The sequence below is a fragment of the Bradyrhizobium sp. Ghvi genome (assembly GCF_900115265.1).
Taxonomy (GTDB): Bacteria; Pseudomonadota; Alphaproteobacteria; order Rhizobiales; family Xanthobacteraceae; genus Bradyrhizobium.
In genome coordinates this window covers 454503-511556 of sequence record NZ_FOVU01000003.1, presented here as the reverse complement: position 1 = coordinate 511556, position 57054 = coordinate 454503, and the positions used below count along the sequence as shown (strand labels likewise).

At 64.3% G+C, this 57054-nt stretch carries 51 protein-coding genes, 1 tRNA gene, 1 other RNA gene and 1 pseudogene (2 of these 54 running past the window's edge); 23 read left to right on the top strand and 31 right to left on the bottom strand.

All coding sequences use genetic code 11. The features are described 5' to 3' along the window. A protein-coding gene (locus BM374_RS13645) for a response regulator transcription factor (protein ID WP_027535781.1) crosses the window boundary here: on the bottom strand, positions 1-434 show its 5' portion. The gene continues 268 nt to the left of window position 1, outside the view; 434 of the gene's 702 nt are visible here — the first part of the coding sequence; its start codon is at positions 432-434; its stop codon lies off the left edge, out of view. A gap of 240 nt (positions 435-674) precedes the next feature. On the opposite strand from BM374_RS13645, the gene BM374_RS13640 reads away from it, so the two are divergent. Continuing rightward, the gene (locus tag BM374_RS13640) at positions 675-1421 is read left to right on the top strand and encodes a HugZ family pyridoxamine 5'-phosphate oxidase (RefSeq protein WP_092292826.1); all 747 of its coding nucleotides are present in this window, start codon (positions 675-677) and stop codon (positions 1419-1421) included. A gap of 74 nt (positions 1422-1495) precedes the next feature. Beyond that, positions 1496-4090: a CHAT domain-containing tetratricopeptide repeat protein gene (locus tag BM374_RS13635; RefSeq protein ID WP_092292824.1), complete on the top strand. Its 2595-nt coding sequence runs from the start codon at positions 1496-1498 to the stop codon at positions 4088-4090. Here BM374_RS13635 and BM374_RS13630 read toward each other — a convergent pair. Then, positions 4065-4268 carry a hypothetical protein gene (locus BM374_RS13630; RefSeq protein WP_092292822.1) on the bottom strand — a complete coding sequence of 68 codons (204 nt, stop codon included), beginning with the start codon at positions 4266-4268 and terminating at the stop codon, positions 4065-4067. The two genes, BM374_RS13635 and BM374_RS13630, sit on opposite strands and share 26 nt — an antisense overlap. Positions 4269-4371: 103 nt before the next feature. Between BM374_RS13630 and BM374_RS13625 the strand changes: the two genes are divergently transcribed. After that, complete coding sequence (locus tag BM374_RS13625; protein WP_092292820.1) at positions 4372-5988, top strand: phosphoenolpyruvate carboxykinase; 1617 nt, start codon at positions 4372-4374, stop codon at positions 5986-5988. A gap of 222 nt (positions 5989-6210) precedes the next feature. On the opposite strand, the gene BM374_RS13620 is transcribed toward BM374_RS13625, so the two are convergent. Then, entirely contained in the window at positions 6211-7026 is an 816-nt protein-coding gene (locus BM374_RS13620) for an acyl-CoA thioesterase (RefSeq protein ID WP_092292818.1), read from the bottom strand. A 93-nt stretch (positions 7027-7119) separates the two neighbouring features. After that, complete coding sequence (locus tag BM374_RS13615) at positions 7120-9636, bottom strand: glycogen/starch/alpha-glucan phosphorylase (RefSeq protein ID WP_177248278.1); 2517 nt, start codon at positions 9634-9636, stop codon at positions 7120-7122. A 208-nt stretch (positions 9637-9844) separates the two neighbouring features. Here BM374_RS13615 and BM374_RS13610 point away from each other — a divergent pair, with 208 nt between their 5' ends. Both BM374_RS13610 and BM374_RS13605 read left to right on the top strand, forming a co-directional pair. After that, positions 9845-10090 carry a hypothetical protein gene (locus tag BM374_RS13610; protein WP_092292814.1) on the top strand — a complete coding sequence of 82 codons (246 nt, stop codon included), beginning with the start codon at positions 9845-9847 and terminating at the stop codon, positions 10088-10090. A gap of 158 nt (positions 10091-10248) precedes the next feature. Then, positions 10249-10680: a hypothetical protein gene (locus BM374_RS13605; RefSeq protein ID WP_092292812.1), complete on the top strand. Its 432-nt coding sequence runs from the start codon at positions 10249-10251 to the stop codon at positions 10678-10680. 98 nt (positions 10681-10778) lie between these two features. Here BM374_RS13605 and BM374_RS13600 read toward each other — a convergent pair whose 3' ends face one another. Both BM374_RS13600 and pyrE read right to left on the bottom strand, forming a co-directional pair. After that, entirely contained in the window at positions 10779-11552 is a 774-nt protein-coding gene (locus BM374_RS13600) for a DUF2865 domain-containing protein (protein WP_177248323.1), read from the bottom strand. A 178-nt stretch (positions 11553-11730) separates the two neighbouring features. Beyond that, positions 11731-12294, bottom strand: a complete 564-nt coding sequence (pyrE, locus tag BM374_RS13595) for an orotate phosphoribosyltransferase (protein ID WP_092292810.1) — start codon at positions 12292-12294, stop codon at positions 11731-11733. Positions 12295-12468: 174 nt separating this feature from the next. On the opposite strand from pyrE, the gene BM374_RS13590 reads away from it, so the two are divergent. Next, positions 12469-13095 (top strand): glutathione S-transferase family protein, encoded by a 627-nt coding sequence (locus BM374_RS13590; RefSeq protein WP_092293454.1) that lies wholly within the window; start codon positions 12469-12471, stop codon positions 13093-13095. 77 nt (positions 13096-13172) lie between these two features. Here the strand turns inward: BM374_RS13590 and BM374_RS13585 are convergent, their stop codons facing one another. The 4 genes from BM374_RS13585 to BM374_RS13570 form a co-directional block, all read right to left on the bottom strand. After that, positions 13173-13808 (bottom strand): LysE family translocator, encoded by a 636-nt coding sequence (locus BM374_RS13585; RefSeq protein WP_092292808.1) that lies wholly within the window; start codon positions 13806-13808, stop codon positions 13173-13175. Between the two features lie 91 nt (positions 13809-13899). Continuing rightward, positions 13900-14439, bottom strand: coding sequence for an NADPH-dependent FMN reductase (locus BM374_RS13580; RefSeq protein ID WP_092292806.1), 540 nt, complete (start codon positions 14437-14439; stop codon positions 13900-13902). An 11-nt stretch (positions 14440-14450) separates the two neighbouring features. Further along, positions 14451-17531: a DNA polymerase I gene (gene polA / locus BM374_RS13575; protein ID WP_092292804.1), complete on the bottom strand. Its 3081-nt coding sequence runs from the start codon at positions 17529-17531 to the stop codon at positions 14451-14453. 213 nt (positions 17532-17744) lie between these two features. Beyond that, complete coding sequence (locus BM374_RS13570) at positions 17745-18815, bottom strand: acyltransferase family protein (protein WP_092292802.1); 1071 nt, start codon at positions 18813-18815, stop codon at positions 17745-17747. 194 nt (positions 18816-19009) lie between these two features. Here BM374_RS13570 and BM374_RS13565 point away from each other — a divergent pair, with 194 nt between their 5' ends. The 4 genes from BM374_RS13565 to BM374_RS13550 all read left to right on the top strand — a co-directional run bounded on the left by BM374_RS13565 (position 19010) and on the right by BM374_RS13550 (position 25287). Next, positions 19010-20323 carry a UDP-glucose dehydrogenase family protein gene (locus BM374_RS13565; protein WP_092292800.1) on the top strand — a complete coding sequence of 438 codons (1314 nt, stop codon included), beginning with the start codon at positions 19010-19012 and terminating at the stop codon, positions 20321-20323. A gap of 178 nt (positions 20324-20501) precedes the next feature. After that, positions 20502-22976 (top strand): ATP-dependent helicase HrpB, encoded by a 2475-nt coding sequence (gene hrpB, locus BM374_RS13560; protein WP_177248277.1) that lies wholly within the window; start codon positions 20502-20504, stop codon positions 22974-22976. Positions 22977-23094: 118 nt separating this feature from the next. Beyond that, positions 23095-23607 (top strand): TIGR02281 family clan AA aspartic protease, encoded by a 513-nt coding sequence (locus tag BM374_RS13555; protein ID WP_177248276.1) that lies wholly within the window; start codon positions 23095-23097, stop codon positions 23605-23607. A 180-nt stretch (positions 23608-23787) separates the two neighbouring features. Beyond that, complete coding sequence (locus BM374_RS13550) at positions 23788-25287, top strand: phosphomannomutase/phosphoglucomutase (protein WP_092292796.1); 1500 nt, start codon at positions 23788-23790, stop codon at positions 25285-25287. A gap of 162 nt (positions 25288-25449) precedes the next feature. Here BM374_RS13550 and BM374_RS13545 read toward each other — a convergent pair whose 3' ends face one another. The 5 genes and pseudogenes from BM374_RS13545 to BM374_RS13525 all read right to left on the bottom strand — a co-directional run bounded on the left by BM374_RS13545 (position 25450) and on the right by BM374_RS13525 (position 29361). Further along, the gene (locus tag BM374_RS13545) at positions 25450-25959 is read right to left on the bottom strand and encodes an Lrp/AsnC family transcriptional regulator (protein ID WP_092292794.1); all 510 of its coding nucleotides are present in this window, start codon (positions 25957-25959) and stop codon (positions 25450-25452) included. Between the two features lie 97 nt (positions 25960-26056). Further along, positions 26057-26981, bottom strand: a pseudogene (locus BM374_RS13540) (sugar kinase). Positions 26982-26989: 8 nt separating this feature from the next. After that, positions 26990-27928: an NAD(+) diphosphatase gene (nudC, locus tag BM374_RS13535; RefSeq protein ID WP_092292792.1), complete on the bottom strand. Its 939-nt coding sequence runs from the start codon at positions 27926-27928 to the stop codon at positions 26990-26992. Positions 27929-27939: 11 nt separating this feature from the next. Continuing rightward, entirely contained in the window at positions 27940-28359 is a 420-nt protein-coding gene (locus BM374_RS13530; protein ID WP_092292790.1) for an HIT domain-containing protein, read from the bottom strand. Positions 28360-28605: 246 nt separating this feature from the next. Then, a complete protein-coding gene (locus tag BM374_RS13525) occupies positions 28606-29361 on the bottom strand; it encodes an SDR family NAD(P)-dependent oxidoreductase (protein ID WP_092292788.1) in 756 nt (251 codons plus the stop codon). Between the two features lie 246 nt (positions 29362-29607). On the opposite strand from BM374_RS13525, the gene ffs reads away from it, so the two are divergent. From ffs to BM374_RS13500, 5 genes are all read left to right on the top strand, one after another. Beyond that, positions 29608-29704, top strand: an RNA gene (ffs, locus tag BM374_RS13520) — signal recognition particle sRNA small type. A 94-nt stretch (positions 29705-29798) separates the two neighbouring features. Beyond that, a complete protein-coding gene (locus tag BM374_RS13515) occupies positions 29799-31631 on the top strand; it encodes a DNA polymerase III subunit gamma/tau (protein ID WP_092292786.1) in 1833 nt (610 codons plus the stop codon). Positions 31632-31656: 25 nt separating this feature from the next. Beyond that, positions 31657-31977 carry a YbaB/EbfC family nucleoid-associated protein gene (locus BM374_RS13510; protein WP_092292784.1) on the top strand — a complete coding sequence of 107 codons (321 nt, stop codon included), beginning with the start codon at positions 31657-31659 and terminating at the stop codon, positions 31975-31977. A gap of 1 nt (position 31978) precedes the next feature. Next, positions 31979-32581 (top strand): recombination mediator RecR, encoded by a 603-nt coding sequence (recR, locus tag BM374_RS13505; RefSeq protein WP_092292781.1) that lies wholly within the window; start codon positions 31979-31981, stop codon positions 32579-32581. 87 nt (positions 32582-32668) lie between these two features. Then, a complete protein-coding gene (locus BM374_RS13500) occupies positions 32669-33103 on the top strand; it encodes a hypothetical protein (RefSeq protein WP_092292779.1) in 435 nt (144 codons plus the stop codon). A 125-nt stretch (positions 33104-33228) separates the two neighbouring features. Here the strand turns inward: BM374_RS13500 and BM374_RS13495 are convergent, their stop codons facing one another. Both BM374_RS13495 and BM374_RS13490 read right to left on the bottom strand, forming a co-directional pair. Beyond that, positions 33229-34593, bottom strand: a complete 1365-nt coding sequence (locus BM374_RS13495) for an AmpG family muropeptide MFS transporter (protein ID WP_092292777.1) — start codon at positions 34591-34593, stop codon at positions 33229-33231. Between the two features lie 189 nt (positions 34594-34782). After that, positions 34783-35982, bottom strand: a complete 1200-nt coding sequence (locus BM374_RS13490; RefSeq protein ID WP_092292775.1) for a DNA recombination protein RmuC — start codon at positions 35980-35982, stop codon at positions 34783-34785. Between the two features lie 172 nt (positions 35983-36154). On the opposite strand from BM374_RS13490, the gene def reads away from it, so the two are divergent. The 3 genes from def (at position 36155) to truA (ending at position 38573) form a co-directional block, all read left to right on the top strand. Continuing rightward, positions 36155-36679, top strand: a complete 525-nt coding sequence (gene def, locus BM374_RS13485; RefSeq protein ID WP_092292773.1) for a peptide deformylase — start codon at positions 36155-36157, stop codon at positions 36677-36679. A 221-nt stretch (positions 36680-36900) separates the two neighbouring features. Next, positions 36901-37836: a methionyl-tRNA formyltransferase gene (fmt, locus tag BM374_RS13480; RefSeq protein WP_092292771.1), complete on the top strand. Its 936-nt coding sequence runs from the start codon at positions 36901-36903 to the stop codon at positions 37834-37836. After that, positions 37836-38573, top strand: coding sequence for a tRNA pseudouridine(38-40) synthase TruA (truA, locus tag BM374_RS13475; protein WP_092292769.1), 738 nt, complete (start codon positions 37836-37838; stop codon positions 38571-38573). Before fmt ends, truA begins: the two co-directional genes overlap by 1 nt. A 157-nt stretch (positions 38574-38730) precedes the next feature. Here the strand turns inward: truA and dapE are convergent, their stop codons facing one another. The 11 genes from dapE to rpmH form a co-directional block, all read right to left on the bottom strand. Beyond that, on the bottom strand, positions 38731-39897 hold the full coding sequence (gene dapE, locus BM374_RS13470) for a succinyl-diaminopimelate desuccinylase (protein ID WP_092292767.1): 1167 nt from the start codon (positions 39895-39897) through the stop codon (positions 38731-38733). Beyond that, a complete protein-coding gene (locus BM374_RS13465; protein WP_092292765.1) occupies positions 39894-40487 on the bottom strand; it encodes a DUF805 domain-containing protein in 594 nt (197 codons plus the stop codon). The genes dapE and BM374_RS13465 overlap by 4 nt, the downstream gene beginning before the upstream one ends. 263 nt (positions 40488-40750) lie before the next feature. Further along, a complete protein-coding gene (dapD, locus tag BM374_RS13460) occupies positions 40751-41596 on the bottom strand; it encodes a 2,3,4,5-tetrahydropyridine-2,6-dicarboxylate N-succinyltransferase (protein WP_092292763.1) in 846 nt (281 codons plus the stop codon). Positions 41597-41722: 126 nt separating this feature from the next. Further along, positions 41723-42415, bottom strand: coding sequence for a pyrimidine 5'-nucleotidase (locus BM374_RS13455; RefSeq protein WP_092292761.1), 693 nt, complete (start codon positions 42413-42415; stop codon positions 41723-41725). Positions 42416-42429: 14 nt separating this feature from the next. Continuing rightward, positions 42430-43416 carry a DUF1036 domain-containing protein gene (locus BM374_RS13450; RefSeq protein ID WP_092293450.1) on the bottom strand — a complete coding sequence of 329 codons (987 nt, stop codon included), beginning with the start codon at positions 43414-43416 and terminating at the stop codon, positions 42430-42432. A 194-nt stretch (positions 43417-43610) separates the two neighbouring features. Then, the gene (argB, locus tag BM374_RS13445; RefSeq protein ID WP_092292759.1) at positions 43611-44498 is read right to left on the bottom strand and encodes an acetylglutamate kinase; all 888 of its coding nucleotides are present in this window, start codon (positions 44496-44498) and stop codon (positions 43611-43613) included. Positions 44499-44703: 205 nt separating this feature from the next. Continuing rightward, positions 44704-45060, bottom strand: a complete 357-nt coding sequence (locus BM374_RS13440; protein ID WP_177248275.1) for a DUF423 domain-containing protein — start codon at positions 45058-45060, stop codon at positions 44704-44706. After that, complete coding sequence (gene yihA / locus BM374_RS13435) at positions 45060-45713, bottom strand: ribosome biogenesis GTP-binding protein YihA/YsxC (protein WP_092292755.1); 654 nt, start codon at positions 45711-45713, stop codon at positions 45060-45062. Before yihA ends, BM374_RS13440 begins: the two co-directional genes overlap by 1 nt. Positions 45714-45825: 112 nt before the next feature. Then, positions 45826-47682 carry a membrane protein insertase YidC gene (gene yidC / locus BM374_RS13430; RefSeq protein ID WP_177248274.1) on the bottom strand — a complete coding sequence of 619 codons (1857 nt, stop codon included), beginning with the start codon at positions 47680-47682 and terminating at the stop codon, positions 45826-45828. Between the two features lie 16 nt (positions 47683-47698). Next, positions 47699-48100 carry a ribonuclease P protein component gene (gene rnpA / locus BM374_RS13425; protein ID WP_092292751.1) on the bottom strand — a complete coding sequence of 134 codons (402 nt, stop codon included), beginning with the start codon at positions 48098-48100 and terminating at the stop codon, positions 47699-47701. Between the two features lie 28 nt (positions 48101-48128). Then, complete coding sequence (rpmH, locus tag BM374_RS13420) at positions 48129-48263, bottom strand: 50S ribosomal protein L34 (RefSeq protein WP_008542748.1); 135 nt, start codon at positions 48261-48263, stop codon at positions 48129-48131. Between the two features lie 391 nt (positions 48264-48654). Between rpmH and BM374_RS13415 the strand changes: the two genes are divergently transcribed. The 3 genes from BM374_RS13415 to BM374_RS13405 all read left to right on the top strand — a co-directional run bounded on the left by BM374_RS13415 (position 48655) and on the right by BM374_RS13405 (position 52726). Beyond that, positions 48655-50166, top strand: a complete 1512-nt coding sequence (locus BM374_RS13415; protein ID WP_177248273.1) for a sensor histidine kinase — start codon at positions 48655-48657, stop codon at positions 50164-50166. A 281-nt stretch (positions 50167-50447) separates the two neighbouring features. Further along, a tRNA-Arg gene (locus BM374_RS13410) sits at positions 50448-50524 on the top strand. Positions 50525-50770: 246 nt separating this feature from the next. Beyond that, positions 50771-52726, top strand: a complete 1956-nt coding sequence (locus tag BM374_RS13405; RefSeq protein ID WP_143270182.1) for an autotransporter outer membrane beta-barrel domain-containing protein — start codon at positions 50771-50773, stop codon at positions 52724-52726. Between the two features lie 34 nt (positions 52727-52760). Here BM374_RS13405 and BM374_RS13400 read toward each other — a convergent pair whose 3' ends face one another. Next, positions 52761-53828 carry a helix-turn-helix transcriptional regulator gene (locus BM374_RS13400; RefSeq protein WP_092292747.1) on the bottom strand — a complete coding sequence of 356 codons (1068 nt, stop codon included), beginning with the start codon at positions 53826-53828 and terminating at the stop codon, positions 52761-52763. Between the two features lie 629 nt (positions 53829-54457). Between BM374_RS13400 and BM374_RS13395 the strand changes: the two genes are divergently transcribed. Next, a complete protein-coding gene (locus tag BM374_RS13395; protein WP_092293446.1) occupies positions 54458-56146 on the top strand; it encodes a methyl-accepting chemotaxis protein in 1689 nt (562 codons plus the stop codon). Between the two features lie 145 nt (positions 56147-56291). Here the strand turns inward: BM374_RS13395 and BM374_RS13390 are convergent, their stop codons facing one another. Next, complete coding sequence (locus tag BM374_RS13390; protein ID WP_143270181.1) at positions 56292-56531, bottom strand: hypothetical protein; 240 nt, start codon at positions 56529-56531, stop codon at positions 56292-56294. Between the two features lie 109 nt (positions 56532-56640). Here BM374_RS13390 and BM374_RS13385 point away from each other — a divergent pair, with 109 nt between their 5' ends. Continuing rightward, positions 56641-56835: a hypothetical protein gene (locus tag BM374_RS13385; RefSeq protein ID WP_092292743.1), complete on the top strand. Its 195-nt coding sequence runs from the start codon at positions 56641-56643 to the stop codon at positions 56833-56835. 143 nt (positions 56836-56978) lie between these two features. Here the strand turns inward: BM374_RS13385 and BM374_RS13380 are convergent, their stop codons facing one another. After that, a protein-coding gene (locus tag BM374_RS13380) for a hypothetical protein (RefSeq protein ID WP_092292741.1) crosses the window boundary here: on the bottom strand, positions 56979-57054 show its 3' end. Its footprint extends 383 nt past the window's final position; 76 of the gene's 459 nt are visible here — the last part of the coding sequence; the start codon falls outside the window, past its right edge — the gene reads right to left on this strand; its stop codon occupies positions 56979-56981.

Below are 57054 nucleotides of genomic sequence, written 5' to 3'. Positions count from 1 at the left end.
GGATCCATCCGCAGCAGACCGCGGTCGAGCGCCTTGGCGTCGTTCTCCTTCGGCGCAACCGTCGGATCCTTCGGTGCCGATCGGCGCAGCACCGCCTTGACGCGTTCGACCAGGAGGCGTTGCGAAAACGGTTTGCGGATGAAATCGTCCGCGCCCATCTTGAGACCGAACAGCTCGTCGATCTCTTCGTCCTTGGAGGTCAGGAAGATCACCGGCAGGTCGGACTTCTGCCGCAGACGGCGCAGCGTCTCCATGCCGTCCATACGGGGCATCTTGATGTCGAGGATGGCGAGATCGGGCTGGGTGGTGCGGAAGCCGTCAAGCGCGGAGGCACCGTCGGTGTAGGTCATGATGCGGTAGCCTTCGGCTTCCAGCGCGATCGAGACGGATGTGAGAATGTTGCGGTCGTCGTCGACCAAAGCGATTGTGGGCATGAGCCTCTGCTTTCTGCTTTCCGTTTGGGTCGTGGCTTAAACGGCGAGCAATCCAGTGATGCGCCGCATACATGGGTGCCGAATTTGGCGTTCGAACCGTGTCACCGAGCAATGCAAGCTGGGCTGAAGTGTGACCAAGTTCCACGAAACACGGCGGATTCGCCGCATATCGACCCATAACCGGGTTCGGGTTTACCCGAAAAAAGGCCCGCCTTGCAACCACCTGAGCCGAGAAAGCCGATGCAACCGACCCCCGATTTCACTCCCCCAAAGCTCGCCAAGTCGCTGCTTAGGCGCTCGCGGCAGGGGGCGCTCGCAACCCTCATGGCGGGCAGCGGCGATCCCTATTGTTCCCTGGTCAATCTGGCGAGCCACCCTGACGGCTCGCCGATCCTGCTGATCTCCCGATTGGCCGTCCACACCAGGAATATCCTCAGCGACAACAGGGTTTCCCTGATGCTGGACGAGCGCGCCGCCGGCGATCCGCTGGAGGGCGCCCGGATCATGCTGTCAGGCCGGGCCGAGCAGGACGACAACGAGAAGGATCTGCTCCAGCGGCGGTATCTCAATGCCCATCCCTCAGCCGAAGCCTTTGTCTCGTTTCAGGATTTCTCGTTCTTCCGGATCCGGCCCACGGGAACCCATCTGGTCGCCGGCTTTGGCCGAATCGTCGACCTCAAGCCGGAGCAGTTCCTCACGGACCTCACTGGCGCCGAGGACCTGCTGGCGGCTGAGGAGGGCGCGGTCGAGCACATGAATGCCGATCATCGCGAGGCCATGACCCTTTACGCCACCAAGCTGCTCGGTGCGGCCGCGGGCGACTGGCGCTGCACCGGCTGCGACCCCGAAGGTCTCGACATGCAGGATGGCCAGACCGCGCTGCGGCTGGATTTTCCGGACCGGGTGACTGATGGTGCAGCATTGCGCAAGATGCTGGTCCGCCTGGCCGGCGAGGCGCGCGCGAAGACCGACCGGATCCCTGACTGACTGCGACAATTGAACGTCACGTCTCATCGCGGCGACCCAAGATCGTGATCGGTCCGAGGTGGCAGCGAGGGTTCATGACAAATCGTCGTCTGGCATTGGTCGCAAGCCTGGCGCTTGCGATCACCGCGTCGCTTGTCACGCCTGGCATCGCCCAGAAGGGTGACCTCTCCGGTCAGAGCGCGCGGATCAATGCGGTCAGAACGGCCGGGAAATATGCGGAAGCGCTGCCACTGGCGCAGGCGATGGTGGCCACGCTGGAGCAGACCAGCAACAATCGCGATCTCGCCGCCGCGCTCAACAATCTCGCCCAGGTCTATGCCGACCAGGGACACGACGATCAGGCCGAGCCGATTTACAAGCGCGCGATCGCACTGATGGAGAAGGGGACCGGCCTCGACAGTGTCGAGATCGCGCCGATACTGAACAATCTCGCTGCGCTCGATCTGCGGCAGGGCCGCTTCACAGATGCCGAACCGCTGTTCAAGCGTGCGCTTGCGATCCGCGAAAAGGCGCTGTCGCGCGAGCATCCCGATATCGGCCAGTCTCTCAACAATCTCGCCACGCTCTATGTGAAGCAGGAGCACTTTGTGGAGGCTGAGCCGCTGTTTCAGCGCGCGCTCGCGATCTTCCAGAAAGTCGGCGGTCCCGAGCATCCCGCGGTCGCAACGCTCCTGAACAATCTCGGTCAACTCGATCGTGACCTCAATCGCGATGGCGATGCCGAGGCGCCGATCAAGCGTTCGCTTGCGATCCGCGAGAAAGTGCTGGGACCGGATCATCCCGATGTCGCGCGTTCCCTGAACAATCTCGCTGGCCTTTACGAGCACCAGCAGCGCTATGCGGGTGCCGAGCCGCTTTATCGCCGCGCGCTCGCCGTTCGGGAGCGTACGCTGGGTACGGATCATCCCGACGTCGCGACATCCACTAGCAATCTCGCCTATTTCCTCCACGTGTCCGGTCGAACTGCAGACGCATTGCCGCTCGCGGAAAAGACGCTTGCAGGTGATCGCGCGCAATTGCGCGTCGTGCTTCCGATTTTATTCGCGGCGCGCCAGCAATCCCTGTTGCCAGATGACAAGGCGCTGGACGAGGCGCTCGCGGCGATCCAGCGCGGCACGCAATCCTCGGCCGCATCGGCCGTGAACAAGCTCGCCGTGCGACTTGCGGCCGGCAGCGACCGGCTCGCGGAGCTGGTGCGCAAGGACCAGGATCTTGCGGCCGAATCGGAAGCGCTCGACAAGGCGATCATCGCGGCCGTGTCGAAATCATCGGCGCAACGCGATGCCGGCTCCGAGCAGCGGAGCCGGGCACGGATCGCGGCCATCGCAAGCGAGCGCGCCGGGTTGCAGAAGACGCTCACCGTCGAGTTCCCCGATTACGCCTCGCTTTCCAACCCGCTGTCACTGACGGTGAGGGACGTTCAGTCGCTGCTGTCTGCCGATGAAGCCATGGTGCTCTATTCCGTCGTCGACAAGCGCAGCTATGTCATCGCCATCACGCGCGAGGGCGCCGATTGGAAGGAGATTCCGCTTGGCGCGGAAGCGCTGGCGCAAAAGGTCGCCGCATTTCGCCGAGGTCTTGATGTCGGCAAGGCGCGTGATGGCTCAGGCAAATCAGGCCTGTTCGATCTCGCTCTCGCCAACGAGCTCTACGTTGCGCTGCTCGGCCCGGTCGAGGCGCTGGTCAAGGACAAGCGCAGTCTGCTCACGGTGCCGTCGGGCGCGCTGACAGCGTTGCCGTTTCATCTGCTCGTCACGGAACCCCCGCAAGCTGCGATCCCTGATACGCTTGAGGGCTATCGCCGCGCCGCCTGGCTGCTGCGGCGTCAGGCCGTATCTGTGCTGCCGTCGGTGGTCAGCCTGAAATCGCTGCGCGCTTTCGCGCGCAAGAACGAAGGCGTCAAGCCGATGACCGGCTTCGGCGATCCCGTGTTCAATCCCGCGCAAGAGAACCCGGCTGATCGTCGCTCTACGAGCGGCAAGATCGCCGCGCGAAACATCGCGGCGTCAGCCTACACCGATTTCTGGCGGGGCGCGGGCGTCGATCGCGCACGGCTTGCGCAGGCGCTGCCGCAGCTCCCCGATACCGCGGACGAGTTGAACGCCGTGGCGAAAGATGTCGGTGCGAGCGATGCCGACATTCATCTCGGCCGCGACGCCAGCGAAGCGACGCTCAAGCGTGCGGCGCTCGCCCAATACAGCATCATCTACTTCGCAACGCACGGCCTCGTCGCCGGCGATATCAAGGGTGTGGGCGAACCGTCGCTCGCGCTGTCCATTCCCGAACAGCCTTCCGAACTGGATGATGGTTTGCTCACCGCGAGCGAAGTTGCCCAGCTCAAGCTCAATGCAGACTGGGTTGTGCTGTCGGCCTGCAACACGATCGCCGGCGACAAGCCCGGCGCCGAGGCCTTGTCGGGACTGGCCCGTGCGTTCTTCTATGCCGGTGCGCGTGCCCTGCTGGTCTCGCACTGGGCGGTTGATTCCGAAGCTGCCACCCGCTTGACCACATCGACTTTCGATCTGCTCAAGAACGAACCAAATCTCGGTAGAGCCGAAGCTCTTCGGCGCGCGATGTTAACGTATGTTGATGACACATCGTCGCCCCGCAATGCCTACCCCGCCATGTGGGGAGCGTTCGCGCTCATTGGCGAAGGTGCGATACGATAAAGCGGCGCAGCATTTGTGCGTCGCAAAACACGTGACAACGCTGAAACAGCCATTTGGTTGCGCGATCATTGATGATTTTTGCATAAGCCTTGTCGACGCTGATATGCGCGACGTTTGGCGCAGTCCTTGAATAAACCAAGTCCTGCGGGATCAGCTTGGCAAGGCCAGCGTTCATCATTATTAGATCGTCCAGCCGAGGCCGGACGGCCTATAATCACGGTGACCGCGAAGGCACCAGAGCATGGTTGCGCTTGATGTCGCGGGTTCTAGGAGGATTTTTCGTGCAAGAGACGGGCGTGCGCAACGGTGCCTTCGGCGCCGACAAATTCGGCTTAAAGAATCTCAAACGGGTTCACTGGAACCTCGGCGCGCCGCAGCTCTACCAATATTCGCTCGCTGCGGGCGAGGCGGTGTTATCCGCTGACGGCGCACTCTGCGCCGACACCGGCGAATTCACGGGCCGCAGCCCAAAGGACAAGTTCACGGTGCGCGACGCCGCCACCGACAAGAAGATGTGGTGGGCCGGCAATCAATCGATCACCGCAGAGCAGTTCGAGACGCTCTATCAGGACTTCCTCAAGCATGCCGAGGGCAAGAGCCTGTTCGCGCAGGATCTCTATGGCGGCGCCGATCCGGCCTACCGGATCAAGACGCGCGTCTTCACCGAACTCGCCTGGCATTCGCTGTTCATTCGCACGCTGCTGATCCGTCCCGAGGCGATCGAGCTGTCGACCTTCGTGCCGGAGCTCACCATCATCGACATGCCGAGCTTCCGCGCCGATCCCAAACGTCACGGCTGCCGTTCGGAGAACGTCGTCGCGATCGATTTCGCCCGCAAGATCGTGCTGATCGGCGGGTCTTATTATGCCGGCGAGATGAAGAAGTCGGTCTTCACCACGCTGAACTACTATTTGCCCGAGCGCGGCGTGATGCCGATGCACTGCTCGGCCAATGTCGGCGCCAAGGGGGACACCGCGATCTTCTTCGGGCTCTCCGGCACCGGCAAGACCACGCTGTCGGCCGACCCGAACCGCACGTTGATCGGCGACGACGAGCACGGCTGGGGCCCGAACGGCGTGTTCAATTTCGAAGGCGGTTGCTACGCCAAGTGCATCAAGCTGTCGCAGGAAGCCGAGCCGCAGATTTACGCGGCCTCGACACGCTTCGGTGCCGTGCTCGAGAACTGCGTGCTCGACGAAGACACCCGCGTGGTCGATTTCGACGACGGCTCCAAGACCGAGAACACCCGGTCTGCCTATCCGCTCGACTTCATCCCGAATGCGTCGCGTACCGGCCGCGCGCCGCAGCCGAAGAACGTGGTGATGCTCGCTGCTGACGCGTTCGGCGTGCTGCCGCCGATCGCAAAACTGTCGCCGGCGCAGGCGATGTACCACTTCCTCTCCGGCTACACCGCCAAGGTCGCCGGTACCGAGCGCGGTCTCGGCAACGAGCCGCAGCCGGAATTCTCGACCTGCTTCGGCTCGCCCTTCCTGCCGCTCGATCCATCCGTCTACGGCAACATGCTGCGCGACCTCATCGCTCAGCACAACGTCGATTGCTGGCTGGTCAACACCGGCTGGACTGGCGGCAAGTATGGCGTCGGCAGCCGCATGCCGATCAAGGTGACCCGCGCGCTGCTCACCGCCGCGCTCGACGGCTCGCTTCGTAACGTCGAATTCCGCACTGACAAATATTTCGGTTTCGCGGTCCCGACCGCGCTGCCGGGCGTGCCGAGCGAAATCCTCAACCCGGTCAATACCTGGAAGGACAAGGACGAGTTCGACAAGACCGCCCGCGCGCTGGTCGGCATGTTCCAGAAGAACTTTGCCAAGTTCGAAGCGCAGGTGGATGCAGAGGTGCGCGCGGCTGCGCCTGATGTGAAGCTCGCGGCGGAGTAAGTGCTCCGTCTTGCATGCAAAAGGGCGGCCGAAAGGTCGCCCTTTTTTGTTTCCTTCTCCCCTTGTGGGAGAAGGTGGCGCGAAGCGCCGGATGAGGGGTTCTCTCCGCGCGTTCAACTGTATGAGATTCGCTAGTGGAGAGAACCCCTCACCCGTCTCGTCGCTTCGCGACGAGCCAGCCTCTCCCACAAGGGGCCCACAAGGGGAGAGGGAAAGTGCAGCCTACGCCTTGAAATACGCGATCTGCGTGCTCGTCGCGAGCAGCCGGCCGTTCGGCGACCACAGCTCGGCGTTCTGGTCGGCGTAGCTCTTGTGCATGATGTTCGAGTCCGCCGTCGTCAGCACGCGCGTGAGGTCCTCAGCCGCGAGTTCTTCGCTATCGGTGTGAAAATAGGTGGTCAGCGACACCGTGCCGAACGGCACCAATTCGCGCCGCGCGTGGAAGATGCGGCCGAAGAAGGCGTCCGACATCGACATCAGCGACAGCATGTCGAGCTTGCGTGGCTCACGATCACTGATCCAGATCTTGGAATAGGTACTGGCGGGTTCGGACTGCGGTGGGCCGATCCGCATCTCGCCCTCGACGAAGCGGAATTCGTACTGGTTGGCCCAGGACGCGGCGATCTTCGGGAATGGGAGCGTCGCTTCGAACGGTTTTGCATCGGGATATTGCGCCACCCTGTGCTCCCAGGACGGCCGGCGCTCGGCGAAGACGGCGGTCGCAAGCGTCGCGACTTCGCCGCCGCCCTGCGACAGTTCGACGCTCCAGTGCTGGCTGGAGCGGTTGGCCTTCACCAGCCGAATGTCGAGATCGAATGGGCCCTTCGCGATCGGCGCGCAGTAATTGACGGTCAGCGCCAGCGGATCGCCGGCGGCTTGCGGATGTTCGATCAGTGCGCGCAGGATGGTTGCGGCAGTCACGCCGCCGAACGGGCCGACAAAGGCCCAGTAATCGTCGCTGGTGTGCCCTTGCCAGCTGGAGTCGCCGGTGGTGACGCGCGTGGCGTCGTCGAACGGGTGCGGGAGCTTGGCGTGCATTTGCGCGATCCGGTTTTCAATGACGCACGTCATATCACGTCCGTCGCCGGTTCGTGCAACTACCTCCGAGGTACGATTTCACTCCGCGGAAAATCAACCCGCGGCGTCGCGCAGGTTCGGCAGCACCGGCGTGGTCGGATTCACCGGCACGTTCCAGATTTCCTCGGCATATTCGCGGATGGTGCGGTCGGAGGAGAACCACGCCATGCGCGCGACATTGAGGATGGAGGCGCGCGTCCAGGCCGGCGAGACCTGCCAGCGCGCGTCGACCGCGCGCTGCGTCTCGTAATAGGAATCGAAGTCGGCGCTGACCATGTAATGGTCGAGATAGCGTAGTGCATGCGCAATGGATTCGAAGCGGCCGGGATCGCCGGGCGAGAATTCGCCGGTGCCGATCGCGTTGATGGCGCGCTGCAGCTTTGGAGAATTGCGGATCACGTCGGAGGCATCCAGCCCTTGCTTGCGCCGGATCATCACGTCGCCGGCCTCCATGCCGAAGATCGCGATGTTCTCGACGCCGACCTGGTCGCGAATCTCGATATTGGCACCGTCGAGCGTTCCGATGGTGATGGCGCCGTTGAGCGCAAGCTTCATGTTGCCGGTGCCCGAGGCCTCCATGCCGGCGGTGGAGATCTGTTCGGACAGGTCAGCCGCCGGAATGATCACCTCCGCGAGACTGACGTTATAGTCGGGAAGGAACACGACCTTCAGCTTGCCGCCGATCGAAGGATCGTTGTTGACGATTTCGGCGACGTCGTTGATCAGCTTGATAATCAGTTTTGCGTACTTGTAGCTCGCCGCCGCCTTGCCGGCGAAGATCTTCACCCGCGGCACCCAGTTGCCGTTGGGATCGTCCTTGATCGACTGGTACAGCGCGACCGTCTCGATGATGTTGAGGAGCTGGCGCTTGTATTCGTGGATGCGCTTGATCTGCACGTCGAACAGGGCGTTCGGATCGACCTTGATGCCGAGCCGCTCGCCGATCAGGCGCGCGAGCGCCGTCTTGTTGTGCAGCTTGACGCTGCGAAATTTTTTCTGGAACTCGACGTCGCTGGCGCGGGCCTCGATCTGCGAGAGCTGCGTCGGATCGTCGAGCACGGCGTCGCCACAGACCTCGCGCAACAGGTCGGTCAGCTTCGGGTTCGCCAGCATCAACCAGCGTCGGAAGGTGATGCCGTTGGTCTTGTTGGTGATGCGGCCGGGATAGAGATGGTTGAGATCGTGGAACACGGTCTCACGCATCAGGTCCGAATGCATGGCCGAGACGCCGTTGATGCGGTGCGAGCCGACGAAGGCGAGCTGGCCCATGCGCACGCGGCGCCCGCTCTTCTCGTCGATCAGCGAAACCGAGGCGCGGAAATCGATGTCGCCGGGTGCGCGCGCTTCGGCGAGCGCCAGGTGTTGGACGTTGATGCGATAGATGATCTCGAGATGACGCGGCAACAGCCGCTCGAACAGCTCGACCGGCCAGGTCTCCAGCGCCTCGGGCAGCAGCGTGTGGTTGGTGTAGGAGAGGGTGGCGACTGTGATCTTCCAGGCCTCGTCCCAGCGGAAATTGTGGAGATCGACGAGGATACGCATCAGCTCGGTGACGGCGAGGCTCGGATGGGTGTCGTTGAGCTGCACCGCGACCTTGGACGACAGGCTGCGCAGCTGGCCGTCGGAGGCGAGATGCCGCTTGATCAGATCCTGGAGTGAGGCCGACACGAAGAAATATTCCTGGCGCAGCCGGAGTTCGCGGCCTGCCGGGCTCTCATCGTTCGGATAGAGGAATTTGCAGATGGCCTCGGCGCGCGACTGCTCGGCGCTGGCGCTGACATAGTCGCCCATGTTGAAAGCGTCGAGCTTCAACGGATCGGGCGAGCGCGCCGACCACAGCCGCAGCGCATTGACGTGCTGGCCACGCCAGCCGACGATCGGCGTATCATAGGCGATCGCCTGCACGGTCTCGGCCGGATGCCAGATCGCGCGGTCGCGGCCCTTGTCGTCGATGTGCTCGACACCACCGCCGAAATTGACGTCGTAGATCACTTCGGGCCGCTGCAGTTCCCAGGGATTGCCGAAGCCGAGCCACTCGTCGGGATATTCCTGCTGCCAGCCCTGATTGATGATCTGGCGGAACAGGCCGTAGTCGTAGCGGATGCCATAGCCGATCGCAGGGATCGACAGCGTCGCCATGCTCTCCATGAAGCAGGCGGCGAGACGGCCGAGGCCGCCATTGCCGAGCGCCGCGTCCGGTTCGCATTTGCGTAGCTCGGGCAGCGACACGCCGAGATCGCCGAGCGCGACCTCGAAGATCTTGAGCAGCCCCATGTTGTTCAGCGCGTCGGTGAACAGGCGGCCGATCAGGAATTCGAGCGAGAGATAGTAGACGCGCTTGCGACCGGCGTCGTAGCTGTGCTTCTCGACCGTCAGCCAGCGGTGCACGATGCGGTCGCGCAGCGCGAGCGCTGCGGCCTGGTACCAATCGTGCTTGGTCGCCATGCCCGCATCCTTGCCGATGGCAAGGCGAAGCTTCGCCAGGATCGTGCCCTTGATCTCAGCCAGCGCGAGTTCGTCGATGGGCTGGCCCGCGGCGGGCGAATTTGGCTGGAACGATTGATCTTGCAAGGCCGTCACTTCCTGGTCGACAGAAACACCACTGAACCCTACGCGTCTTGCCCCTGCACCGGAACCATCGCCGGCGCGGCCGTGCACTGGGCTGCCGTAAAATTATGCAAGGAACGGGCCGCTTTGGGAACCCGGAGCAGCACGGAGGAACGCGGATTTGGTGCTAGATTGGACACAGATTCGGCCATCACTGTGGAGGACACACCACATGAAACCGCTGCTGCGACTGCTGATCGAAATCGCTACCGCCGCCTTGCTCGTCGTCTGTGTCACCGGCTCCAGCGCCGCCTTTGCTGCCGGCAAGATGGGGCGCAGCGCCGACGGCCTCAGCTGCGCCGTCTCTCTCCCGCAAAATGCGACGCCTGTGCAGCGCTGCGCCGCCATCGAGCGCCAGTGCGGCGGCAAGTTCTATGCGAGCGCGTGCGGGGACAAGCTGATGTCGGCGGTGAACTGAGGGAGGTAGCGCAACATCAATAGTGTGGTTCCGACCGTCGCGGGGCGAATACCAGCCAGAACAAATTAAGAACAATTTAGCAAGTCTTTGATATATCATTGTGATTCGGCGCAGTGCCGACACAACATCTAGGGTCTGACGTCAGTCGCGAGGACTACATGTCCACCATTGCCTTCGATCAATTCGCCCTCACCCGGATCGCCGATTTCGCACGGTCGCTGTCGCGGCTGCATCAGGCGGCGCGGCGCCATGCCGTCGATGACGACCAGTTCGACCGCGAGTTCAACGCGGTGTGTCAGTCGATCTGGGGCTACACCATCGACGACATCACCGACGATCTGTTCGCGCCCGAGGATCATCACTTCCTCGACACGCTGGACGAAGCGCATGCGCGCATTTTCGCGGCCGAGCAGGGTTATGACCTCGTCGGCGAGACCGGCATGCTGACCGACTGGTGGGGTTTCTGCTGGATGATCCTGGCCGAGAAGCGCGGCTTGCTGACGCCGGAGAACCGCGCCGCCGCGCGCGCGGCGATCGAGGAGAAATATCTGGCTGCCCCGAATGTGATCGGGGTGATCATCGGGCGGTGACCGCTTGCTTGCCGTCATTCCGGGGCGATGCGTTAGCATCGAGCCCGGAATCTCGAGATTCCGGGTTCATCGCTGCGCGATGCCCCGGAATGACGAAGTCAATCCAACCCCGCCCGCTTCGCTGATTTCGCCTGTGGCTTCGGCGTCGCCACATCGGGCAGCGCCTCGCGCGTGATCTCGGTGGACGGCGCATCAGCTGCAACCGTTTCCGCGCGCACCGGGGCGACCTTCATCTCGCCGAGCCTTGCGCGGACCTGCGCGGTGAGGCCGGGATAGGAGGCGACCGGAGTGAACTCCGCGGTCTGCTCCTGGCCGAGGCGGACGCCGGTATAGGCGACGAGGCCGTCGCTGGTGGCGATGACGTCGCCGGCCTTCAGCGAACCATCGAGCGCCAGATCGACAGGAGCGAGCCCGGCCGGCTCGCGGCCATTGCAGGTACAGTCGGCGCGAAGCGCCTTGCGATAGGCGAACGCGTTCTCGCTGTCAGCGTAGCGCTCGCCGGTCTGGCTGTAAGCGCCCTCGATCGAAGAACCGAAAAAGACCTTCGTGGTGCTTGCAGGACAGAAAGCCTGACACATTTGCGCCGGCGAGGCGAGGCCGCGCATCAATGGAAAATACTTGCCGTCGCAGCTGCGCACGCAAAATGCGGGGCCCGAGCCGCCTGCCGCCGCCGAGCGGGTCGGTGGCACATATTGCGGCTGAACGGCCGGGTTCTGCTGACCGGTGAAGGGATCGGCATAGGAGCTGGCCTGCGGCACCTCGCGCTGAGGCCGCTGCTGCATTCCGCCGAAAAAGAAGTCGAACAGGCCTTCGGCCGAAACCGGGGCCGGAGCTGCGAGCACCGGTGCTGAGAGGATGGCGGCCACAAGCATCGCGCGACGCCGCCGGCGCGCATGGGACACGATCGTACGCAACGCTTACTCCACCCGACGCTACCGAACCGGCCGGGACCTCTCGGGTCTCAGCACATGATTCACCATAAAGCGGGATGGTAAATGAGGGGTTGAGGGTGGGCCGATTGCTGCGCAGCGCGGGCCGGAGCGAAAGCCTTTACGCCTTCAAGAATTCCGATGCCTTGTACAGCGAGCGGAACGGCAGGCCCGCCGCGCCAAACGTGTCGGTGGCGCCTTCCTCGCGGTCGACCATGGTCAGCACGAGCACCACTTCAGCACCGGTCTCGCGCACGGATTCCACCGCCTTCATTGCCGAGCCGCCTGTGGTGGTGACGTCCTCGACGATCACGACGCGCTTGCCGGCCAGCGTCTCGCCCTTGGGCAGACCTTCGATCGCGAGCCTGGCGCCATGCTCCTTCGGCTTCTTGCGCACGAAGAAGGCCGCGATCGGATGGCCCTTGATCCAGGAGATCTGCGCCAGCGCGCCGGCCAGCGGCACCGCGCCCATCTCCAGCCCGCCGATGAAATCGAGATTATCGTCCTTCAACGCCTCATAGGTCAGCTCGGCGAGCAGGGTCGCACCTTCCGGGTCGAGCATGGTCGGCTTGAGGTTGAAATAGAAATCGCTCTTGCGGCCCGACGCCAGCGTCACCTCGCCGCGCCCGAAGGAGCGGCGGCGGATGATTTCGAACAGGCGGGCACGGGAGGCAGATTTCGACACGGGGGTCCCTCAGGGGCGTTCTTAGGAGGTGGCGGAATTTATCCGCGACGGCCGCGACATTCCAGAGGGGGCGTCCCCCGTCAACAGGGATCGGCCATCCCGGTCCGACGGTTGTGAGGGCACAACTTTCCGGAGTAGGTGGAGGCCCGCACCCTCGGGAAGGAAACAGGCAAAATGACCATCGAGCTGCACACCTGGAACACGCCGAACGGCCGCAAGATCTCGGTCGCGCTGGAGGAGATGGGGCTGCCCTACAAGGTGGTCCCGGTGAACATCACCAAGGGCGAGCAGATGGACCCCCGGTTCCTCGAGCTTTCCCCCAACAACAAGATCCCCGCGATCGTCGATCCCGAGGGCCCTGACGGCAAGCCTGTCAGCATCTTCGAGTCCGGCGCCATCCTGCTTTATCTCGGCGAAAAGACCGGCAAATTCCTGCCGAAATCGCTTGGCGCGCGGATCCCCGTCTACGAATGGCTGATGTGGCAGATGGGCGGCTTCGGCCCGATGCCCGGCCAGGTGCATCATTTCATCGCGCTCGAAAACGAGCAGGACCGCGCCTACGGCCTGAAGCGCTTCATGGCCGAGACCCGCCGTCTCTACGGCGTGCTGGACCGTCGCCTTGAGGGCCGCGACTTCGTCGCCGGCGATCTCTCGATCGCCGATTTCGCCATCCTGGGCTGGGCCTGGCGCCATCCCCGCCACAAGGTGGACCTGGCCGACTTCCCCAACGTCAAGCGCTGGTACGACGCGCTGATGGCCCGCCCCGCGGTGAAGCGAGGCATGGAGGCGAAGCTGGATTAGTCGGCGCATCGTGCCCCGGACGCAGCGCGTAAGCGGTGCGCTGCAGCGCGTCCGGGACACGGACGGCGTGTGCCCCTTCACACCTTCCGCGCTTCCACGGCCATCCGCACCGCGAGGCCGGCCAGCACCGTGCCCATCAGCCAGCGCTGCGCCAGCATCCAGCTCGGCCGGCTCGCCAGAAACAGCGCGATCGAGCCGGCGGCGAGCGCGATGATCGCGTTCACGCTGACGCTGATCGCGATCTGGATCGCGCCCAATGTCACCGACTGGATCAGCACGCTGCCAGCCGTGGGATCGATGAACTGCGGCAGCAGCGCCAGATACAGCATCGCGATCTTCGGATTGAGCAGGTTGGTGACGAGCCCCATCGCGAACAATTTGCGCGGGCCGTCGATCGCGAGCTGCTTCACCTGGAACGGCGAGCGACCCCCGGGCTTCATCGCCTGCCAGGCAAGCCACAGCATGTAGCCGGCGCCTGCAAAGCGCAGCGCGTCATAGGCAAAGGGCACGGCGAGCAAGAGCGCAGTGATCCCGAACGCCGCGCATAGCATGTAGAACACGAAGCCCAGCGCGACGCCGCCGAGCGAGACGATGCCCGCTGCCGGCCCCTGCGTGATCGAGCGCGAGATCAGATAGATCATGTTGGGCCCGGGCGTGAGCACGAGGCCGAGGCAGACGAGGGCGAAGCCGAGCAGGGCGGAAGCGTGAGGCATGGATGAACCGGAACGGGAGCTATGCCGATTCTAATATGCGCGGCTCCGCTGAGCCATCGCGCAATTGCTCGGAGGACAATTCAATGTGGTCCTATGCCTCGGCCTGCACGGTGGCGATGAACGCCGCGAAACGCTCCATCGCCAATCGCAACGGTTCTGCCAGTGTGGGATCGGCGGCGATGCTCTGTTCGTCCCAGGCGCCGCCAAGCAAGGGCAGTGTCACGCAGGCCTCCCTGGCGAGCCGGGCGGACATTGTCTCCAGCGTCAGCGTCAGGGCGGCCAGCGCGTGCGTCGCGCGCGGTGATGTGTTGATCAAGGCAACCGGCTTGTCGGGAAATTCGCGGCTCCCGACCAGCCAGTCGAGCGCGTTCTTCAGCACGCCGGCGACACCGCGGGCATATTCGGGGCTCGAGATCAGGAGCCCGTCGACGCCTCCGATCACGTGGCGCATCGCGCCGACCGGCGCAGGCACGTCATCGCCATCCAGGTCCGGATTGAAGAAAGGCAGGTGCGCTATCCCATCGAACAGGATCACCTCGACATCGGCAGGCGCAAGCCGCGCCGCTGCGCGCAATACCGCAGTGTTGCTCGAGCCTGCGCGCAGGCTGCCGGAGATGGCCGCGATCTTCATCGGGGCGGCCTTTAATGCGCCTCGTCCCAGTTCGTGGCCGCGCGGGCGTCGACGTGCAGCGGGACCGACAGCAGGACGGCCGGGAACGGCGCGTCCTGCATGACGTGCTGTACGACCGGCAGCGTCGCCTCGACCTCCGCGTCCGGCACCTCGAAGATCAATTCGTCATGTACCTGGAGCAGCATCTGCGCCGAGAGCTTCTTCTCGGCCAGCGCGTCTTCGACCCGCGTCATGGCGCGGCGGATGATGTCAGCCGCGGTGCCCTGGAGTCGCGCGTTGATCGCTGCCCGCTCGTTGAAGGCGCGCACCGAGGCGTTGGACGCCTTGATATCAGGGTAATGGCACTTGCGGCCGAACAGCGTGGTGACGTAGCCGTGCTGCCGGCAAAAGTCGCGCGTCTCGTCCATATAGGCGCGGATGCCGGGGAAGCGCTCAAAATACTTCTTGATATAGGCCGACGCTTCTTCACGGGCGATACCGAGCTGGTTGGCGAGGCCGAACGCGGAGATGCCGTAGATAATGCCGAAATTGATCGCCTTGGCGCGGCGGCGGATTTCGCTCGGCATGCCCTTGATCGGTACGCCGAACATTTCTGACGCGGTCATCGCGTGAATATCGAGGCCATCGCGGAACGCCTGCTTCAGCACGGGAATGTCGGCGATCTCGGCCAGCAGCCGCAGCTCGATCTGCGAATAGTCGGCCGAGACCAGCTTGTGCCCGGGCGTTGCGATGAAGGCGCGGCGGATTTTTCGGCCGTCCTCGGTACGAACCGGAATGTTCTGCAGGTTCGGCTCGTTCGACGACAGACGGCCCGTCGTGGTCGCGGCCAGCGCGTAGGTCGTGTGCACGCGATGGGTCTGCGGATTGACGTAGGTCGGCAGCGCGTCGGTGTAGGTCGATTTCAGCTTCGAGACCTGGCGCCACTCCAGGATCTTCCGCGGAAAATCGTGGCCCTGCTCGGCGAGTTCGTCGAGCACCTGCGCGGTGGTCGACCACGCCCCCGTCTTGGTCTTGGTGCCGCCAGGCAGTCCCATCTTGCCGAACAGGATGTCGCCGATCTGCTTGGGGCTGCCGACGTTCACCGGCTCGCCGGCGATCTCCTGGATCTCGGCCTCGACACGTGCCGCGGTCTGGGCAAAGTCGCCTGACAGACGCGACAGCACCTGGCGGTCGATCGAGATGCCGCGGCGTTCCATGCGCGCGAGCACCGCGACCAGCGGCCGCTCCAGCGTCTCGTAGACGGTGGTCATGTGCTCGGCGACGAGGCGCGGCTTCAGCACGCGCCAGATGCGCAGGGCGATGTCGGCCCCTTCGGCGGACAGGGGCGCGGCCTTGTCGATCGGCACCTGGTCGAAGGTGAGCTTGCCCTTGCCGCTGCCGAGCAGCTCGCTCTCCTTCAGCATGGCATGGCCGAACCAGCGTTCGGAAAGCTGCTCCAGCGCATGCGAGCCGCGACCGGCATCGAGCACATAGGAGATCAGTTGCGCATCGTCGGTGTTGCGCAAGGTGATGCCGTGCTGCGCCAGCATCACGGCCGTGAACTTGACGTCGAAGCCGATCTTGAGAATGCCCGATGATTCCAGCACCGGCCGCAGCGCTTGAAGCGCGTCTTCGTGCTTGACCTGATCGGGCGCAAGGCCCGCGTCGAACAAGCCGCCGTCGCCACCGGATTGCTTGTGCGCCAGCGGCACATAGCAAGCCTCGTTCGGGGCCAGCGCCAGCGCGATTCCGCAGAGATCGGCCTGCATCGGATCGATCGAGTTTCCGCGCAGCTCGACCGCGACATGACCGGTATCATGAATCCGCGCGATGAAGGCGTTGAGCTCTTTCAGCGTCTTGATAGCCTGATACTTGCTGCGGTCAACCGGCAGCTTGCGCAGCGCCTCCTCGCGCGCGGCGGCGAGCGAGACCGGCGCGCCCTTCGGGCTCGCAGCCTTGTCCTCCTTGCCCGCCGATTTTTTGGGGTCGCTCGGCCGGGCTTGCGCTGGGGTACCGGGCCCCGGAGCTGGCACAACATCCGAAGGCGGCAGCGGCGAGAATACGCTCGCGCCTTTCGCATAGCCGGGATCGGCATCGACGTTGGCAGGATCGATCTGCGAATATTCGGCGACGCGCCGTGTCAGCGTGGTGAACTCCATCGCCTTCAGGAAGGCAATCAGCTTGCGCGGATCGGGCTCATGGACGGCCAGATCGTCCAGCGGCACCTCCAGATCGACCTTGTCGTCGAGCAACACCAGCTGGCGCGAGATGCGCGCCTTCTCGGCGTTCTCGATCAGCGCCTCGCGGCGTTTCGGCTGCTTGATCTCGGTGGCGCGGAACAGCAGTTGTTCGAGATCGCCGTATTCGACGATCAGCTGCGCTGCGGTCTTGATACCGATGCCAGGCACGCCAGGCACGTTGTCGGTGGAATCGCCGGCCAGCGCCTGCACCTCGACCACCTTCTCCGGCGGCACGCCGAACTTCTCGATCACCTCTGGAATCCCGATGCGGCGATCCTTCATGGTGTCGTACATGGTGACGCAATCGGTGACGAGCTGCATCAGGTCCTTGTCGGAGGACACGATGGTGGCGCTGGCGCCGCGCTCGCAGGCCTGCCGCACATAGGTCGCGATGAGATCGTCGGCCTCGAAGCCGACCTGTTCCAGGCAGGGCAGGTCGAAGGCGCGCACCGCCTCGCGGATCAGCGCGAATTGCGGGATCAGATCGTCAGGCGCCGGAGGCCGGTGCGCCTTGTAGTCGGGATAGATCTTGTTGCGGAAAGTCACTTCCGACTTGTCGAAGATGATGGCCAGATGCGTCGGCCGGTTGTCCTCGGGCATGTCGCGCAGCAGCTTCCATAGCATATTGCAGAAGCCGAGTACGGCGTTGACCTGCAAGCCGTCGGACTTGCGGTTCAGCGGCGGCAGCGCGTGATAGGCGCGGAAGATGTAGGAGGAACCGTCGACCAGGAAGACGTGGTCGCCCTTGCCAGCGGCCTTGGCCGAAACCGGTTTGGCAGCAGCCGTCACGGCAGTGGGCTTGGTGTCGGCGGCTTTGGATGCAGCAGCCTTGGTGTCAGCTTTGGCGGTGGTCTTCGGGGATGTTTTGGGCATGGCCGCAATGTATGAATTTTTGCGGCCTTTGACAGCCTGGAGAGAGGGATTTTTGGGCTGCTGGTGCCGCTATCCCCACTGTCGTTCCCTGATCCCCGCTGTCATTCCCCGCGAACGCGGGGAATCCAGTACGCCGCGGCTTCTCGATTTATCGCTGGCGCCTCGGCGCACTGGATCGCCCGGTCAAGCCGGGCGACGACACCGAGAACTCGGCTACTCCGCCGCCTGCAGCACAGCGCGGGCCTTCTTTGGCGCGATCCAGAAAGGATCTGGCCGCTCGAACAGGACGTGCGCGTTGAGCCGTAGTGCGGCCCGCCAGATCGCAAGCGATCCGAGCACGCCGGCGATGGTGACGAGCAGGGAGATCGTACCGATATCCGCAATGACGCCGCTGCGCAGCAGCAGCGTGCGCGTTGCGGCCATCGGCAGGAAGAAGGCGAGATAGATCACGATCGAATGCTCGCCGCAGAAGCGCAGGACATTGAGCCAATGCGCGCGCGCGAGCAACGTGCCGATCGTGATGATCGCGCAGGCGCCGGCGAAGCCGAGCAGCAGCGACACGATCTTCCACTCGCTTGCGCCAAGGCTCACGAGGCCGGCATCCACCAATGCCCAGGTCCCGAGCGCTGCGAGCGCAAGCGCGGGATGGCTTCGCGCGCGTTCCGACAATGCGAATACGTACGGCGCGAACAGATACCCCGAGTAGAAATAGACGAAGCGCGCGCAGAACTCGTCGATCACGGTCCAGCCGGTCGTGACGCGCACGGTCTCCAGCGCGGCGGCGACGAACCAGATCGCAAGCGGCGGGACTCTGCGCGTCAGTTTTGTGACGACGAAGAAGATCGGTAGCAGGTAGATGAACCAGAGCGTGCCGAACGGCTCGATGAAGGATTCGAGGTACAGCAGGCCCACGTCACGCCAGCCGGTTTCAGCGGCAAAGGCGGGGGCTTTGAAACCGAACTGGATTGTCACCCAGATGACATAAAAATAGGCGAAATGCACCACCTTGCGGTCGAGATAGGTTCGCCAGTCGCGATCGATCACAAGCGGCAGGAACAGGCCCGAAATCAGGAAGAAGTCCGGCATCCGGAAAGGTTTTGCGAAGGCCACCAGAACGTGCATGAAACCGGTTCTTCCGGCGGCGAGCTCGACCCCTAGCACCGAATGCATCATCACGACCATGACGATGCAGATGCCTTTGGCGTAGTCGACCCAGTCGACACGCGCCGCAGCGGGGGCTTTGGGAAACCCGCTGCTCAAAGCTGAAGTGCCCGATCGTGCCATGTGTCCCTTTTCGAGGCGGGTTCTGCCCGGTCATGTGCGGCCGTGGGGCAGTGTGGCGCCCAGTGGTTTCCGACTTCTTTACCGGTACAAATCGCGTGCCGGTTTCCGATCGCGGGCTCTTCCTTCCCGGCGGGAAAATGCTAAACCGCTCCTGAATTGGGATTTCGTTAACCAGGCCTAAAACAGGGATTTTCATGCGCATCGCGATGATCGGCACGGGCTATGTCGGACTGGTATCCGGCGCCTGCTTTGCGGATTTCGGTCACGACGTCACCTGCGTCGACAAGGATGAGAAGAAGATCGCGGCGCTTCACCGCGGCGAGATCCCGATCTATGAGCCGGGCCTGGACGAGCTGGTCGCGACTAACGTCAGGGCCAAGCGGCTCGACTTCACCACTGATCTCTCCAAGCCGGTCGCTGACGCCGATGCGGTTTTTATCGCGGTCGGCACCCCCTCGCGCCGCGGCGACGGTCACGCCGATCTCTCTTACGTCTACGCCGCCGCGAAAGAGATTGCGCAGTCGCTCTCCGGCTTCACCGTCGTGGTCACGAAGTCGACTGTGCCTGTCGGCACCGGCGACGAGGTCGAGCGCATCATTCGCGAGGCCAATCCGACGGCGGACGTCGTCGTCGCCTCCAACCCTGAGTTCCTGCGCGAGGGCGCGGCGATCCGTGACTTCAAGTTCCCCGATCGCGTCGTCGTCGGCACCTCCGACGACCGCGGCCGCAAGGTGATGGGCGACATCTACCGCCCGCTGTCGCTGAACCAGGCACCGCTGATGTTCACCGCGCGTCGCACCGCCGAGATGATCAAATACGCCGCCAACGCCTTCCTCGCGACCAAAATCACCTTCATCAACGAGATCGCGGACCTCTCCGAAAAGGTCGGTGCCAACGTTCAGGAGGTCGCGCGCGGCATTGGCCTGGACAACCGCATTGGCACGAAATTCCTGCATGCCGGTCCTGGTTTCGGCGGCTCGTGCTTTCCGAAGGACACCAAGGCGCTGATCAAGATCGCGCAGGACTACGACGTCTCCTTGCGCATCGTCGAGTCCGTGCTGGCGGTCAATGAGAACCGCAAGCGCGCGATGGCGCGCAAAGTCAGCCAGGCGCTCGGCGGCTCCTTGCGCGGCAAGACCATCGCGGTGCTCGGCCTCACCTTCAAGCCCGACACCGACGACATGCGCGACGCGCCCTCGATCCCCCTGGTCACAGGTCTTCTCGACATGGGCGCGAAGGTGAAGGCGTTCGATCCCGTTGGGATGGAGCAGGCCAAGGGCGAGCTCCCGAACATTACCTATTGCGAGGATGCCTATTCCTGCGCTGAAGGCGCCGACGCGCTGGTCGTCGTGACCGAATGGGCCCAGTTCCGCGCGCTTGATCTCGATCGGCTGAAGGCGATCATGACGCAGCCCATCGTGGTCGACTTGCGCAACATCTACCGCCCCGAAGACATGACTGCCGCCGGCTTTACCTATGAGAGCGTGGGGCGGTCATCTCGAGCCTGATGCACCACGGCACATGATTCCGTCATGGCCGGGCTTGCCGTCTTCGCTTAGGCTTCGCCGGCCCGATTCTGTAGCCCGGCGAAGTGTTCGTGGAGCCGGGTCCCGGCCATCCACGTCTGTTTTCTAGTCGAAGACGTGGATGCCCGGCACGAGGCCGGGCATGACGAGTGGATAGCCCTTGCCCCGCACCTTCGACACGCCCCTCCCGATCGATGCCGTGCTCGACGACCTCTCGCGCACGCTGGAGGCGCACAACGCGGCCGTGCTGGTCGCTCCTCCGGGCGCCGGCAAGACCACGCGGGTGCCGCTGGCGCTGCTCGATGCGCCCTGGGCCAAAGGCAGAAAGATCATCGTGCTGGAGCCACGGCGCATTGCGGCGCGCGCGAGTGCCGACCGCATGGCCAAGACGCTTGGCGAGCGTGCCGGGGACACCGTCGGCTACCGCGTCCGCTTCGGCTCGAAGATCTCGCGCGCCACGCGCATCGAGATGGTGACCGAGGGGATTTTCACCCGCCAAATCCTCGACGATCCCGAGCTCTCCGGTGTTGCCGCCATCCTGTTCGACGAATTCCACGAGCGCTCGCTCGACGCCGATCTGGGTCTGGCGCTGGCGCGCGATGCGCAACTCGGCCTGCGCGAGGACCTGCGCATCCTCGTGATGTCGGCCACGCTCGACGGTGCCCGCGTCGCCAAGCTGCTGGGCGATGCCCCGGTCGTCGAGAGTGAGGGCCGCGCCTTTCCCGTCGAAACGCGCTATCTCGGCCGCAAGGCGGATTCGCCGATCGAGCGGCAGATGGCGGATGCGATCGCGTCCGCGCTCCGTGCCGACAGTGGTTCTGTGCTGGCGTTTCTGCCGGGCGCTGCGGAAATCCGCCGCACCCAGAATTTTCTCAGCGAGCGCGTGCAGGACGCCGGCATTGAAATCGTGCCGCTGTTCGGCGCGCTCGACGCCGCCGTGCAGGACCGAGCGATCTCGCCTGCGCCGAAGGGCATGCGCAAAGTCGTGCTGGCGACCTCGATCGCCGAGACGTCGCTCACCATCGAAGGCGTGCGCATCGTCGTCGATTCCGGTCTCGCCCGCGTGCCGCGCTACGAGCCCGACATCGGCTTGACGCGGCTGGAGACCGTGCGCGCGGCGCGTGCGGCAGTCGACCAGCGCCGCGGCCGCGCCGGCCGTACCGAGCCCGGCGTCTGCTATCGGCTCTGGGACGAGCCGCAGACGGCTTCGCTCGCGCCTTACACGCAACCTGAAATCCTGAGCGCCGACCTCTCCTCGCTGGTGCTCGATCTCGCCCAATGGGGCGTTGCCGATCCCGCCGCGTTGTCATTCCTCGATCCACCGCCGCAGCCGGCCTGGAAGGAAGCCAAGAACTTGCTCGGCGAGCTCAACGCGCTCGACGGCGATGGGCGCATCACGGCGGAAGGCAAGAGCCTGCGCGCGCTGGCGCTGCCGCCGCGGCTGGCCCGCATGATCGTGGATTCGCATCGCGCAGGCTGCGGCGAAGACGCGGCCGAGATCGCCGCTGTCATCACCGAGCGCGGGCTTGGCGGCGACAGCGTCGATCTCGAGCACCGGCGCGACCAGTTCCGCCGGGACCGCTCGCCGCGGGCGGCGAGTGCGCGCGATCTCGCTCGACGCTGGGCCTCGCAGGTCGCAGCGTCCGAGAAGCCGGGACCGCAGGAGAATCTCTCGACCGGCCTGATGCTCGCTTATGCCTTCCCGGACCGCGTCGCGCGCAACCGCGGCAACGGCAGTTTCGTGCTCGCCAATGGCCGCGGCGCCGCCGTGGAGCAGACCTCCTCGCTCGCGCGCGCACCCTATGTCGCGATCGGCGAGATGACCGGCACGGCCGCGAGCGGCCGCATCCTGCTCGCCGCACAGATCGCCGAGGACGACATCGAGCGGCATTTTGCCGAGCACATCGGGAGCGTCGACGAGATCTCGTTCGACCGCAGCGCGATGGCGCTGCGCGCGCGTCGCAAGCGCGTGCTGCACGCGATCACGCTGTCCGAGGCGACGCTTCCTGTGTCTCCCTCGGAGGACACTGCGCGCATCTTCGCCGACGGGCTGATCGCCGCCGGCCTCGACCGCCTGCCCTGGTCGAAGGCCGCCAAACAATGGCGCGACCGTGTGATGTTCTTGCGCAAGGCCGAGGGCGAGAGCTGGCCCGATCTCTCCGACGATGGCCTGATCGCGAGGCGCGACGATTGGTTGGTGCCTGCTCTCTACGACAAGATCGCGCTGAAGGACGTCACCGCCGGCGATCTCTCCGATGCGCTGATGGCGCTATTGCCCTGGGAGATGCGCGCGCGGCTCGACCGCGAGGCGCCCACGCATTTCGAGGCGCCGACGGGGAGCGTGCTCGCGATCGATTACGAGGCGGAGCAGGGGCCGACCATTGCGGTGCGGTTGCAGGAACTGTTCGGGCTCAACACTCATCCCTCGATCGCTGCCGGCAAGGTGCCGCTGGTGCTCGAATTGCTCTCGCCGGCGCAGCGCCCGGTGCAGGTGACGCGTGACCTCCCCGGCTTCTGGCGCGGCAGCTACGCCGCTGTCCGTTCCGATCTGCGCGGCCGCTATCCGCGCCACCCCTGGCCGGATGATCCGGCGAGCGCGGTGCCGACCCGGCGGGCTAAGCCGCGCGGCACCTGACGCCGCATTAACCGTCCGCTCATCCTTTTCGTCAAAATAGCACCGGCTCCGCCGCGGTTCGCTCGCGGACAGACGTGCCGCGTGATGAAATCGAGCTCTCCGGCTCGGAAGTGGTGTGATGCGTAACATTATGATCTTCGCGGCCATCATGATCGCCCTCGGCACCTTCATGGCGCAGATGGCGGACAGGATGAGCTCCGCGTCCGCCACCTCAGTGCCTCATCCGACGGTGGCGGTTGCGACGATGGCGCCGGCCGGCGGCCGCAGCCTCAACATTCCCCGCGACGTGCGCGGCCACTTCCAGACCGAAGGCCGCATCGACGGCCAGCGCATCGGCTTCATGGTCGACACCGGCGCCTCCGTGGTGGCGCTGAACGAGACCTCGGCGGCGCGCTTCGGCCTGCGTCCCTCGCGCAGCGAATACAATGCCCCGGTCACCACCGCGAACGGCACCATCAAGGCAGCGCGCGCCCGCATCGCCATGCTTGATGTCGGCGGCCTCATCGTGCGCGATGTCGATGCCATGGTGCTCCCCGACGCTGCGCTGTCGGAGAACCTGCTCGGCCTCTCCTTCCTGTCGCGTCTCAAGCGTTTTGAATACGCCAACGGTCAGATGGTGCTGGAGCAGTAGGTTCGGGCGGATAGCGTCTGGATATATTCGATATTGCCCTGTCGAGCCTGTGGCAGATAACGTTTTTCCGTTACCAAACTGCCGCAATTATTGACCATAAGCCTTCATTCCCGCCTTCCGCTGCGTCCTGGCATTCGCTAAGGCTGCATCAAATCCGCCATTTTTCACGAGACCGCCTCAATGTTCCCCAAGCCGAAATCCGTCTTGTCGCCCAACACCTACGCCTTCGAATCCGAGCCGATGGTGAAGCCCACGGGTTTTCGCGAGTACGACGCGCGCTGGTTGTTCCAGAAGGAAATCAACCTGATGGGGGTGCAGGCGCTCGGCATGGGGCTCGGCGCGCTGATCGCCGAGCTCGGCGTCCGCCAGGAGATCGTCACCGGCCACGATTTCCGCGGCTATTCGGCCTCGATCAAATATGCGCTGATCTCCGGCCTGATGGCCGCGGGGTGCAAGGTGCACGACATCGGCCTTGCGGTGACGCCGATGGCCTATTTCGCGCAGTTCGACCTCGACGTACCCGCTGTCGCCATGGTGACCGCTTCGCACAACGACAATGGCTGGACCGGCGTGAAGATGGGCGCCAATCGTCCGCTGACCTTCGGCCCCGACGAGATGACGCGGCTGAAGGAGATCGTGCTCAATGCCGAGTTCAAGAACAAGGCGGGCGGCTCCTACCAGTTCCACGAGAACTATCCGGCGCGCTACATCGCCGATCTCACCAACCGTCCGAAGCTCAAGCGCAAGCTCAAGGTCGTCGCCGCCTGCGGCAACGGCACCGCCGGCGCGTTCGCGCCGCAGGTGCTGGAGGCGATCGGCTGCGAAGTGATTCCCCTCGACGCCGAGCTCGACCACACCTTCCCGAAATACAATCCGAATCCGGAAGATATGGAGATGCTGCACGCGATCCGCGACGCGGTGCTGCATCACAAGGCCGATGTCGGCCTCGGCTTCGACGGCGACGGCGATCGCTGCGGCGTCGTCGACAACACCGGCGAGGAGATCTTCGCCGACAAGGTCGGCGTCATGCTGGCGCGCGACATGTCGGCGATCCACAAGGACGCGCAGTTCATCGTCGATGTGAAGTCGACCGGCCTGTTCGTCACCGATCCCGTCCTGCAGAAGCAGGGCGCCAAGACCGCCTATTGGAAGACCGGCCATTCCTACATGAAGCGCCGCACCAATGAGACCGGTGCGCTCGCGGGCTTCGAGAAATCAGGCCATTTCTTCTTCAACAAGCCCTATGGCCGCGGCTATGACGATGGCCTGGTGTCGGCGCTCGCCATCTGCGACATGCTCGACCGCGCGCCGGGCAAGTCGATGGCCGACCTGAAGGATGCGCTGCCGAAAACCTGGTCGTCGCCGACCATGTCGCCGCATTGCGCCGACGAAGTGAAGTACGGCGTGATCGACAAGGTGGTGAAGCATTTTGAGAGCGAGCAAGCCAAGGGCGCGAAGATCGGCGGCCAGGCGATCCGCGATCTCGTCACCGTCAATGGCGTGCGCGTCACGGTCGAGGACGGCAGCTGGGGCCTGGTGCGCGCCTCCTCGAACAAGCCCGAGCTCGTTGTCGTGGTCGAGAGCCCGGTTTCCGAGCAGCGCATGCACGACATGTTCGAGATGGTGAACAGCGTGCTGCGTAACCATCCCGAGGTCGGCGAGTACAATCAGAAGATTTGAGGTGAGATCAGGGGAGCGCGCCTCGTGCCTTGTCCTCCGCTGTCATGCCCCGGCTTGACCGGGGCATCCAGCACGCCGAGGCCTCTCGGCTCAACAACGGCCGTCTCTGGAATACTGGATCGCCCGCTTTCGCGGGCGATGACAGTTTCGGTGTGGTGAGACCTACGCCGCCATCACCGCCGGGATCGGCAGCGCGGTCACCGACTTGATCTTCTCCATCGCGAAGCGCGAGGTGACGTTCTTCAGCGGCACGGCTGCGATCAGCTTCTTGTAGAAGACGTCGTAGGCCTGCATATCCGCGACCACGACGCGCAGCATATAATCGACGTCGCCGGCCATGCGGTAGAACTCCATCACCTCGGGCATGGCGCTGACCGCCTCGGCGAATTTCTTGAGCCAGGCGTCGGAATGATCGGAACTCTCCACCGACACGAATACGGAGATACCGAGCCCGATCTTGTTCTGGTCGACCAGCGCCACCCGCTTGAGGATCACGCCGTCAGCCTCCAGGCGCTGGATGCGCTTCCAGCAGGGCGTCGAGGACAGGCCGACACGGTCGCCGATTTCGGCAACCGACAGCGAGGCATCCTCCTGGAGTACCATCAGGATCTTACGGTCGATCGCATCGAGGCGGCGGCTGGTCTCGGGGATCTGGACGGCGGCATCGGTCATCTGAAGAACTTTGTTCCAATATATGGGTTCGTTTCAGTCATATAGAGAAAAATCTTCTCCCGCAAGTCCATTATCTCGGCGCGTCGGCGGAATGGCTTTAGAGCCTGTCTCGTAAAAACCATTCAACTTCAATGCGTTGCGGGGCGGCGAGGCCACCTCCGTGGCGGGCGCACTTTAAAGCTGCTGCGGCCGCGGCGAATCGCAGCGCCTCCCGCACCCCCATTGCCCTCGGCGAACCGAAGCGCGAAGGCGCCGTGGAAGACGTCGCCGGCCCCGAGCGTATCGACCGCCTCGACCGGGAAGGCCGGGGTCTCTTCCAGCTTGCCCGTCTCGTTCAGCCAGATCGTCCCGCGGGGGCCTCGGGTGGCGGCGAGGAAGGCCGGGGTCAGCGTAGCCAAGCCCTTCAAGGCGTCGGCGTCGTCGGCGATGCCGGCGGTCTCCTGCACCTGCTCGCTCGCAAACAGCAGATGCGAGGCGGCCGTGAGCAGGCTGTCGGTCGGCGCCATCGCACGATCGACGCCGACGATCACGGGAATGCCACGCCGGCGCGCCTCGGTGCAAAGATCGATGCAAAAAGCGCCGCAGCGGCTTTCGACGAGCACGGCCTGACAATCGGCGAGGAGTTCGTCTGCAGCTGGCAGGTGCACGCTCCACAGCGTGGGATCACGATAGATCGTCAGCGTTCGTTCGCCTGATGCGTCGATGATGATTGCGGAGACCGGCGTGGCCGCGCCCGCCACGCGCGCGATGTGTGTGGTCTCAATGCCCTCGGCAGCCATCCGCTCGAGAATGAAATTGCTCGACGTCTCCCTCGCATCGCCCATCGGCCCGGCAAACGCGACGCGCCCGCCGAGCCGCGCGATGGCGATCGCGGCATTGAGCGCGTTGCCGCCGCAGATCTCGGCCATATGCGTCGCATTTGCCTTGCTGCCGCGCGCCGGCACGGTCTCGACCCGAAAGGTGAGGTCGCGCACAGGCATGCCGACGCAGAGGATGCGCGGCGCGATCCCGGACGGCGCCATTGGCATCCCTAGCTCTTGTCGTGCACCCAGCGGCCAAGCAGATGATGTGCAATGGCGAAGGGATGCGGGCCGGCGAGTCCGTCGGGATGGGTCCGTTTCAGCATCAGTGCCGCCTCCTCGCGCGAGAACCAGCGGGCATCTTCCAGCTCCATGCGATCGACGACGATGTCCTCGGTCACGGCCCGCGCGCTGCACCCGATCATCAGGGATGACGGATAGGGCCAGGGCTGCGTCATGTAGTACTGCACGTCGGTGCACCGAATGCCCGACTCTTCCAGGATCTCGCGACGCACTGCGTCTTCGATGGTTTCGGCAGCCTCGACGAAGCCGGCGAGGCAGGAATACATGCCCGGCGGAAACTGCTTCTGGCGGCCGAGCAGGCATTTGTCGCCCGAGGCCACCAGCATGATCACGACCGGGTCCGTGCGCGGAAAATGCTCGGCCTTGCAGGCCGGGCAGTCGCGTTTCCAGCCACCTTCCTTCATCGCGGTACGCGTGCCGCAATTGGCGCAATAACCGTGGCGCTGATGCCAGCTGACCATCGATTTCGCCATTGCGATCGCCGAGAGTTCGGCGGGCGGGATCGCGCCCTGCATCGCCATGCCGCGCAGTTCGGTGAGGGTGTAGTCCTCGCGGCCGATCAGTTTTTCGGCGGCGGCCTGGGCGAGACCCATGCCGAATACTGCCGCGCCCTCGCGCAGGCCGAGGAAGATCGTGCCGGGATTGGCGCCGCATTTCACGGCTTCGTCAATCGAGAGCAGCGCGCGCACCTTGTCGCCCTCGCGCTTCACGAGCAGCGAGTCGCGGTAGACGACGTAGGCACGCGACGACGGCTTCTGCTCCATCGCGAACAGTTTTTCGTCGTCGCGGCGCAGATGCGCGGCGCGATCGAGGATGTTGGTGACGAAGGCCGGTTGCCCCAGCGGAAACGAGTCGAATGCTGACATTTCTTGTTCTTTCAACCCAGCCAGATTTTTCGGCGAAGCGCGCTGATGAAATTCTGAACCTCGCTCGCGTCATGCGCCAGCGGCGGCATCACGCCCCAGACCGGCCGCGGCCAGGCGGCGTCGCTGGTGCGGCGCGCGATGATGTGGACGTGAAGCTGCGGCACGAGATTGCCGAGCGCCGCGACATTGAGCTTGTCGCATTTGGTGATCTCCTTCAGCGCGCGCGAGACGCGGGAGATCTCCGTCATCAGTTGCGCCTGCTGCACTTCGTCGAGGTCGATGATCTCGACTGCGTCCACCCGCCGCGGCACCAGCAGCAGCCAGGGATAGTGCGCGTCCTTGATCACCAGCACCTTCGACAGCGGCAGATCGCCGATGTCGATGGTGTCCTCTTTCAGGCGGGAGTGCAGCGACCAGACGGGATCGGACATATGGGTTTCCGGATGGCCCGATGGGAGCGGGCATGTTGGGCTCCGACCATACGATACCGATTCCCCGAGGGGAAGGATCGTGCCCCGCTGTCACCGCATACACGGTCGTCGTCCCGGACAAGCGCGCCTCAAGCGCGCGCCGAATTGCTTCCGAATCGCTTCGAGATGTCGAGCAACGCCAGGCCGGCCGATCGCGCCGTCGCTCGACGTCAGCTCGAGCAGCACGCGCTTAGACGGTTGCTTCGCTCATATCAGGCCTCCGTTGACGTGCCAGACCTGGCCGGTGATGTAGGATGCTTTCGGGGATGCCAGGAAGGCGATGATTTCGGCGACCTCCTCTGGTCGGCCGCGGCGACGCATCGGGATCAGCGCCTCGGTCGCCGCGATTTGATCCGGCGATAGCCGGCTCTCGCTCGGCTTGTCCTTGATGATGAGGCCGGGCGAAACCGCGTTGACGGTAATGCCGTCCTTCGCGAGCTCCATCCCGGTGAGTCTCACCAATGCTTCCAGCGCGGAGCGGCTCGCGGGGGTTGCAGCGAACGGCGCGAATTCGGGCCGGATCGCATGCGCGACGAAGGAGGACACCGCCACGATGCGCGGATCTTGCGCCGTGCGCAGCAGCGGAAGCGCGGCCTCGACCATGCGTGTGAAGGCCAGCGCCGATTCGTCCATCGCCTGTCGGAACTGATCCGCCGGCGTGCCGATGGCGCTGCCGCGGCGGGCGTGGCCGCCGATGAGGATCAATCCGTCGAGCCGGCCGAAGGCGGCTTGCGCCGCAGCGATGGCATCGGTGACGGCTGCTGCCTCGGCGAGATCGCCGAGGCACTTCGCGACCACTGCGCCCTTCGCTTCGGCCTCCGTCGCGGTGGCGTCGAGACCTTCAGCGTTCGCGCGCGTGTGCAAGAGAAGCGCGATGCCGGGTGCGGCAAGCAGTTTCGCGGTGGCGCGGCCGATTCCGCTGGCGGCGCCGGTGACGAGATAGACACGGTTGAGATCGGACATCAGGGTGCTGCGGTGGCCGACGGCAGGGCGCCGGTGTGGACATGGCCGAGGAAGGCGCGCCTCGCGGACTCCTGCGGATCATGCCCGGATGGAGTTCCAGCTGCCGTTCTTAGCAAGGTGGTCCCACCAGCGAAAGCACGGCCTCTCGGCTGGCAGATCCGGATATGCCCGGAGACCGGGCAAACTCGATCCGTTTGAGCCGATACCCGCTTGCTTTCCGCTCCCTTTAGCCCCAAATAGGGACCGGGAGATTGGCGGTGGACGAGCCACTCGCCAACCGGGTCAGGTCCGGAAGGAAGCAGCCCTAACGAGGTCCGGATCGGGTCGCTCGTCAGTCTCCTACCTGTTTTTCCGAGCGAACCAGCGCCGGCGGCCTGCCGCCCGCGCGCTCCTTTCCGCAAAAGCCGGCCGAGAGAGAATTCATTGCGGATCGACCAATGACCGACGCTGGCGCCCCTCAAAATGCTGACAGCGCCGGCAATGCGCCCTACCGAGTGCTGGCGCGCAAATACCGCCCCTCAAGCTTCGACGATCTGATCGGCCAGGAGGCTGTGGTCCGCACCGTCTCCAATGCGTTCGAGACCGGACGGATTCCGCAGGCCTGGATTCTCACCGGCGTCCGCGGTGTCGGCAAGACCACTACCGCGCGTATCCTCGCCCGTGCACTCAACTATGAGATGCCGGACGGGTCGGTGAAGGGGCCGACCATCCACATGCCGGCGCTGGGCGTGCATTGCCAGGCGATCATGGAAAGCCGGCACATGGACGTGCTGGAGATGGACGCCGCCTCACATACCGGTGTCGACGACGTCCGCCAGATCAATGACAGCGTGCGCTACGCGCCAGCTAGCGCCCGCTACAAGGTCTACATCATCGACGAAGTCCACATGCTGTCGACGGCGGCGTTCAACGCTTTCCTGAAGACGCTGGAGGAACCGCCGGAGCACGCCAAGTTCGTGTTCGCGACGACCGAGATCCGCAAGGTTCCGGTCACTGTGCTGTCGCGCTGCCAGCGTTTCGACCTTCGGCGCGTCGAGGCCGACGTGCTGATGAAGCACCTCGCCAACGTCGCCGCGAAGGAAAGCGTCGAGATCGAGCCGGAAGCCCTTGGCATCATCGCGCGCGCGGCGGAAGGCTCGGTGCGCGATTCGCTGTCGCTGCTCGACCAGGCGATCGCGCATGCGGCGGGGCAGGTGAAGGCTGATGCGGTCAGGCAGATGCTGGGCCTCGCCGACCGCACCCGCGTCATCGATCTGTTCGAGTCGCTGGCGCGCGGCGACATCGCCGCGGCCTTCAAGGAGTTCCGCGACCAATACGATGTCGGCGCCGATCCGATCGTCGTGCTGTCCGATCTCGCCGAGTTCGTCAATTTCGTCACCCGCGTGAAGATCGTGCCTGCGACGGCCGACAACGTCGCCTATGGCGAGACCGAGCGCGTGCGCGCCAAGGAATTCGCCGCGAAGATCTCGATGCGTGTGCTGTCGCGGATGTGGCAGATGCTGCTCAAGGGCATCACCGAAGTGCAGGCCGCAACGCGCCCCGCCGCGGCCGCCGAGATGGTGCTGGTGCGCATCGCCTATGTCGCCGATGTTCCGACGCCCGATGAAGCGATCCGGATGCTGGAGCAGAACGGCGGCGGCTCGCCGGTCGTGAGCGGAGGCGGTGCGGCACGCAGTAACGCGCCGTCTGCGCCGCTGGCCTCTGCGGCATCCGTTACCTCCGCTGCGCCGGTCCGCATGCCGACGTCAGCGCCATCAGCGTTCGGCGGCGGCGCCCGGCCGCAGATGGCGGCGCCTGCGCCAGATCCGCAAGGTGCGGCTCCCCAGCTGCGCATCACGAGCTTCACCCAGCTCGTCGCGCTTGCCGGGCAGAAGCGCGATCTCTTGACCAAGGGCGCGCTCGAAGGCGACATGCGCCTCGTCCGTTTCGATGAGGGCCGGTTGGAAGTCGCGCTCGAGCCCAACGCCTCCAAGACCATGATCTCGGAGCTTGCGAAGAAGTTCGAGTTGTGGACCGGCCGGCGCTGGACCGTGATCGTCTCCAACGAGCAGGGCCAGCCGACGCTGCGCTCGGTGAACCAGGCGGCCAAGCAGGAACATGCGCGTGCGGCGGAAGCCGATCCACGCGTGCAGGAGGTGCTGTTGCGCTTCCCAGGTGCAAAGGTCGTCGAGGTCCGCAGGCTTGCCCCCGAGACGCCGGAATCCAATATTAACGCGGACTATGGCAGCGACGATCCGATCGACGGTTCCGACGGCGACGACGATCTCTGAGCCACTCTTTCCAAGGACGATACCCATGGCTGATTTTCTCGGCATGATGAAGCAGGCGGCGCAGCTGCAATCCAAGATGCAGGAGATGCAGGAGCAGCTCGCCAACGTGGAGGTCGAAGGCATCTCCGGTGGCGGTCTCGTTACCGTGCGCATGACCGCGAAGATGGACGTCAAGGGCGTCAAGATCGATCCTTCGTTGATGAAGGCCGAAGAACGCGAGGTGCTGGAAGATCTGCTCGTGACTGCGCTCGGCGATGCCCGCCGCAAGGCGGAGACGGCGATGCAGGAGAAGATGCAGTCGCTCACCGGCGGCCTCGGGCTGCCGCCGGGGCTGTTCGGCCAGTAACATGGGCGCGGTTGCAGGTCCTGAGATCGAGCGGCTGGTCCAGCTTCTCGCACGGTTGCCGGGCCTCGGTCCGCGCTCCGCACGGCGTGCAGCGCTGCATCTGATCAAGAAGCGCGAAGCGCTGATGATGCCGCTGTCCTCTGCCTTGCAGGTCGCGCTCGACAAGGTCCAGGTTTGCAAGACCTGCGGCAATATCGACACGCAAAATCCCTGCACCGTCTGCACCGATCCGAAGCGTGACCCCGCGATCATCGTCGTCGTCGCCGACGTCGCCGATCTCTGGGCGCTCGAGCGGGCCAATGCGACGCAAGGGCGCTACCACGTACTGGGCGCGACGCTGTCGCCGCTCGACGGCGTCGGCCCGCAGGATCTCACCATCGACGCGCTGGTCGCGCGCGCCCATGCGGCCGAGGTGCACGAGATCATCCTGGCGCTGAATGCGACCGTCGACGGCCAGACCACGGCGCATTACATCACCGACCTGCTTCAGGACGCCAGCGTCAAAGTAACCCGATTGGCCCACGGCGTGCCTGTCGGTGGCGAGCTTGATTATCTCGACGAGGGCACGCTATCGGCCGCGATGCGGCAGCGGACCCTGTTCTAGAGCGTTTTCGAGCGAAGTGGATACCGGTTCGCGTGAAGAAAACGCGTCAAAGCAAGAATCTCCATCCAGACTTACGGAACTGACGACATGACGAAACTCTTCGCCACGCGCTGCGCTTTGGTCGCGACGATGCTGCTGCTGGTGCCCCCGGCGATCGCCGCGCAGCAGGACGACCAGGCGCCGCCGCCCCCGAAGCCCGGCAAGCCGATCAGCGCTGGCGAGGTGCTCTCGGGCGAGCTGAACGCCATGAAGATTCGCGACGTCAAGAATGCTGGCAAGCGCATTGCGATGTACCAGATCACCTCCGAGCCGCGCCGCCTGCCGCCGCCGAGCGGGCTTTGCGATCTCGAAACCGGGCCCGAGACGTTCCAGCTCGTCACCTCCAGCGACGCACAGGCCTCGCAGCTGAAATCGTTCGTCGGCAAGGAGATCTCGGTCAAGGTCGACGAGATCACCTGCGCCAGCGATCCCGGCCAGATGAGCGAAGCCGTGGTGACGAAGTGGAGTCTGGTGAAGAAGTAAGAGGCGGCAGGCGAGGTGCCGTAGTGCCGTAGGGTGGGTTAGCCGAAGGCGTAACCCACCACTTCTGAACTCCGCGGAGATAGGCGTTGGTGGGTTACGCTACGCTAACCCACCCTACTTCAGCGTCATACCCTCACCGGTCCCAACGCCTCGAAATGCCCGCGCTTCTGCAGCCAGGTCAGCAGCACCAGGCTCGGAATCGCCACCAGCACACAGATCACGAAGAACAATGGCCAGCCGGTTGCACTGGCGACGAAGCCGGCGCCTGACGACAGATATGTCCGCCCGACGGCCGCAAGTGCGGTGAGCAGTGCATATTGCGTCGCGGTGTGCAGCGGATTCTGGCACAGTGCGGAGAGATAGGCGACGAAGATCACGGTGCCGATCGCGCTGGTGAAATTCTCCGCGCAGATGGCGAGCGCCAGCGCCCATTGATTGGTGCCGACCACCGCGAGCCAGGAGAAGGTGAGGTTCGCCAGCGCCTGCACCATCCCGCCGATCCAGAGCGAGGTCGCCAGCGAATAGCGCCGCGCGACAAAGCCGCCCGCAAAGCCGCCGATCAGCGTCGCCGCAAGGCCGACCCCCTTCACGATTGCCGCATAATCATTGCGGGTGAAGCCGAGGTCGATCACGAAAGGTGCTGTCATCGTTCCCGAGAAGGCGTCGGTGAATTTGAACAGCACGACGAAGGCGAGCGCGGCGATCGCATCCTTGCGCGACAGGAACTCCGAGAAGGCACCGATTGCCGCGTGCAGCACGCGCGTGAACGCGGTCTCCTCATGTGTCGCGGCTTCTGCCCTCACTGATTTTTCGGGCTCGGTCGCGATCAGCGCCGTGATCGTCCCGATCAGCACCATCGCCGCCATCACCACATAGCCCCACATCCAGGCCGAGGTGCGAGCAAGGCCGGTGCTCTCGAAGCCCGAGACGATGAACAGCGCTCCCGCAGTCGAGACCAGCATGCCGACGCGATAGGCCGCGACGTAAGCCGCCATACCGGCGGCCTGCTCGCTCTCGGGCAGGCTCTCGACGCGGAAGGCATCGACCACGATGTCCTGGGTCGACGACGTCGTCGCCACCAAGAGCGCGCCGAGCGCGACATAGAACGGTGAGCGCGCCGGATCGGTCATCGCCAGCAGCACGATCGCGATGATCAGCAGTATCTGCGAGAACAGCAGCCAGCCGCGCCGCCGCCCGAAGGCGCGGGTGAACAGCGGCACATGCAGTGCATCCACCAGCGGCGCCCACAGAAACTTCAACGTGTAGGGCGTGCCGACCAGTGCAAACAGCCCGATGGTCTTGAGGTCGACCCCCGCCTCGCGCATCCACACCAGCAGCGTCGAGCCCGACAGCGCCAGCGGCAGCCCCGAGGAGAAGCCGAGGAACAGCACGATCAGCACCCGAGGTTGCAGGTAAACAGCCAGGCTGTCGCGCCAGGAGGTCGCGGGGGCATCGGTGCCAGCGGGCGAGGTCGCGTCGGGTGCTGTCATGGGGAGGTGTTAGCAGATTCTGGGCGAAAAGACTCGCGGGAGCCGTGTGGCCGGAATGCCTTCGGCACGCTCGGTGTCATCGTCCGCGAAGGCGGACGATCCAGTAATCACCAGCGCCTCGGCTCAACAACGACTGTCACGGCGTACTGGATACCCCGCCTTCGCGGGGTATGACAGTGTGCCTCAATCTCACTCCCCCGCCTGGAGCTTCCGCGGAAACAGCTCCGGTGCTCCCGATACCAGCCGCGGGCCGTCCGCCGGGGTGTCGGTCTTGCTGAAATCGAGCTCCTCGATCCGGCCTGCGCGCTTTTCGATCTTGTCGGCGGAGATCAGGATCTGGCGAACGTCCTCGTTCGCGTCGGCAAAATGCTTCTGGAGCTTCAGTACGCGCTCGCGCAGGCGGCCCAGATCGTCGCCGAGCTTGATCACTTCGGTCTGGATCAGGTCGGCGGCGTCACGCATGCGCGCATCCTTCATGATCTGCTGCATCACCTGGATTGCGAGCATCAGCAGCGAGGGCGACACCAGCACGACGCGGGCGCGATAGGCCTTCTGGATCACGTCGTCGAAACCGTCATGGATCTCGGCGTAGACCGATTCCGACGGCACGAACATCAGCGCCATCTCCTGGGTCTCGCCGGTGACGAGGTATTTTTCAGCGATGTCGCTGACATGCTTCAGCACGTCGCCGCGCAGCCGCTGCGTGGCAAGGCGCTTCTCCTCGTCGGTGCGCGCGTCGTGCAGCGCGGTCATCGCCTCCAGCGGAAACTTTGCGTCGATACAGAGCGGGCGCTGGTCCGGCAGGAACACGACGCAGTCCGGCCGCTTTCCGGTCGAGAGCGTGAACTGGAATTCGTAGGAGCCTTTGGGAAGACCGTCCTGGACGATCGCCTCCATCCGCGCCTGGCCGAAGGCGCCGCGCGACTGCTTGTTGGCGAGCACGTCGCGGAGTGTCGTCACCTGGGTGGTGAGGTCCGTGAGGTTCTTGTGCGCGCTGTCGATGATGCCGAGCCGCTCATGCAGCGCGCGCAGGCTCTCCATGGTGTTGCGGGTCGAATGTTCCATGGACTGGCCGACCCGATGGGTCACCGAATCCAGCCGCTCGTTGACGGCCCGCGCCATCTCGGCCTGCCGGCCGGCCAGGGCCTGGGTCATGGCATCGACCCGGCCGGACGCTTCGCTCTGGGCGCGCAGCACCTGGGCGAGCCGCTCCTCCAGTTCGTCGGCCCGGATCGCGCTCGCAATCGCGAGTTCCGCGCCGCGCCGCCCGGATCGCGCGATCACGATCGCAATCACCACCAGCAGGATGAGGACGAGGGCGCCGAAGCCGATCAGCGCATCGATTGTGCGCACCGGCCAGTCGCCCAGCATGAAAATGATCTCGTTCATGGCTGCCCTTCTAGCCGATTCGGCGACCAAGGGCGAACGAAGGGAGAACAATCCCGGTGAACGGTCCCCTCATTTTTATGGTTAATGAAAGCTGAAGTTTTATGGTTAGCGAACCGTTAACGCGTTCCCGGCCGCATTGACCGCTTGTCGCGCGCGGCTTAAATCGCCCGCCATGGCCCTCAGAGAAATCATCATCCTGCCCGACAAGCAGCTGCGTCTGGTCTCCAAGCCGATCGAGAAGGTCACGTCGGAGATCCGCAAGCTTGCCGACGACATGTTCGAGACCATGTATGACGCGCCCGGCATTGGCCTCGCCGCGATCCAGATCGCGCAGCCGCTGCGGCTGATCACCATGGACCTCGCCAAGCCCAATCAGGACGGCGAGACCAAGCCGGAACCGCGTGTCTTCATCAATCCGGAGATCCTCGCCTCGTCCGAGGAGCTCTCCACTTACGAGGAAGGCTGCCTGTCGATCCCCGAATATTACGAGGAGGTCGAGCGGCCTGCGAAGGTGCGCGTGCGCTTCACCGATCTCGACGGCAAGGTGCACGAAGAGGACGCCGAAGGCCTCTACGCCACCTGCATCCAGCACGAGATCGACCATCTCAACGGCGTGCTGTTCGTCGACTATCTGTCCAAGCTCAAGCGCGACCGCGTGATCAAGAAGTTCGAGAAAGCCGCCAAGCGCGCGGAGTGACTCAATTGTAACCGACTGGTGTTGCCCCACACCCCCCCCTGCGCTCCCTCCCCCCTTGTGGGGGAGGGTGGGGGAGAGGGGTAACCCAGCAAAAGGTGCTCCCGATTCTCGGAGCGCCAACAACAAAGCGCCCGCGCTCAAGCCGAGACAGCGCGTCGTGTGGCACCCCTCTCCCTGACCCTCCCCCACAAGGGGGAAGGGAACGTACCTGAGTGCTTGTCATGTCCCTCCGCCTGATCTTCATGGGCACGCCCGATTTCTCGGTGCCGACGCTGCTTGAGCTGGTCGCCCATGGCCACGAGATCGTGGCCGTCTATACCCGTGCGCCGAAGCCCGGCGGACGGCGCGGGCTGCAGATGCAGCCGACGCCGGTCGAAGAGGCCGCGCGAAAACTCGGCGTGCCCGTGCTGACGCCGAAGACGTTGAAGACGCAGGAAGCGCTCGATGAGTTCAGGTCCTTTGAGGCCGACGCGGCCGTCGTCGTCGCCTACGGCATGATCCTGCCGCAGGCGATCCTCGATGCGCCCAAACTCGGCTGCTACAATCTGCACGCCTCGCTCTTGCCGCGCTGGCGCGGCGCAGCCCCGATCAACCGCGCGATCATGGCCGGTGATGCCGAGAGCGGCGTGATGGTGATGAAGATGGATGTCGGTCTCGACACCGGCGACGTCGCCATGGCCGAGCGTCTTGCGATATCGGACACCATGACCGCACTCGATCTGCATGATCGGCTGTCTCGCCTCGGCGCCGATCTGATGGTGCGCGCGATGGCCGCGCTCGATCGCGGCGGGCTCCAGCTCAAGAAGCAGAGCGAGGACGGCGTCACCTATGCGGCCAAGATCGACAAGGCCGAGGCGCGAATCGATTGGAGCAAGCCCGCGCACGCGGTGCTGCGCCACATTCACGGCCTGTCGCCGTTTCCCGGCGCATGGGCCGAACTATCGGATGTCAGCGAAAATGCGCGTATCAAAATCCTGCGCTGCGAGCTCGCCAAGGGCACGGGCGCCCCGGGCGAGGTGCTCGACAGCCAGCTCACCATCGCCTGCGGTGAGGGCGCGATCCGCATCCTCGAGCTCCAGCGCGAGGGCAAGGCGCGGATGCAGGCCAGCGACTTCCTGCGTGGCGTCCCTGTGAAGCCGCCGATGCGGCTTTCCTGATGCCCCGCTACAAGCTCACCATCGAATATGACGGCGCGCCGTTCTTCGGCTGGCAGGTGCAGGACACGCTGCCGTCGGTGCAGGGGGCACTGGAAGCGGCCGTGAAGGCGATGACCGGCGCCGATCTGCGGGTGCACGGCGCCGGTCGCACCGATGCCGGCGTGCATGCGCGCGGCCAGGTCGCGCATGTCGATGTCGAGAAGCAGTTTCCGCCGGGGCGGTTTCGTGATGGCCTGAACGCGCATCTGCGCCCGCATCCGATCGCGGTGCTCGAGGCGGAGATCGTGCCTGATACATTCGAAGCGCGCTTCTCTGCGGTGAAGCGCCACTATCGCTACCGCGTCATCAACACCCGCGCCAATCTCGCGCTCGACGTCGGCCACGCCTGGCGCGTGCCGCGCAAGCTCGATGCCGATGCGATGCATGCGGCGGCACAGCGCCTGCTCGGCAAGCACGACTTCACCACCTTCCGCGACACCGAGTGCCAGGCCAAATCGCCGGAGAAGACGCTCGACCAGCTCGACGTGACGCGCGACGGCCGCGAGATCATCATCGTCACCTCGGCGCGCTCCTTCCTGCACAGCCAGGTCCGCTCGATGGTGGGATCGCTGGTTTGGGTCGGCGAAGGTCGCTGGACCGCAGACGATCTCTCCGCAGCACTCGCCGCCCGCAACCGCGCCGCCTGCGGCATCGTCGCGCCGCCGGAGGGGCTGTATCTGATGAAGGTGGATTATTAGAGAGGTGGGAGCTCACGCCCCATGATCGGTGTCATGCCCCGCGAAGGCGGGCATCCAGTATTCCGCGGCCTCTCGGCTCTATCACTGCTGTCTCGGAGTACTGGATCGCCCGGTCAAGCCGGGCGATGACAGCGGTGGTTGAGGCGGCGGCAGCGCTTCACCCAAAATATCTTGTCAAAATCCCGCGATAAACCTTCGTCAGCTTCTCCAGATCCGTCACCGGCACGCGCTCATCGACCTGGTGCATCGTCTGGCCCACCAGGCCGAACTCGATCACCGGGCAATAGCTGGAGATGAAGCGCGCATCGGAGGTGCCGCCTGAGGTCGACAGTTCCGGCTTGCGGCCGGTGACGTCCTCGATCGCCGACACCGCGAGGTCGGTGAACGGACCCGGCTTGGTCACGAACACGTTCGAGTTCGACGGCTCCCAGACGATGCGGGCCTTGATGCGGTTGCCGCAGGCTTTTGCGAGGCGCGTCTCGACCAGCTCGCGGAGGCTCGCTTGCGTGTGATTGTCGTTGTAGCGGATGTTGAACCTGGCGCGGGCCTCGCCGGGGATGACGTTGAAGGCCTTGTTGCCGACGTCGACCGAGACGAATTCGAGATTGGAAGCCTGGAACTGCGCGCTGCCATGGTCGAGCGGCTCGTCGCTGATTGCCACGATCAGCCGCGAAATGTCCGGCACCGGATTGGCCGCACGATGCGGATAGGCAACGTGCCCCTGCACGCCCTCGACATACAGCGTGCCTGACTGCGAGCCGCGGCGGCCGACCTTGATGGTGTCGCCGAGCGTCTCGACATTGGAGGGCTCGCCCAGCACGCAATGATCGAATTTCTCGCCGCGCTCGGCGGCCCATTTCAACAGCTTGATGGTGCCGTTGATGGAGACGTCTTCCTCGTCGCCGGTGATCAGGAACGAGATCGAGCCTTTGCCATCCGCGCGCGGCTTGCCGCCATTCGCCGCGAGATGCTCCAGCACCGCGGCGACCGAGCAGGCGATGCCGCCCTTCATGTCGACCGCACCGCGGCCGTGCAGGAAGCCGTCTTTCACCTCGCCGGAGAACGCGCCGACGCTCCAGGCGCTCTCGTCGCCCGGCGGCACCACGTCGGTGTGACCGGCGAAGGTGATGTGCGGGCCTTCCGTGCCGATCCGCGCATAGAGGTTGTCAACGTCGGCGGTGCCTTCCTCGCTGAAGGTCACGCGGTGACAGGTGAAGCCGGCTGCGTTCAAGGCGTTTTCAAGCACGCCGAGGGCGCCGGCGTCTTGAGGGGTTACCGAGGGGCAGCGGATGAGGTCGCGGGCAATGGAGAGAGCATCGGTCATGCCTCCGGCTTAACACGCCATTGCGGCGGCGGGCCAGCCTTCTGCGTGGGCACTTCGAGCTCGTGCTGCTGATCCCAACCCGGCCTGCCCGTGGGCGAGACGTAGAGCGGATCGGCGCCGAAGCGGTTGGTCTTCCTCGAGCCGCGGAAGAACAGCAGTTCAATCCCGCCCCAGGTCGCGAGCACGAACGAGATCAGGGCCAATGTGAAGCCGACGTAGTCGTTGCCGATCCGGTCCACGAACTGGTTGATCAGCCCGGGGAGGACGAAAAAGGGCAGCACCCACCAGGCGCTCTTGTCGCGGTCATGCAGCCGCTTGATGGACGTTGCGGCGAACACCCACGCGAACAGCGGCGTGCCGATCAGCTTGGCCAGGGCCAGCGGAAGGTCGGCGCGCGACAGCTTGCGATAGGTGTCGGGATCGACGGCCTTGAAGATGTCGTTGACGGAGAAGCCGAACGAGCGGGCGCCGAGCGCCGCCACGATGGCCGCCAGGAAGATCATCCAGCAGACGATGATGAGACCGGCCAGCCAATATTTGGCGCGATTGATGCGGCCCTCGAAGCGGAAGAGATACCAGGTCCAGTCCATGCGAAAGGCTCCGGGCGGCAGGAGGCGCCCGGGAATTGGTCGCGATGAGGGGAGAGAGGGTTCGATGCGTCGCCGAACCCGTCATCCCCGCGTAACGGCGAAGCCGTTATCGCTGGAGGTGCGAGGTCTGCGGTGCAAGGCACCGCGGGCGGAGCCTCGAAGGATGAACGGCCGGGATGCAAGCGGCCCGTCGCCCTTCGAGGGCCGCCGAAGAGGCGGCCGCCTCAGGGTGACGTTCAGAGACTTGGGCTCGTGGCGTCGCCTCAATCCCGCAGCAGCTCGTTGATGCTGGTCTTCGAGCGCGTGCGCTCGTCGACGCGCTTGACGATCACGGCACAGGCGGTGCTCGGGCCGATCTGGCCGTTCTTCATCGGCTTGCCGGGCAGCGCGCCGGGCACCACAACCGAATATTCAGGAACTTCGCCCATGAAGACTTCGCCGGTCTCGCGGTCGACGATCTTGGTCGAGGCGCCCAGGAACACGCCCATCGCCAGCACCGCGCCCTTGCGCACGATCACGCCTTCGGCGACTTCCGAGCGGGCGCCGATGAAGCAATCGTCCTCGATGATCACGGGCTCGGCCTGCAGCGGCTCGAGAACGCCGCCGATTCCGGCGCCGCCGGAGATGTGCACGCGCTTGCCGATCTGCGCGCAGGAGCCGACGGTGGCCCAGGTGTCGACCATGGTGCTCTCATCGACGTAAGCGCCGAGGTTGACGAAGGACGGCATCAGCACGACGTTCTTGGCGATGAACGCGGAGCGGCGCACCACCGCGCCCGGCACCGCGCGAAAACCGGCGTCGCGAAAACGGTTCGGGCCCCAGCCTTCGAACTTGGAGGGCACCTTGTCCCACCAGTTCGCCTGGCCCGGACCGCCGGGAATGACGTCCATGTCGTTGAGGCGGAAGGACAGCAGCACGGCCTTCTTCAGCCACTGATTGACCTTCCACTTGCCATCGGTGCCGCGCTCGGCGACGCGGGCCTCGCCTTTGTCCAGAATCTCCAGCGACTGGTTCACGGCGTCGCGGACCTCGCCCTTGGTCGTTGTCGAGATGGTCTCGCGCGCGTCGAAGGCGCTGTTGATGGTGGATTCCAGGGCGGACAGGGACATCGGAGGCTTCCTCTTGGGATCGGGGAATTTTGATGGATTGGCGCGCTTTTTCGGGATTTGGAAGGACGGAGTCAAGGCATACTCGGCCGTCGTCCCGGGCTCGCTTGGCGCCCTGGGACGACGGCGTTACTGGGGAGAGAGCCTCGCCAAAAACCCCGCCAGATCATCCGTGACGTGATCGACATGGGCCGCATCGCGGCCCTCCAATTCCCAATCCTCGCGCACCACTTCCTTGGTGCCGTCAGGCACCACCAGCACCGTGGTCATGCCGAGCTCATGCGGAACGACGAGGTTGCGGGCGAGGTCCTCGAACATCGCCGCGCGCGTCGGGTCAACCGAATGATCGGCGAGGAATTTCCGGTAGGTCTGCGCCGCCGGCTTGGGCTCGAATTCGGCGGCGATGATGTCGAACACGCCGTCGAAATGGGTGGCGAGGCCGAGCCGCGCCAGCACCGCATCGACATGGTCGACCGAGCCGTTGGTCAGGATCAGCTTGCGGCCCGGCAACCTTGCGATGGCTTCGCCGAGCGCCGGGTTCGGCTCCAGCGGCGAATGGTCGATCCTGTGGACGTAAGCGAGATAGTCGTCGGCGCGCACGCCATGCAGGGTCATCATGCCGCGCATGGTGGTGCCGAAGCGCCGGTAATAATCCTTCTGGACCTTGCGCGCTTCTTCGGACGAGACGTTCAGCCAGTTGCATATGAACTCGCCGATTCTCGCGTCGACCTGCTGCCACAGATTGACGTGATGCGGATACAGCGTGTTGTCGAGGTCGAACACCCAGGTCTCGACGTGGGCGAAGGAGCGAGGTGACTTCATCGGAACGCTCTCAATCACGGCAACGCAAAGCGCAGCGTCTTGCCGCCGCTGGACATATCGACCGCGCCAAAACCGGTCGTTGCAAATCCGCGTGCGCCGCAATCGGTCTGTTCGGTGGTCTCGAACTTGGTTTCGCGCGTGCAGAGCTGTTTGTCGCCGCCCCAGTTCAGCGGTCTGTCCTTCAGCTTGATGGTGCGATTGTCGCTGTCGACGGCTTCCGCGAAGCTGAAGATCTGCTTCGGCTGGCCGGCGACGTCAGGATGCAGGCAGGTCTTGGGATCGATTCGGTACCAGCCGCGGCTGGTCACGGACTTGCCGTCGTCGGTCGCGATGGCGGCCATCACCTTGTGCGGCGTGTCGTTGCACCAGGTGAGGCCGGTGGTGGACGGCGTCTGCGCCGCATCGACCATGGTCTTGAAGAAATTCGGCGAGCCGACCACGTCGGAAGACAGCCCACGGCTCTTCAGGAACGCGGCGAGAGCTCCTTGCGTCTTCGGTCCATCGACGCCGTCGATGGCGCCGACGTCATAGCCGGCGATCACGAGGAGCCGCTGGATGCCGGCGAGCCGCGCCTGCTCGTCGTCATATTCGGAATCCTCGGCGAGATAGGCGACGAGATTGCCGTCGTCGCCCTGCGTCGGGGTGATCTGGGTAAAGGGCGCTTGCGTCTGACCGCTGCGGCACTGCCGCGCGGCCGCGATGATGAAATTGTCCTGGGCCACGCACAGCATGTCGCGGCCGTTCTGCGGAATCGGTGAAGCGCCATACACGCCGAGCGCGCGGGCATTGAGCAGGATCCGGTCGGCGGTGAGCGTGCCCTGCACCACCACGCGGCAGGTCGCAGGATCGATCCTGAACCAGCCCCGTGTCGCGGTCGCCGCCTTGTCATCGATGCCGATCGCGGCCTCGACCACATAGGACATGCGGTTGCAGATCTTGAGGTCGGCCAAGGCCGGCGCGGAGGAGAAGACAAACGAGACAGCGGCGGCCGGCAGCGTCATCAGCAGGCGCGTGAGGAGGGAGCGGCGATGCCTCCGTCCCGTCATTCCGGGGCGATGCGAAGCATCGAACCCGGAATCTCGAGATTCCGGATTCGCCCTGCGGGCGCTCCGGAAGGACGGCGCGAGGTGAGAACCGGGGATGCCCGGGTCAAGCCCGGGCATGACGACATTTTTCCGCTTGTCGTGCCAGCCCATCACTTGTGGATCAGCGTTCCCGTGCCCTGGTTGGTGAAGAGCTCGAGCAGCACCGCGTGCTGCATCTTGCCGTCGATGATGACGACGCCCTCGACGCCCTGCTCGAGCGCATAGATGCAGGTCTCGACCTTCGGGATCATGCCGCCGGAGATGGTGCCGTCGGCGATCAATTTTCGCGCGTCCTTCACCGAGAGCTGCGGGATCAGCTTCTTCGACTTGTCGAGCACGCCGGGCACGTCGGTGAGCAGCAGGAGGCGCTTGGCCTTCAGCGCACCGGCGACCGCACCGGCAAAGGTGTCGGCGTTGATGTTCAGCGTCTGGCCCTCCTTGGAGGTGGCGAGCGGTGCCAGCACGGGGATCAGCTCGTAGCCGATCAGCTGGTTGAGCAGCGTGAGGTCCACCTTCTCGGGGTCGCCGACGAAGCCGAGGTCGACGGCCTTCTCGATATGCGAGTCCGGATCGATGATGGTGCGCGTCGTCTTCGACGCCTTCACCATATTGCCGTCCTTGCCCGAGAGGCCCACGGCCTTGCCGCCGGCTTCGTTGATGTAGCCGACGATCTGCTTGTTGACGGAGCCGGCGAGCACCATCTCGACGATCTCGATGGTCGCGGCATCGGTGATGCGCAGGCCGGCCGCGAATTCCGAGACGATGCCGAGCCGCTTGAGCATGGTCGCGATCTGCGGCCCGCCGCCGTGCACAACCACCGGGTTGATCGCGGTCTGCTCGAGCAGAACGATGTCGCGGGCAAAATTCTTCGCGGTCTCCTCGTCGCCCATGGCGTGGCCGCCATATTTGATGACGATGGTTTCCTCGTCGTACTGCTGCATGTGCGGCAGCGCTTCGGACAGGATGCGGGCCTGGTCGAGCGGGGAGATGTCGGTCATGTCACGGATCTCGCTGGCGGGACTAACGCGGGTTCGCGTTCTATCCGATTGGCGGGCGAGGCGCAAAGTGGGACTGGCATGCGGGCGCGTGTCCCGGACGCGGTGCGGCGCGTAGTGCCGCGCCGCTGAGCCGGGACAGAAAGCGGCATGGGCCCGGCTCGGCAGCGCACCGCTGAAGCGCTGCGCTGCGTCCGGGGCACGAAACCTATTTCTTCACCGCGGCCGCCAGCGTCACCGCCAGCCAGCTCGCAATCATGAGCGTTCCGCCCGATGGTGCGGCCATCGGAAACAGCGAGTGCCCCGCATATTGCCGCAAGCTGAGGTCACCAGCGAACAGCGCCGCGCCGACCACGAAGCCGAAGGCGGCGATGAGGCCAATTCCGCCGTGCAAAAGGCCGCGCGCGAGCAGGGCGACACAGGCCAATATGGCAGTTGCATGAAACAGCAGCATGGCGCTTGCGGAGGCAAGCCGGCTGGCGTCGGTGCCGTGGGCGGAGGCGGCGGCCAGCGCGACGCCGGCAGCGCCCATCAAGCCGGCGAGCGCAATCAGCAGGCGCGCCATCACGAGCCCCGCTCTTCCAGGAGCTTGGCCATGGCGGCGCGCAGCTCGGCCATGCCGGTCGCACTGCGCGAAGAGGTCGCGATCACGTTCGGGAAGGCAGCCGGATGCTTGGCGAGCGCGGCTTCCGTCTCGGCGATGCGTGACTGCAGCTCGGAGGCCTTCACCTGGTCGGCCTTGGTCAGCACGATCTGGTAGCTGACGGCGGAGCGGTCCAGCGTCTTCAGCACCTCGAGGTCGACATCCTTGAGGCCGTGGCGCGCATCGATCAGCACGTAGACGCGCGCGAGCGAGGCGCGGCCCAGCAGGAATGTGTGGATCAGCTCGGTCCAGGATGCGACCTGGCTCTTGGGTGCCTTGGCATAGCCGTAGCCGGGCATGTCGACGAGGCGGAGCTCGGTCTTACCGGGCACCTCGAAGAAGATCAGCTCCTGCGTGCGCCCCGGCGTATGCGAGGTGCGGGCGAGGTTGTTGCGCCCCGTAAGCGCGTTGATCAGGCTCGACTTGCCGACATTGGAGCGGCCGGCAAACGCGATCTCCAGCCCCGCCATCGGCGGCAGCGTCTGGATCGAGGGCGAAGCCCAGATGAACTGCCAGTCGCGGGCGAACAGCTTTCGTCCGGATTCGATCAGCTTCGCATCTTTGTCGTTGGTCATGCGAAGCTCTTTTGTTGCACCGTCATTCCGGGGCGACGCGAAGCGTCGAGCCCGGAATCTCGAGATTCCGGGTCTGGTGCTTCGCACCATCCCGGAATGACTGAGTGTGAGACTACGTCGCCTTCCTTGCGAACGTCGATTTGAGATTGTCGAACAGCTCCACCTTCACGCCGTTGCGGCGCATGATGAAGCTCTGCTGGATCACCGAGAGCGTGTTGTTCCAGGCCCAGTAGATCACAAGGCCCGCCGGGAAGCCCGCCAACATGAAGGTGAAGATCAGCGGCATCCAGTTGAAGATGATCTGCTGGGTCGGATCCGGCGGCGTCGGGTTCAGCTTCATCTGGAACCACATCGTGATGCCCATGATGATCGGCCAGATGCCGAGCGCGAGATAGTGGCCGAACACCGGAATCGTGGTCGGATCGTAGTGCAGCAGCCCGAACAGCGTGAACAGATTGGTCGGATCCGGTGCCGAGAGGTCCTTGATCCAGCCGAAGAACGGCGCGTGCCGCATCTCGATGGTGACGAACAGCACCTTGTAGAGCGAGAAGAACACCGGGATCTGGATCACCACGGGAAGACAGCCGGCGACCGGATTGATCTTCTCCTTGCGGTAGATCTCCATCATCTCCTGCTGCTGCTTCACCTTGTCGTCAGGATAGCGCTCCTTTAGCGCCTGAAGCTGCGGCTGGATCGACTTCATCTTCGCCATCGAGGCGTAGGACTTGTTCGCCAACGGGAAGAACAGCAGCTTCACGATCACGGTCACGAGCAGGATCGAGATGCCGAAATTGCCGAAGAAGCGATAGAAGAAGTCGAGGCCGAGGAACATCGGCTTGGTGATGAAGTAGAACCAGCCCCAATCGATCAACAGATCGAAATGGTTGAGGCCGAGCTCCTTGTTGTAGCCGCCAAGGCCTGCGAGCGGGAATACGCCGACGACGCCGGCTTCCTTGGCGCCGGCGAACAGCCGCGCATTCGCGGTTGCCGTGCCGCCGATCGCGACGGTGACGGGATCGAGCAGGTAGTCAGTCTGATAGCCCCGGATGTTGTTGGCGAGGGTCGAGGAAAAGCTCGCCTGGAGCTGGGCATTGGTGTCGGGCAGCAGCGCCGAGGCCCAGTATTTATCGGTGATGCCGAGCCAGCCATTGGTGGCCTTGAAGTCGACCTTCTTGGCTTCGTCGATCTTCTTGTAGGCGTACTCCTGCAAGCCGTGGTCGCCGAGATAGCCGATCAGGCCCTCATGCAGGATGTAATAGCCCGAAACGTGCGGCGTGCCGTGGCGCGAGATCAGCGCGAACGGATAGAGCGTGACCGGCGCGTTGCCGACATTGCTCACCTCGTCCTTGATGCTGAAGAGGTAATGGTCGTCGACCGAGATGGTGCGGCGGAAACTGAGGCCCTCGCCATTGTCCCATTTCAGCTTGACCGGCGTCGTCGGCGTCAGGCTGCCGCTGCCGTCCTGTTCCCAGAGGGTCTGGGCATCGGGCAGTTTGGCCGTCACGCCCGTTGCCGGCACCCAGCCGAACTCGGCGTAATAGGGTTCAGCCGTGCCCGATGGTGAATAAAGAATGATCGGAGGCGACTTCGGGTCGACCGTTTCGCGGAATTGCACCAGCGCGATGTCGTCGATGCGGCCGCCCTTCAGCGAGATGCTGCCGGCAATCCGCGGCGTGTCGATCTTGACGCGCGGGGTCGCTGCGATCGCGGCGTCGCGGCTCACGGTCGGCTGAGCCGGCTGGTTCGCGCCCGGAGCCGCTGACGGCTGGGTCGCGCCGTCGGCCTGCTGCGGCGTGGTGCCGGGCGTCGCAGAGGCCGTCGGCTGCGGATTGGCCTTCTGGAGCTCGGCCTGCGCCTGCTGCTGGGCGCGCTGCTTCTCCATCGCCGGCACGTTGTAGAAATATTGCCAGGCGATCAGCACGAGGCCCGACAGAATGACGGCGAGGATGGTGTTGCGATTGTCGGTCATCACTATTGTCTCGTCATCAATCCGGTTTGCGGCTGGTCGCAGGAGCGGGGCCCGGCCTTGAGCCGTCGGTTCTTGGGCCGCGGCCCTTGTGCGTATGCCGCGCAGGCTTCGCGAACGCTATGCGCAGATCGTCGAGCATGGTGGCGAAGTCGCGCGAGAGCGCGTCCCTGCGGCCGACCAGCACGTAGTCATGATGGGGTTGCATCGATACTGGATCGAGCCGCTTCACCAATTCGCGAAGCCGGCGCCGGATGCGATTGCGCTCGGGGGCGTTGCCGTTCTTTTTGGTAACGGTGAAGCCGATCCTGACAGGACCAACGTCGTCGCGACCGCGGCTTTGCAGGACGAACGCGGGACTATTCGCCCGCGCGCCATTGGCAACGGCGAGGAAATCCGCTCGCTGCCTCAGCCGATCCATGATGAAATCCCGGAAAAGGGGGTCCGGATCAGGCGCTCAGACGCTTGCGGCCGCGGGCGCGGCGGGCGGCGAGGACCTTGCGGCCGCCGGCAGTGGCGAGACGGGCACGGAAACCGTGACGGCGCTTGCGCACCAGTTTGCTGGGTTGATAAGTCCGCTTCACGGGTTTTTCTCCGCTGACCGGGCAATTTGCCTGTAGAATTGAAGGTAAAGTCCGGAAGATGCGACCCAAAACGGGCCGTTTCCGGCCCCAGAAGAGCCGCTCCCGGCATCGCACCGGGTCATCGCGGACAATTTGCGCGGCTTATAAGGGAGCGTCTTGTTTTCGTCAACGCCGCAGGTCCGCGCAGTTCCGGTGAACATCGCTGTTTCCTTCGGTTTTCTCCTTGGGGTTTCTTGAGGTTTTTCACCCTCGAGGTGGCGAATAGCGATATCAGCGCCTACATCCCACCTCGGCAGATTAGCGATCCGTAATTTGACCATCCCTAGGATCGGGTCGCATCCTCCATCAGCCGAACTCTATCAGTTCAGTAAGGCCAGCAGGGGCGAATTTCGTGGCAGCGACAGACCTCCAGCAGCTGACCCAAGAGCTGGATCCGGATCGGCCAACGGACCAGCCGGTGACGCGGTCGCGCGGTTCGGGTGGGCTTGGCCTATCCGGAAAACTGCTGCTGCTGACCGTGCCCCTGGTGATGATCGCGGCCGTGCTGCTCTATGTGCCCGCGATCGCGAACTTCTGGGTCAACCGGCTCAACGACCGCGTCGCCGCGGCCAACACGGCGGCGCTGGTGCTCGATGCCGCACCGCTCGGCATGGTCCCCGATTCGCTGTCGCGCGAGATCCTGAAGAGCATCAATGCGCGCGCGGTCGCGATCAAGATGGGCCAGCAGCGTCGGCTGCTCGCCAGCGACAATCTGCCTTCAACGATCGAGCACGACATCGACCTGCGCGACATGACGGTATGGGAGGCGATCACCGGCTCGTTCCAGATGATGCTGGAGACCGGCAACCAGCCGATCCGCATCGTCGGCCCCGGCGTCGGCAATGCCCAGTTCATCGAGATCGTGACGGACGATCTGCCGCTGCGGCAGTCGATGTACCGCTTCTCCCGCAACCTCGTAGTGGTCGCGCTCATCATCGGCATTTTGACCGCCGGCCTCGTCTATCTCGCGCTCCATTACCTGTTCGTGCGGCCGATGCGGCGGCTGACGGCGAGCCTGGTCGGCTTCCATGAAAACCCTGAAAGCTCCGCGCGGATCATCGTGCCGAGCCAGCGCAGCGACGAGATCGGCGTTGCCGAGCGCGAATTGTCCGACATGCAGCGCGACCTGATGTCGATGCTGCATCAGAAGAGCCGGCTCGCTGCGCTCGGCCTCGCCGTCTCCAAGATCAACCACGATCTGCGCAACCTGCTCGCCTCGGCGCAGCTCCTGTCCGACCAACTCGCCAGCGTGCCCGACCCGCGGGTGCAGCGTTTCGCGCCAAAGCTGGTGCGCTCGCTCGAGCGCGCCATCGCGTTCTGCCAATCGACGCTGTCCTACGGCCGCGCCCAGGAGGCCGCGCCCGACCGCCGCATGATGCTGCTCGAGCCGGTCGTGCTGGAGGTGCGCGAGACCGCCGGTCTTGCCAATGACGTCTCGATTGCCTGGGTCTCCGCGATCGAGCGCGGGCTTACGGTCGATGCCGATCCCGACCAGCTGTTTCGCGTGCTGCTCAACCTGGTGCGCAATGCCGCGCAAGCGCTGGAAAGCCACTCCTCAGGTGACGGCGGCCCTCAGCAGATCCGGATCACCGGAAAGCGCGAGGGAGCGGTTGCGATCCTGGAAGTCTCCGATACCGGTCCCGGCGTGCCTCAGAAGACCCGGGAGCACCTGTTCGAAGCATTCCAGACCTCCGGCCGCCCCGGGGGCAGCGGGCTTGGCCTCGCCATCGCCGCCGAGTTGGTCCGTGCCCATGGCGGCGACATCCACCTGGTCGAAGGCACCATCGGCGCCACCTTCCGGATCGTCATTCCCGACCGCCCCGTGGAACTCCTTTCGATCCGTAACGAGCGGCAGCGGGCGTAACGGGCCAGAGGCCGAGTGGCGGCCGCGGCCAGCAGTCTGCCGTCTTTCCGGGGCGGCGCAGCGCGCCGAACCCGGAATCCAGAGGTTTGGGGTCGAGATTCCGGGTTCTCGCTCCGCGAGCCCCGGAATGACGGTGGAGAGACCGTCATCACCGTGCAAAATCTCCGCATCCCGGACCTTGCCAATCCCGGCAAGAGCGGTTAGTCAGAGCGCTCTTTCGCACCGCTCCGGCTTTGCCGGGGGCTGCCCCGCGGGCCCCGCCCGCGCTGTTTGCGAAAAACGCGCCCGTAGCTCAGCTGGATAGAGCATCAGACTACGAATCTGAGGGTCGGACGTTCGAATCGTTCCGGGCGCGCCATTTCGCGATTTTTCTACGAATTTGTCCTGTGCAGCTCTGAAGCGCGCCCGGGCCCGCGCATTCCGCCGGCCGGGGTGCGTACCTCGACTCAATCGCGCACCGCGATGAGGGGGATTTGCTTGCTTTGATTAACCCAATTGGGTCATGCGCGATCAGAGCCGAAAGACTATGAGCGCCAATGTATTGGGGTGCATACTTTTGGGGTTCGAAATGAGGTTGCGCGGCCTGGGGGCTCTGAGTCTGGGATTGATCATCGCCGGTTCCGCATCGGCGCAGACCTTCAATCAGCTAGTTGGATTTGGCGATAGTTCGCTCGACAGCGGATACTTTCGATACACCAGCACCGGCTGGAACAATGAAGCCCGGTTTGTAACCGCGCGCGCCAACGGCGCCGCGATTACGGGGTCCGCCGGCCTGATGAACACCGATTTCCTGGCGGCATCCTTCGGATTGACTCTGGCGCCGAGCAGCGCGCCGGGCGGAGGAACCAATTTTGCGGTCGCTGGGGCCGAGAACAATTCGCCCAACATCGGAGGAGGCCCCAGCCCATCCACGGTGCAGCAGATCAACAACTATCTTGCTTCGACCGGCGGGCAGGCCAATCCGGACGCCCTCTACATCATTCGGTCCGGCGGCAACGACCGCACCGCGTTCGTGGCCGCTTACAAGGCCGCCAATGGCGGCGCCTCGCCGCCGCCCGGTCTGTTCAACGTGGCCGTGCAGCCCAGCCTGGCCGCGCTGGAGGCATCTATCAAACAACTGAGCGCAGCTGGCGCGCGCTATATGATCTTGCCGACCTACTTCGGCACTAATTCCGATTTGAAAGCCTACCAGCAGCAGCTTTGGAGTGATCTCTCTGCCGCGGGAGTCAAATTCATTCCCGCGGATTCCAATGCTATTAGGCAATACGTCGCCGCGAACCCGGCGGCGTTCGGCTTCACATCGGTTTTGCCCACAGGATTCGGCGGCGTTTCCGCGTGCAACCCCCAAATCGGCTTCCCCGGCGCCTCTGGCTACGGACTCATTTGCGTTCCCTCGACTACGCCCGCCGGTGGCGCCGTGAACGGGACGGCGTACCTCAATTCGCAAAATTCGCTGCAGACCAGTCTGTTCTCGGACGACCAGCACATTTCGCCGGCAGGACAGAAGATCGAGGCCGATTATTTCTACGGCCTGATCGTCGCGCCGAGCCAGATGTCGTTTCTGGCTGAGGCGCCGGTGAAGACGCGAACCAACGTAGTCAACGCGATCACGAGCCAGATCCCGCTTTCGTTCAGCACGCCGGGCGCGTTCCACGGCTGGGTCAGCGGCGATGTCTCCTGGCTGAAGATGACGAACAGCTCTCCAGGTTTTCCGGACGACCCGGGAACGCCGGTGGCGGCGACGGCCGGATTTGACTACGCGATTACGCGCGACTGGCTGGTCGGTGCGGCCTTCTCCGGCGGCACCACCAGGCAGACCTTCAGCCTTGGCGGCGATTTCCGGCAGACCGAATACGCGATCAGTCTCTACAGTGCGTATCGCAAGGATGCGTTCTGGCTGAACGGCATCGCGACGTGGGGCGCGTTGAGCGATGGAATCAATCGCGTGGTCCCGCTCGGCATCACGACGCAGTCCAACCAAGGTAGCACCGACGGCACCAACATCTCGGTTGCGGCGGAGACCGGTTATCACTTCCGGACCGCTGTCGGAGCTCTTCCCGATGGAGCCGGCAGGGCCTTGAAGGCCCCGGCGGTCGCGCCGGTCTATCTCACGCATGGGCCCATCGTCGGAATCATCGCCCAGCAGGTGCACATCAATCCGTTTGCGGAAACCAATGCGAGTGGCGCTCCGACCAACCTGGCATTCGCAAGCCAGCTTCGCAATTCGGCAGTGAGCGAGCTCGGCTATCAGGCGAGCTTGAACCTCGGTATGTGGGAGCCTTACGCCAGAGCGACCTGGAATCACGAGCTCGCCGGCAGCGGCCGGCTTGTTACGGCTTCACTGCTCAACATCACGGCCCCGAGCTATTCGCTGCCGGCTGTGTTGCTCGGAAAGGATTGGGGCTCAGCGACCGTTGGCACGCGCGTCGGGTTCGCGCCGAATGCGACCGCGTTCGCGGCGCTCTATTCTCAATTCGGCCAGAACAATGTCACCACCTATGGCGCACAGTTTGGACTGAATGTTGCGTTAGAATCCTCTGCAGTTCGTGCCATGTACTGAGATTGGCACGAACTTCTGATGCGATGCGGTCTGGTCATGCCAGCTGCGATACCAGGCTGACCAATTCTGCCTGGCGGTGCGTACCGGTCTTGGAGAACGCTGATTTCAGCTGATTCCGTGCTGTCTCTCGTGCAATCCGTAGCTGTTGTGCCGCTTCGTCCAGAGACCTGCCGCTCGCCAACAGCGATACCAGCCGGGATTCAGCCGAGGTGAGATCGAACACCTGCGAAATCAACGCGGGTTCGAGCGTGCGTGGAGTGAGGTTGGACAAGACAAGCATCATCCGCGCTCCGAGAAAGACGCTACAGGCCGCACCATCGACGGGCAAGACGCGGATGACGACCGGTGGCTTTGCCGTGCGACGAACCACCATCGGGGCGGCAGGCAGTGCGGCGGTATCAGGCGTCGATCGGATGATGTCGATCAGTTGATCAAGCTCGGCGGCCGCCTTCTTGTCACGTAGGAACAGTTGCCGATCTCTAATCCGGATTTCCTCGTCAAATCCGGCATCGGCCGCAGCGTTCGTGCTCAGCACCATGCCCCGCCGGTCGATAACCAGTGCGGCCTGGCGGACCCTGCCCAGCACGTCCGTCATGGAGGTGAGGGCGACCCGGCCCACTGCCGTCGAAAGAGTGGCCGTCTCCGTCAAGCGCGGCGCAAGCCGTGCAAGCAAGCGCTTGTCCCCCGCCTCGAACGGACCCTCGTGCCCGGTCCGCTGGATGGCCAGCGCCCAGGCGGCGGAGCCTGCCCAAAAGCCGACACCCGCGAACCATTGCAACCCGAACGGATAAAGCACTTCGTTGTACATGGGATCGGAGCGAATTTGCTCCGGTGTCAGGATATCGTGGTCGGTGACGATCTCGCCGGACATCATGCGCGGAAATCCAGCGGCTCGCGGATCACTCAGGTGCCAACCTTCCTTGAAGTAGAGCTGGGTACCCTCATCCATCGATTGCGTCCGCGGGACGTCCGGCGTCCGGACGTCGCTCTGGAGAAGGACGGCAGCCGATGCGCCGACCGCCCGGCAGATGTCGTCCATGATGGCGGGCCAAGCGGCGGGATCCACCGCAGCTTCCCCAAATCGATCGATGACTTTCGACAATTGATCTTGATCAATTCCATTTGTCCCCAAGAGCGGGCCCCTTTCCGCTTATTCCTGTGGCGTCCGTTTCCTCCAACGGCTGCACAGCTATTTGGTTTTCCGATGCAGCAAGCCCCACCAGACACAAGAGCCTGCGTGCCGGTCCGGCTCACACCTTGCTCCAAAAGGTGGGCCGGCAACTTGGAACTCTGTCGCGACAGCACGGCGAATTGCAAGCGTGTTAGAGATTGTTGCGGGAAAATCTGGAACGGCCAGTTCGCAACGTCTTCTTGTATCTTACAAGCGCTGAGCCCGTCAGCGGTCGCGCCAGGCCTTGGCCGAAATTATAACGAGATTTCAATCGTGTAGGAGTTCGCAGCTTTATTTCGAATGGCGCGCCATTTCGCGATTGCCGCTTTTCCAATCGGCGGCGCCAGCGCTCGTCACTGCGGAGCGCGAGTAACGTCTACCTTTATTTGCCGGCTGATGGGTGTCACCGTTATTTCCCGATTCTGCAGTCGACTTTCTCCAAACGTCGGCGCCTCGAGCGTCTCCGTCGGACGACAGAAGTGGAAGTCGCATCCTTAACGTGGCTCTAACGAGTGCTCCGTACGGTTCCCGCGCCACAATCCCGGCACCGGAGCGCAATGATGAAGCTGATCAACAATCTCCCCATCGCGGCAAAATTGGGGGGGCTCATTGTCCTCGCGTTGCTGGGCTTGGCGGTTGCGGGCCTCCAAGCTGCTCGCCTGATGAGCGATCAGCTCCTGGCCGACCGGACCGAGCAAGCGCGCACGATCGTGGATATCGCCAAGAACGTCGCGCTGGAGCTCCAGAAGCAGGTCGATGCCGGTCGGATGACCAAGGAGCAGGCAATCCAGGAATTTGCCAAGCGCACGGCAAGCATGACCTACGACAAAGGCGAAGGTTACCTCTTCGTGTACACGATGGACGGCGTGTTGCTGGCGCATCCCGACGTGAAGCTGATCGGTACCGATCGGCTGGATGCCGTGACCGGCGGCCGCAAGCTGATTCGCGAGTTGCGCGACGGCGTTGCCTCCAAGGGCGAAATCACCTTGAGCTATGAACACACAAAGGCGGGCGAGACCCGTCTGTCGCGGAAGTTGACGTACGCGGCTGGCATTCCGGGATGGAGCGTGTTCGTCGGCACAGGCGCTTACCTCGACGATTTGGAGGCCAAGCTTTGGCCGATCATCCGATCGTTGGGCTTCTCGATGCTCGTGATCGCCTGCGTCACCGGGCTCGCCGCCTGGCTCACCGCGCGCGGAATTACCGTTCCGCTCGGGCAGCTGCGAGACAGCATGCGCAAACTCGCGAGCGGCGATCTTCAGGTAACGGTCTCCAACGGGGACCGGCGTGACGAGATCGGCTCGATGGCCGAGACCGTTCAGGTGTTCAAGGACAACGCCATCCGTATTCGAGGGCTCGAGCAGAAGGAGGCTGAAGCGCAGCAGCAAGCCATCCTCGATCGCCGTGCGGCCATGGCGGCGCTTGCCGACGGGTTCGAACGCAGTGTCGACGGCGTGGTGCGCGCTGTCGGCCTCTCCACGGGAGAAATGCAGACCGCCGCAGAATCCATGACCGTGACTGCCGGCGACGCCAGCCAACGCGCGGCTACCGTAGGTCAGGCTTCCGAAAAGGCCCTCGGCAACGTGCAGGCCGTTGCCGCGGCGGCCGAGGAGTTGTCGGCCTCCGTCGCCGAGATCTCACGCCAGATGCTGCAATCGAGCGAGATCGCGCGCCGAGCTGTCAGCGAGGCTGAGCAGACCAATTCGACGGTGCAGCAATTGTCGGGCGGCGCCGAGAAAATTGGAGCGGTGGTCCAATTGATCCAAAGCATTGCCGAGCAGACCAATTTGCTGGCACTCAACGCCACCATCGAGGCTGCGCGCGCCGGCGATGCTGGCCGCGGCTTCGCGGTGGTGGCCTCCGAGGTCAAGGCGCTGGCCACTCAGACCGCCAAGGCGACGGAGGAAATCTCGGCGCAAGTGTCGAACATGCAGGCGACAACCGGTGAAGCGGTCGTGGCGATCAACGGTATTGCGGGGACTATTGGCAAGATGAGCGAGATTGCGATCGCGATCTCGTCGGCGGTGGAAGAACAAGGCGCGGCGACGCAGGAGATCGCTCGCAATATCCAATCCGCCGCGCAGGGCTCGAGCGAGATCACGAGCCATATCGGCGGGGTGAGCAGAGCGGCCACGGCCACCGGTTCCGCTGCGTCCGAAGTGTTGCGCGGCGCGCGCGAACTCGACCAGCAGGCCGGAACGCTGCGCGCGGCGGTCGACGGATTCCTGCGCCAGGTTCGAGCGGGCTAAAAAGGCGAGGCGCCAGGTCTGAGAGCTCGCCGCGGTTCCGACCTGGTCAACCGGACTCGCCGCCTCGAGAGTTTGGCCGGCGATTTCGAGGGCTCGACGCGGGCCGCGCTACGTGAATGCACTAGACGATCCCAAGTCTTGCCGCTCAGTCGATGGGGGCTTCGAGGGCTGCGGACGCCGTCGCGGTCCGGCAATCGATCACGGATATCTCGGAAGCTTCCAGCAGCGTGATCCTGCTCTGGAGCCGCGCGGCCTCGCCGGACAGAAAGTGAAGCGCGGCACACATGTCCATCAACTCGGCTTGGTCTGATTTGTCGATGGCGCGCCTGGCGCGGCGTTCGCACTCGTCGGCTTTTTTCCGCAATAGCTCGATCGCTCCGATCATCGCTCGCTCCTGCCCGTTGGATTCACAAGCTTCGTCGCCGGTTAACGAATGGGTAAGGCTCTCAGGTTGTCCCATGTTGCCAATAATACCAGGGCGAGCAGCGCAATCTTTGTCGGAGATCAAGCTCGGGGGCGAATGGCGCCGTAGTTTGTGTCCAGACAAAGAGCTGCTGCCGACACGATGCATCTGCACCGGCGCCATCGCAGCCGAGCTTGAACACAACGTCGCCCATGACGAGCAGCAGCATATCTGCGGCACACGCGTGATGGCCGATGTCACCGTCACGCCCGGCCGTAGCGCATGACGACCGCGGCGAGCGGAAAGTGGTCGCTGGCGCTCGGCATCGACGTGAAGAAGGACGATCGCATCGACATCGCTGCGCCGATCCTCATCGAGTAGTCTCGATTGCGTGCGTCACCTGAAGCCGATTGATTCGACGATGCGTGCTTAGCCCGCACCTTCATCAGCCGCTTCGAACCACCGCTCGATCTGAACCCTCCAGGTTTCGATCATCTGGCTGAAC

Coding starts and splice junctions, on each gene's coding strand:
- BM374_RS13640 (WP_092292826.1), top strand. CDS start 675: ATGCAACCGACCCCCGATTTCACTCCCCCAAAGCTCGCCAAGTCGCTG.
- BM374_RS13635 (WP_092292824.1), top strand. CDS start 1,496: ATGACAAATCGTCGTCTGGCATTGGTCGCAAGCCTGGCGCTTGCGATC.
- BM374_RS13630 (WP_092292822.1), bottom strand. CDS start 4,268: ATGATGAACGCTGGCCTTGCCAAGCTGATCCCGCAGGACTTGGTTTAT.
- BM374_RS13620 (WP_092292818.1), bottom strand. CDS start 7,026: ATGCACGCCAAGCTCCCGCACCCGTTCGACGACGCCACGCGCGTCACC.
- BM374_RS13610 (WP_092292814.1), top strand. CDS start 9,845: ATGAAACCGCTGCTGCGACTGCTGATCGAAATCGCTACCGCCGCCTTG.
- BM374_RS13605 (WP_092292812.1), top strand. CDS start 10,249: ATGTCCACCATTGCCTTCGATCAATTCGCCCTCACCCGGATCGCCGAT.
- BM374_RS13600 (WP_177248323.1), bottom strand. CDS start 11,552: ATGCTTGTGGCCGCCATCCTCTCAGCACCGGTGCTCGCAGCTCCGGCC.
- BM374_RS13590 (WP_092293454.1), top strand. CDS start 12,469: ATGACCATCGAGCTGCACACCTGGAACACGCCGAACGGCCGCAAGATC.
- BM374_RS13585 (WP_092292808.1), bottom strand. CDS start 13,808: ATGCCTCACGCTTCCGCCCTGCTCGGCTTCGCCCTCGTCTGCCTCGGC.
- BM374_RS13580 (WP_092292806.1), bottom strand. CDS start 14,439: ATGAAGATCGCGGCCATCTCCGGCAGCCTGCGCGCAGGCTCGAGCAAC.
- polA (WP_092292804.1), bottom strand. CDS start 17,531: ATGCCCAAAACATCCCCGAAGACCACCGCCAAAGCTGACACCAAGGCT.
- BM374_RS13570 (WP_092292802.1), bottom strand. CDS start 18,815: ATGGCACGATCGGGCACTTCAGCTTTGAGCAGCGGGTTTCCCAAAGCC.
- BM374_RS13565 (WP_092292800.1), top strand. CDS start 19,010: ATGCGCATCGCGATGATCGGCACGGGCTATGTCGGACTGGTATCCGGC.
- BM374_RS13555 (WP_177248276.1), top strand. CDS start 23,095: ATGCGTAACATTATGATCTTCGCGGCCATCATGATCGCCCTCGGCACC.
- BM374_RS13550 (WP_092292796.1), top strand. CDS start 23,788: ATGTTCCCCAAGCCGAAATCCGTCTTGTCGCCCAACACCTACGCCTTC.
- BM374_RS13545 (WP_092292794.1), bottom strand. CDS start 25,959: ATGACCGATGCCGCCGTCCAGATCCCCGAGACCAGCCGCCGCCTCGAT.
- nudC (WP_092292792.1), bottom strand. CDS start 27,928: ATGTCAGCATTCGACTCGTTTCCGCTGGGGCAACCGGCCTTCGTCACC.
- BM374_RS13530 (WP_092292790.1), bottom strand. CDS start 28,359: ATGTCCGATCCCGTCTGGTCGCTGCACTCCCGCCTGAAAGAGGACACC.
- BM374_RS13525 (WP_092292788.1), bottom strand. CDS start 29,361: ATGTCCGATCTCAACCGTGTCTATCTCGTCACCGGCGCCGCCAGCGGA.
- BM374_RS13515 (WP_092292786.1), top strand. CDS start 29,799: ATGACCGACGCTGGCGCCCCTCAAAATGCTGACAGCGCCGGCAATGCG.
- BM374_RS13510 (WP_092292784.1), top strand. CDS start 31,657: ATGGCTGATTTTCTCGGCATGATGAAGCAGGCGGCGCAGCTGCAATCC.
- recR (WP_092292781.1), top strand. CDS start 31,979: ATGGGCGCGGTTGCAGGTCCTGAGATCGAGCGGCTGGTCCAGCTTCTC.
- BM374_RS13500 (WP_092292779.1), top strand. CDS start 32,669: ATGACGAAACTCTTCGCCACGCGCTGCGCTTTGGTCGCGACGATGCTG.
- BM374_RS13495 (WP_092292777.1), bottom strand. CDS start 34,593: ATGACAGCACCCGACGCGACCTCGCCCGCTGGCACCGATGCCCCCGCG.
- BM374_RS13490 (WP_092292775.1), bottom strand. CDS start 35,982: ATGAACGAGATCATTTTCATGCTGGGCGACTGGCCGGTGCGCACAATC.
- def (WP_092292773.1), top strand. CDS start 36,155: ATGGCCCTCAGAGAAATCATCATCCTGCCCGACAAGCAGCTGCGTCTG.
- fmt (WP_092292771.1), top strand. CDS start 36,901: ATGTCCCTCCGCCTGATCTTCATGGGCACGCCCGATTTCTCGGTGCCG.
- truA (WP_092292769.1), top strand. CDS start 37,836: ATGCCCCGCTACAAGCTCACCATCGAATATGACGGCGCGCCGTTCTTC.
- dapE (WP_092292767.1), bottom strand. CDS start 39,897: ATGACCGATGCTCTCTCCATTGCCCGCGACCTCATCCGCTGCCCCTCG.
- BM374_RS13465 (WP_092292765.1), bottom strand. CDS start 40,487: ATGGACTGGACCTGGTATCTCTTCCGCTTCGAGGGCCGCATCAATCGC.
- dapD (WP_092292763.1), bottom strand. CDS start 41,596: ATGTCCCTGTCCGCCCTGGAATCCACCATCAACAGCGCCTTCGACGCG.
- BM374_RS13455 (WP_092292761.1), bottom strand. CDS start 42,415: ATGAAGTCACCTCGCTCCTTCGCCCACGTCGAGACCTGGGTGTTCGAC.
- BM374_RS13450 (WP_092293450.1), bottom strand. CDS start 43,416: ATGACGCTGCCGGCCGCCGCTGTCTCGTTTGTCTTCTCCTCCGCGCCG.
- argB (WP_092292759.1), bottom strand. CDS start 44,498: ATGACCGACATCTCCCCGCTCGACCAGGCCCGCATCCTGTCCGAAGCG.
- BM374_RS13440 (WP_177248275.1), bottom strand. CDS start 45,060: ATGGCGCGCCTGCTGATTGCGCTCGCCGGCTTGATGGGCGCTGCCGGC.
- yihA (WP_092292755.1), bottom strand. CDS start 45,713: ATGACCAACGACAAAGATGCGAAGCTGATCGAATCCGGACGAAAGCTG.
- yidC (WP_177248274.1), bottom strand. CDS start 47,682: ATGACCGACAATCGCAACACCATCCTCGCCGTCATTCTGTCGGGCCTC.
- rnpA (WP_092292751.1), bottom strand. CDS start 48,100: ATGGATCGGCTGAGGCAGCGAGCGGATTTCCTCGCCGTTGCCAATGGC.
- BM374_RS13395 (WP_092293446.1), top strand. CDS start 54,458: ATGAAGCTGATCAACAATCTCCCCATCGCGGCAAAATTGGGGGGGCTC.
- BM374_RS13390 (WP_143270181.1), bottom strand. CDS start 56,531: ATGATCGGAGCGATCGAGCTATTGCGGAAAAAAGCCGACGAGTGCGAA.